The organism is Sphingomonas sp. RS2018, from assembly GCF_054489605.1.
On sequence record NZ_JBTMWL010000003.1, the window covers coordinates 500,177 to 555,191 of the forward strand.

The window sequence follows — 55,015 nt, forward strand, 5'->3', positions numbered from 1 at the left end:
GCGGCGTGGTGTTCGAGAATTCCAGCGTCACATGCCCCTCCCATTCGGGTTCGAGCGGGGTGACGTTCACGATGATGCCGCAGCGCGCATAGGTCGATTTGCCGAGGCAGATGACCAGCACGTCGCGCGGCACGCGGAAATATTCGACCGTCCGGGCGAGCGCGAAGCTGTTGGGCGGGATGACGCAGACGTCGGTCTTGCGATCGACGAAGCTGTTCGCATCGAAATTCTTCGGGTCGACCACCGCCGAGTCGACGTTGGTGAAGATCTTGAATTCGTCCGCCACGCGCGCGTCATAGCCGTAGGACGACAGGCCGTAGCTGATGCAATTCTCGCGCCGCTGACCCTCCACGAAAGGCTCGATCATGTTGCGGGTCGTCGCCTGCTCGCGAATCCAGTGGTCGGAAAGGATCATGACGCCGTCATCGCGGGAGCGGGCGCGACGCGCAAGGCTTTGCCGAAAACACTTGCAAGGGTTCGCAAATCGCGCAGCATTGTCCCTATTGAAGACTCGGGGGAGTGGATCATGCGATCGTCGATCTTTGCCATCATCGCCGTGCTGGCGGCGCCCGCCAGTGCGCAGACCGCGCCGCAACGACCGGCCGCGCCGCCGGCCAAGCCGGTCGTCGAAACCTATTTCGGCACCAACGTCACCGATCCCTATCGTTACATGGAGGCGAAGGACGATCCCGTCGCGGTGCCGTGGATGCGCGCGGAGGGGAAGTATACGCGCACGCTGTTCGATTCGGTGGCGAACCGCGCCGCGGTGGTCGACAAGATCAGGGCGACGACCGGCGCCTTCACCGCTGCGCGCGACTATCGCCAGATGGGCTCGCGCGAATTCTGGCTGCAGCGGGCCCCCGGATCGGACAATTTCGACCTGATGGTGCGCGAGGGAGGGGCGATCCGCAAGCTGATCGACGTCGCCGCGCTGCGTGCCGCGCGGGGCGGCGTGCCGATGGCGATCAATTATTTCATGCCGTCGCCGGACGGTACGCGGGTCGCGGTCGGCGTGTCCGAGGGCGGGTCGGAGAATGCTCTGCTGAGCATCTACGACGTTGCCGGTGGAGCGGTGATCGCCGGCCCGATCGAGCGGGTGCAGTTCGGTCCGCCGACCTGGGCGCCGGACGGGAGGGCGCTCTACATCAACCAGCTCGCCGCGCTGGCGCCGGGAGCCTCGCCGACGCAGCGCTATCTCAACAGCACCGCGCTGGTGTGGGATCTGAAGGCGGCGCCGGTGCCGGTCTTCGGCGGCGGCGTCTCGGACAGCGTCATCAAGCCGCGGCCGGAGCAGTTCAACGTCGTCAACGCGGTGCCGGGCGCGTCGCATGTCCAGGCGCTGGTCATCAACGGCGTGCAGAACGAGGCGGAGGTCTGGCTGGCGCCCGCTACCGCTGCGCTGAACGCGAAGACGCCGTGGACGAAGGCGTTCAGCTATGATGCGGAGATCACCGCGCTCGATCAGCGCGGACGCACGATCTACCTGCTGTCGCACAAGAATGCGCCGACGTTCCAGGTGCTGACGATGCAGGCGGGCCAGCCGCTGTCGTCCGCGCGCGTGCTGGTGCCGATGGACAAGGCGCGGCTGATCGAGGGCATTCGCGCGGCGTCGGACGGGCTGTACGTCATCGCGCGCGAGGGCCTGTTCTCGAAGCTGTTCCGCGTCGGCGACGATGGCAATATGGAGGCGATCCCGCTGCCGCAGAAGGGGTCGTTCGACGCGGTATCGGCCTTTGCCGATCCGACGAAGCCGGGCATCACCATCGGTTTCGACAACTGGACGACGCCACCGCAGTGGCTGCGCTACGATCCCGCGAAGCGGACGTTGGCCGACATCGGCGTCGGCGCGACCCCGCCGGGCTTCGATCGTAGTGCCTATGTTGCGACCGAGCTCACCGCGACCGCCAAGGACGGGACGCGCGTGCCGCTGAGCGTCGTTCGGGTGAAAGGCCATAATCGTCCGGGGCCGCTGCTCATCAATGCCTACGGCTCGTACGGCGTGTCGAACTTCCCCTATTTCACGCCGCGCACGGCAGCGCTGATCGATCAGGGCATCGACTTCGCGATGTGCCATGTCCGCGGCGGCGGCGAGTTCGGCGAGGCGTGGCGGCTGGGCGGCAAGGATGCGCAGAAGCCCAATACTTGGCGCGACCTGATCGCCTGCGCCGAGGCGGCGATCGCGGCGGGGGTGACGACGCCGCAGCAGTTGTTCATCACCGGCGGATCGGCGGGCGGCATCCCGATGGGGATGGCGCCGATGGAGCGGCCCGAGCTGTTCGCCGGCGTCATCGACCAGGTGCCGATGGCGAGCGCGCTGCGCGCCGAGTATCAGACCAACGGTCCGGCCAACATCGTCGAATTCGGGACGGTCAAGGATGCGCAGGGCTTCCGCAACCTGCTGGCCATGGACGGCTATCAGCATGTGAAGGACGGAGCCGCTTATCCGCCGTACCTTATCACCACCGGGCTGAACGATCCGCGTGTCGATAGCTGGCAGCCGGGCAAGCTGGCGGCGCGGATGCGGGCGGCGAACCCGAAGAACGTGGTGCTGCTGCGCGTCGATGAGGACGGCGGGCATGGCGTTGGATCGACCAAGGCGCAGGCGGATGCGATGTATGCCGACATGGTGACGTTCATGAACTGGCGGTTGGGCAAGCCGGGGTGGGCTTTGCCGTACTGAGGAAGCAGAAGACGCTAGTCGTTCAGCGAAGGCGCGAAGGCACGAAGGAGAGGGTTGAGCCGCGATCGGGGCACTGCTGCTTGCGGTACCGCTGATGCGGGCGTGGCCGGCCAGACCTTCTCTTCGGGCTTTCTAAGCAACCCTTCTTCTTTCCACTCTTAGACGGGTGCTTCGACGTCGCTCAACACGAACGGGCGCAGTGCTACGCCACAATCCCCAGATCCGCCGGCCCGAACGCGTCGGGCAGCAGATCCGACAGGCGGTAGCGTTTTACCGCGTCGCCGTCCGCCGCGCCGCACAGGACGGGGAGGTCGGTGCGGCTCATCTGGGCGGCTTCGTTGATGACCTGACGACAGCGGCCGCAGGGGCTTACCGGGCCGGTGCCGGTCGGGCGGCCGTCCGCGTCCATCGCGCCGCCGATGACGGCGAGTGCGGCGACGTCGCGCAAGCGGCCCGAGGCGCTGACGCTCGCCAGCGCGACCGTCTCCGCGCACAGCGACAGGCCGTAGCTGGCGTTCTCGAAATTGGCGCCGGTGACCACCGATCCGTCGGTCAGCAGCACCGCCGCGCCGACCGCGAAGCGCGAATAGGGGGCATGAGCGTTCAGCGCCGCCGTACGGGCGGCGGCGATCAGCGCGGTTTCGTCGAAGTGCATCGTTATCCCTTGATATGCAGCACGCAGATCAGCGTGAAGAGCCGGCGCGCAGTGTCGAAATCGATCGCGATCTTGCCGTCCAGCCGTTCGACGAGCAGCTCGGCCGCCTGGTTGTGGATGCCGCGCCGGGCCATGTCGACGGTTTCGATCTGTGCCGGGGTCGACTGGCGGACGGCCTGATAATAGCTGTCGCAGATCGCGAAATAGTCGCGGATCGGCCGGCGGAAGCGCCCGAGCGCCAGCACCAAAGTCTCCAGATGGCTGTCGTCGGCACGGTGGATGGCGAGTGCCAGCCGCCCTTCCTCGACCGACAGCTTGATGCGGTACGGCCCGGCATAGCCGTCGGCATGCTCGCGCTGCGGCGCAAAGCTGTTCTCCTCCAGCAGGTCGAAGATCGCGATGCGGCGTTCCTGCTCGACGTCGGCCGAGCGCCACAGGATGGTGCGCTCGTCCAGTTGCACGTCGATGATCCGCGGATCGGCCATCGCACAGCCTTGCGGCTTTTGCCGGGGCGAATCAACGGGCCGCGCTTGCCGTGGCGGCGGCGGGGGTGGAAAGGGGAGGGATGGCCACCATGATCCGTCCCGCCGATTCCCCCGAGCCGCAGCAGCTGCCGCAGAACGTCGAGGCGGAGGCCGCGCTGCTGGGCGCGATGATGATCGACAACCGGCTGGCCGACGACATCCTCGATAGGCTGGACGACGATCATTTCTTCGAGCCACTGCACGGCCGCATCTATGGCGCGATCCGCGCGCTCCGGCAGAACGACATGCTGGCGACGCCGGTCACGCTGCGGCCGATGTTCGACGGGGACGAGGGGATGCGCGCGCTGGGCGGTCCGGCGTATCTCGCGCAGCTGACCGGCAGCGGCGCCGGCCTGATCGGCGCCAAGCAGTTCGCGCAGCAGATCTACGACCTCGCCATGCTGCGCGCGCTGGTGACGGTGGGACGGACGCTCGTCGAGAAGGCGATGGACACGCGCGAGGAGGTCAACCCCCGCGCGCAGATCGAGGCAGCGGAAGAGCTGCTGTTCAACGTCGCGGCGGATGGCGGCAACGCCAACACCGTCAAGACCTTCGCGCAGGCGACGACGGAGGCCGTGCGGCTCGCCGAGAAGGCGCTGAACGCGGGCGGCGGGCTTTCGGGCGTCACGACCGGCCTCGATTCGATCAACGGCAAGGTCGGCGGTCTCCACCACAGCGATCTCATCATCCTCGCCGGGCGACCGGGCATGGGCAAGACCTCGCTCGCCACCAACATCGCCTTCAACGCCGCCAAGCGCTGGATGGACGACATGCGGCTGGGCATCGAGCCCAAGAAGTCGGTGGGCGCGAAGGTCGCGTTCTTCAGTCTCGAAATGTCGGCCGACCAGCTGGCGACGCGTATCCTGTCCGAACAGGCGCGGATCAGTTCCGAATCGCTGCGCATGGGCAAGATCAGCAAGGCCGAGTTCGCGCAGTTGGCGGCGGCGGCGGCGGACCTCGAAAATCTGCCGCTGTTCATCGACGATACCGCGGGCCTGAGCATCGGAGGCCTGCACACCCGCGTGCGACGCTTGCAGCGGCGGCAGCAGAACCAGATCGGGCTGGTGGTGGTCGATTACCTCCAGCTGCTGTCGGGATCGGCCAAGGCGTCGGGCGACGGGCGCGTGCAGGAAATCTCCGAGATCAGCCGCGGCCTCAAGACGCTGGCCAAGGACCTGAACGTTCCCGTCATCGCGCTGTCGCAGCTGAGCCGTGCGGTCGAGCAGCGCGAGGACAAACGGCCGATGCTGTCGGACCTGCGCGAATCGGGGTCGATCGAGCAGGACGCCGACATGGTGTGGTTCGTGTTCCGCGAGGACTATTACCTCGCCGCGCGCGAGCCGAAGATCCCGAAGGACGGCGACGATGCGCGGGTGTTCGACGACCATTCGGTCTGGGCGCAATCGATGGATCGGGTGCACGGCCTCGCCGAACTCATCATCGCCAAGCAGCGCCATGGTGCGACCGGCAAGGTGACGATGAAGTTCGAGCCGAACATCACCCGGTTCAGCGATTATGTCGGCGATCAGACGTTTGCGAGCAGCTACGAATAGGGCGTTGCGCGCTACGGCGAATGTTGAGACGAAAACGATGCTTTCGTCAGGCGCGAACGCGGGGCGGGCCGGGTCGTCAAGGTGTTGATACACCGCCCTTTTCGTCGATCGGCTATCGAGGTTTGGTTCGGTTTTGCGGCGGCGAGGGGTCGTGATGCTCAACCGATCGGTTGAGCTTCGCAGGTCGTCGAATGTTGAGAGAAAAACGTGTTTTTCGGCGCGGTCGTCGGCCGGTCGCGTTGGGTCGGCAACATACTGATAAATAGAGATATTGTCGCTGCGTCTGCCGGCGAATGCAGGCGATTTCGCCTTGCTGGGCGTCCGGACGCTTAACCGATCGGTTGAGCTTCGTTGGGCGGCGCGTCTGGCCGGACGATGAGCGGGGCGAAGCGTCGTCGTTCTGTCGAAGGTCACGTACCCGCAAGAGCATGATAGCGGCAGGTAGGACAGCGCACATTGCCGCCAAAGCGCTTGGTGCTCCGACGCAGGCGGGGCCTAGCATAGCAGGCGTTACGCTTCGTAACCCTGGGCTCCCGCCTGCGCGGGAGCACGGCGGTGGCGAAGAACTGGCGTGACCACTTCGCGGCGCCAAGTCCGATGCTTCGACAAGCTCAGCACGAACGGTGACGGTTGGTCGCGCTCAGCGCGATTGGTGCCCACATACGAAAAGGGCGCCTTCCTCGCGGAAAGCGCCCCTTCGTTAGACACCGCGGCCCGAAGGCCGGCGGACCGTCTGCCTTAGTTCGGCAGGTCGGTCTCGTTGTCGGCGTTCTCTTCGACGTTGTCTGCCTTGGCGTGCAGGTTGTCGGCAGCGTTCTCGAGAGCGGCTTCCGAAGTCTCGGTCGTGGCGTTGTCGGCCATCGCTTCGAGGTTGTCGGCCTGTGCCTCGATGTTGTCGGCCAGCGCTTCGGCGTTCGACTCGTTCTGCTCAGCCTGCGGCGAGTTGCACGCTGCGAGCGACATCAGGCCGGCGGCGGCAGCGACAATGAGAACCTTCTTCATTAATTGCTCCCAAGCAAATAACATCGCGAACCCGGCCCGATTGCCGACGCGAAGTTGCCGCAATAGCGCCATCGAACAGGCCGTCAACGTCATAAATGCCCAGCTCGTCGCATCCGCGGGCCTCGCTCAGCGCGCCGGCGTGGTGCGACCGATGGCTTCGGGCGCGTTGGCGACGACGGCCAGCATCGCCGTCCACGCCGCCACGTTCTGCCGCAATTTGGCCGGATCGACCTTGTCCAGCGTGTCGTCGGGCGTGTGGTGCAGGTTGAAATAGTCGAGGCCGGACTGGTTCAGATCGATCGCCGCCACGCCCTTCGCCATGATCGGGCCGACGTCGGCGCCATCGCCCGCCTTGCCGGGACCACGACCGATGCCGAGCGGGAAGAGCGCGGTGGCGAGGCGGTCGCCGACGGCCTTCGCGCCCTCCGGCAGGTTGGTCTCGAACCGCCAGATGCGGTCGGCGCCGAAGTCGCTCTCCGCCGCCGCGACATGATTGTCGTTGCCGTGCGCCTGCGCATAGGCGCGGCCGCCGAACACGCCAACTTCCTCCGCGCCGAACCAGACGACGCGGATCGTGCGGCGCGGCTGGCCGGCGTCCATGATCCGCTTGGCGGCGGCGGTGGTGATGGCGACGCCGGTCGCGTCGTCGATCGCGCCGGTGCCCAGATCCCAGCTGTCGAGGTGGCCGCCGATAAGGACGATGCCGGCGGCGGGATCGCTGCCCGGCACTTCGGCGATGACGTTGCCGGACTGCTTCATGCCGGTCTGACGCGGGGTCAGCACAAGCTTCAGCCGCACCGGTGCCCCACGCCTCAGGATGCGCTCCAGCTGTTCGGCGTCGGGCAGCGAGAGCGCGGCGGCGGGGATCGGCTTCACGCCGTCGGGGAAGTTGGTGCCGCCGGCGTGCGGATTACGGTGATAGTCGGTGCCGACCGAGCGGATGACGATCGCCGCCGCGCCCTTGCGCGATGCGACCGCGGGACCGCTGCGGCGGACGGCGCCGAAATAGCCGTAGCTCGACCCATCCATCGTCTTTTGCATCGCGTGGCTGACGAAGGCGATCTTGCCCTTCAGACTCCCGTCGGGTGCGGCCTGCAGGTCGGCGAGCGAGGGGAAGTAGACGATCTCCGCGGTCAGCCCGGCGGCGGGCGTGGCGCCCGAATTGCCGAGCGCGGTCAGGTGCAGCTTCTGCGGAAAGGGCGAGACGACTTCTCCCGTCTCGATCCCGCGCACCCACACCGGCATGGTGAAGGGCTCGACGCGGACGTTGCTGAAGCCCAGGCCTTTCAGCTTCTTGACCGCCCAGTCGCGGGCACGCGCTTCGTCATCGGTGCCGGCGAGGCGCGGGCCGATCTCGGTCGTCAGCCCCTCGGTGATGTTCCATGCCACGTCATCCTGCATCGCGGCGTCGCGGAGCGCCGCGACGTCCTGACCTTGCGCGGCTGCGGTGGCGGGGAGGGCGAGGGCGGCGGCGGCCGCGAGCAGGATGCGCTTCATGACGGGAGTGGTAGCCCCAGGCCGACGCGTTGCCAATCGTCCGCGCTGCGACTACATCGCCGGGCGACTTTCCCTGCCTCAGATCGATCGAACGGAGACCCCCGTGGCCGCCCAGTATGCCTATGTCATGAAGGACATGACCAAGACCTTCCCCGGCGCCCCCAAGCCGGTGCTGTCGAACATCAACCTGCAATTCTATCAGGGCGCCAAGATCGGCATCGTCGGCCCGAACGGCGCCGGCAAGTCGACGCTGATGAAGATCATGGCCGGCGTCGACAAGGACTTCACTGGCGAGGCGTGGCCGGGCGAGTATATCACCGTCGGCTATCTGGAGCAGGAACCCGAGCTCGACCCGACGAAGACGGTGCTGGAGAACGTCAAGCAGGGCGCGCGCGAGACGGCGGACCTGGTCGATCGCTTCAACGCGATCTCCGCCGAGATGGGCGATCCGAAGGACGACACCGACTTCGACGCGCTGATGGAGGAGATGGGGACGCTCCAGGAAAAGATCGACGCGGTCGACGGGTGGACGCTCGACAACCAGCTGGAGGTCGCGATGGAGGCGCTGCGCTGTCCGCCGTCGGACTGGCCGGTCGCGAACCTGTCGGGCGGCGAGAAGCGTCGCGTGGCGCTGACCCGGCTGCTGATCCAGAAGCCGTCGATCCTGCTGCTCGACGAGCCGACCAACCATCTGGATGCCGAGAGCGTCCGCTGGCTGGAGAATCATCTGAAGGAATATGCCGGCGCGGTCCTGATGATTACCCATGACCGCTATTTCCTCGACAACGTCGTCGGCTGGATCCTCGAAATCGATCGCGGCAAGTACTTCCCGTACGAAGGCAATTACTCGACGTACCTCGAGAAGAAGTCGAAGCGGCTGGAGCAGGAGGAGCGCGAGGAATCGGGCCGCCAGACCGCGATCCGCAACGAGCTGGAATGGATCCGGCAGGGTGCCAAGGCCCGCCAGACCAAGTCGAAAGCGCGTATCGCCAAGTTCGAGCAGCTGGTCGAGGCGCAGAAGAACCGCACCCCCGGCAAGGCGCAGATCGTCATCCAGGTGCCCGAGCGGCTGGGCGGCAAGGTGATCGAGGTCGAGAACGTCAGCAAGGCTTACGGCGACAAGCTGCTGTTCGAGAACCTGTCCTTCACGTTGCCGGCGGGCGGCATCGTCGGCGTCATCGGGCCGAACGGCGCGGGCAAGTCGACGCTGTTCAAGCTCATCACCGGCCAGGAACAGCCCGACGAGGGCAAGATCGACATGGGGTCGACCGTGCGGCTGGGTTACGTCGACCAGAGCCGCGATCACCTCGACCCGAAGAAGAACGTCTGGGAGGAAATCTCCGACGGGCTCGACTACATGAAGGTCAACGGCCACGACCAGTCGACGCGCGCTTACGTGGGCGCGTTCAACTTCAAGGGGCAAGACCAGCAGAAGAACGTCGGCAAGCTGTCGGGCGGTGAGCGCAACCGCGTCAACATCGCCAAGATGCTGAAGCGTGGTGGCAACGTGCTGCTGCTCGACGAGCCGACCAACGATCTCGACGTGGAAACGCTGGGTGCGCTGGAGGAGGCGATCGAGAATTTCGCCGGCTGCGCCGTGGTCATCAGCCATGACCGCTTCTTCCTCGATCGCCTCGCGACGCACATCCTCGCGTTCGAGGGCGACAGCCATGTCGAGTGGTTCGAGGGGAACTTCGACGCCTATGAGGAGGACAAGCGCCGTCGTCTGGGCGATGCGGCGGATCGGCCGACGGCGCTCGCTTACAAGAAGCTGACGCGGTAGTTTGGGGCGCCTTAAAAAAACTACCGTCACTCCCGCGGAGGCGGGAATTCATTGAGACTGTCGTTGCGGTTAAGCGGCGAGGGGAGCGTCAAGGAATTCCCGACTTCGCGGGGGTGACGCTGGGGCGGGGGTGCGACCGACCCCCTAAACCCCGATCGGCCTAAGGCCGTCGTGGTCCTCGCGCGTTTCCTCCAGCATCGCCACTGCGTCGCATAAACCCATGTAATGTTCCGCCAGCGCGATGTGCGCGGCGACCGCTTCCTGTGATCCGGCGCGGGTGGCGAGGTCCATCTGCACGGTGGCGCGGTGGTAGAAATAGGCCCGGTCTTCCTCCGGGTGACGACGATCGGCCCTGCGGCCGGCGGCTACGCTGATCACGGCTGCTCCATTGGCGATGGCCGGACAGGGATACTGGACCATCTGGAGAACAAACGCGCATCGCAGCAAGCGGATGCATCGCGTGCGACGAAATCCGGCCGTGATGCGTCAGGCGGTGAAGCGCTTCGTGAAACCCTTCACCGCGCGGTCGTCGGTCGGCACGGTGACGACATCGTCGACCCGCGCCATCGCCGGCCCCTCGCGCGTCGCGGCCAGGAATGCCTCGATCGCGGCGTCGTCGCCGTCGGCCAGCATCTCGACCCGCCCGTCGGTGAGGTTGCGGACCCAGCCGCGGACGCCCAAAGCCTGCGCCTTGCGAACCATATAGTCGCGGTAGCCGACCTGTTGCACGCGGCCGCTCACCAGGATGCGTTGCATCGCCCCCATCACCCAATTCCGTTTCGTCGAACATGTCGCCGACAGCCCCGCGCTGCCGGTCGCGTCTCCCTTGCACCCGACAAGCCCCGAGCGGCGAGCTAATAGCGACACAGCCTGCCGCAACCTCGCCGCCGCCGGCCGTGAAGCGTGCAATTACAGCGACATGCCGAACACGGTTCATGTGTAACATTTGGTTAAGAGGCGTAGCGCTATCCTTGCGGCAAGGGGAGGGCGACTCGCGTCTTATCCCCGCTCATCCGCCGCACGGGGTTGGATCATGACGGCACGGCCGACAAGCTGGATGGAACTGGGCGCGGATCTGGCGAAGGCGCGTGTCGCCGCCGGGCTGTCGGTCGGATCGGTCGCGGAGCGCACCAAGATCGGATGCCACCAGATCGAGGCGATCGAGCGCGGCGAGCTGGAGCGCATGGCGGCACCACTCTACGCGGTCAGCTTCGCGCGCGCGTTCGCCGCCGCGGTCGGCCACGCCGGGTTCGGTGTGCGCGACAGCGTGATGCGCGGATACAGCGACCTGCGCGCCTAACGCAGCCGCTTCACCCACAGCCGGCCGTCGTCGCGGCGCTCGGTCTGGAAATTCGGCACCGCCTCGATCAGGTCGGACAGCCGCTTGAACCCGTAATTGCGCGCGTCGAAGCTCGAGCGGTTCTCGGCCAGCTTGCCCATCGCGGACAGGCTGACGAAGCCACGCTCGTCACGACGCACGCTGTCGTAGCTGTCGATCAGCAGTTTCAGCAGTTCGGGATCGACTCCCTTGGCGGCGGTCGCCTGCGGCACGGCCGGCTTTGGGCGGCCGGAGGCGGGGGGCAGCGATTCCGCCAGAGGTACATCGACCGGGGCCGGCGTGGCCGCCACCTGCAACGCGCCGGTGTCGATGAAGCGGGTGCACGCCTGCTGGAACGGCGCAGGGGTCTTCGCCGTGCCGAAGCCGTAGACCGGAAGCCCCTCCTGCCGGATGCGGGTGGCGAGCGGCATGAAATCGCTGTCCGACGACATGATGCCGAAGCCCTGGACGTTGCCGCGATAGAGCAGGTCCATCGCGTCGATCGTCATCTTCATGTCGGTGGCGTTCTTGCCTTTCGTCAGGTCGAACTGCTGCTGCGGCTCGATGCCGTGCTTCAGCGACATCTCGACCCAGCCCTTCAGCGCGGTCTTCGACCAGTTGCCGTAGACGCGCCGCACGCTGACCGTGCCGAGCTCGGCAAGCACGGTGATGACGGGATCGAAGGTCGCCGCGGACGCATTGTCGGCGTCGATCAGCAGGGCGATGTTGCGGTTGGGAGTTTCGTCCATGTGGGCGTCGTACCGCCGATCCCGCCTCAGGGATAGCGTATCGCGATCAACTCATATTCGCGCTCGCCCGCCGGCAGGGTGACGCGTCGGACATCGCCGACCGCGGCACCGCGCAGCGCGCGCGCGAACGGGCTGTTCCAGCCGACGCGGCCGGCGCCGGCGTCCGCTTCGTCGTCGCCGACCAGGGTGAGCTCGCGTTCGTTGTCGTCCATGTCGGCGACGGTGACGCTGGCGCCGAACCAGACGCGGCTGCGATCCTCCTGCGCGGCGGGATCGACGACCTTCGCCGCCTTCATCCGCTTCGACAGCCAGCCCAGCCGCCGATCGATCTCGCGCAGCCGCTTGCGGCCATAGATATAGTCGCCGTTCTCCGACCGGTCGCCGTTGCCCGCCGCCCAGGCGATGGTTTCGACCAGCTTCGGGCGTTCGCCGGCGAACAGCGCTTCGTATTCGGCGCGGAGGGCGGCGTAGCCGGTAGGGGTGATGTAGTTGGGACGGTCCATGGGGTGGGTTTAGCGCGCTGGGGAGCAACCACCACCTCCGTTCGCCCGGAGCCTGTCGAAGGGCTGTCCCTCTTCGTGCCGAGAGCGCGTCTCGAAGAAGAAGGGCAGTGCTTCGACAAGCTCAGCACGAACGGGGAAGGGGAAGGTGCTTCGACTTCGCTCAGCACGAACGGTTTTGGCGGGGCGGGTTGACGTTAGCCCGGCGTGTTCTTCCCCAGATACCAGCTGATGTTCGCCGGCCCACGCGAGCGGGCCTTTTCGGGGTGCATCAGGTCGTAGACCACGGCGTTCTCCAGCACGCGCTGGACGTAGTTGCGCGTCTCGAAGATCGGGATCTTCTCGACCCACTGGATCATGTCGACGCCGGGCGTGCGCGGGTCGCCGTTGGCGCGCAGCCATTTGTTCACGTTGCCGGGACCGGCGTTGTAGGCGGCGACGGCGAGCGGATAGCTGCCGTAGAGCTTGTACATCTTCTCGAAGTAATGCGAGCCGAGCTGGATGTTGTAGCCGGTGTCGACCGTCAGGTTGGATGGATCATAGCCGAGGCCGAGCTTGCCCGCGACCTCGCGCGCAGTGCCGGGCATCAGCTGCATCAGCCCGCGCGCGCCGGCGTGGCTGACGGCGGCGCGGTCGAACTGGCTTTCCTGACGCGCTATGGCGTGGATAATCGTCCAGCTGTCGTTGGCGGACGCCGGCACGACGACGCTGGGATAGCCGGCGGCGGTATAGTCGCTGAGGCCGTTCTGCAGCGCGCTCTTGCCGACCAGCACGCCGAGATCGGGGCGGTTGATCGTGCGCGACAATTCGGTCGCCAGCGCGTGGTCGGTGTCAGTGGTGGCGTCCAATGCGATCTGGCGGACGAACAGCCCCTGTTCCTGCCGGCGGTCCATCTGCCCGAGCAGCCGCGCGGCGCGGACCACCTCGCGGTTGGCGAAGGCGGTGCGGGCGGCGGGATCGATCGACGCCATCGAAACGGGCGCGGGGCGCTTCAATGGCAGCCGCATGCGCTCGGCGGCGAGCTGTCCGTAATAGAGATCGCCGTAGCCGGCGGCGCGCAGATAGTAGCTTTGCGAGAGGTTCGCGTCGCCCGCGGCTTCGGCGGCGCGGCCCGCCCAGTACAGCCCCTTCGACTGGGTGGTCGGGGTGCGCGATCCGCGGGCATAGCGATCGAACATGCCCACCGCGTCGCGCGGGCGGCCGAGGTCGTTCATCGCGGTGGTGCCGGCCAGCCAGACGAGGCTGGTGTAGTCGTCGCGTTCGCCCAGAGGGCGCGTGGCGACGTCGGTGCCGGCGGGATAGGCGTCGTCCACCTGCCGGGCGATGTCGTAGGCGAGGGTGTACTGCCGGTCGGACGCCGCCGCGCGGGCGTTGGTCAGCAGCGCCTCGAACCACTTTTCCGCCGAGGCGGGCGGCACTGCGATCCGGTGGGGGCGGGCGAGCAGCGCGCGGGCGGAGCCGCTGTCGCCGCTGCCGCGCAGCCACATCGCACGGTCGGCGAGGAAGCCAGCGTCACCGGCAGCGAAAATCTCCGCCGCATATCCACGCGTCGCCGCGTCGGGCGCGTTGGTGCGATAGGCGAGCCGCGCGTCGAAGGCGGCACGGCGCGACGGGCTGGTATAGGCGAGCTGGCGCGCGGCGGCGGTGGTTGCGCCCTGCCAGAGCAGCATGTCCATCCGCGCGTCGTGATCGTCGACGCCGGCGGCGGTCGGGAAGGTGGCGAGCAGCCGCGCCTCGTCGGCGGGGCGCAGCACGCCCATCCGCCACGCGCGTCGCGCCTGGTCGTTGGCACGCGCCGGGTCGCCGGTCGCCAGCAGCGCCTCGGCATAGCGGATGCGGCCCGCCGCGGTGACGGGGGGGAAGCGCGCGAAGAAGCGGGTGGCGAGCGTGGGCGAGGCGCCGGCATCCGCCGCCGTCTCCGCCGCTGCGCGCCGGCTGGTCTCGCCCGGCCAGCCCGGATGCGCGAGCAGGAACGACGCGTAGGTCGAGAAGGAGAGATTGTCCGACTGCTGCAGGCGGCGCCATTCGTCGATGACGGTGACGAAGGGATCGCTCACCACTGCTGGCGTCGGCTGTACGGTCTGCGTGCTGTAGGGGGTCTGCGGCGTGTAGGGCGCGGGACGGGGCAGTTGCATGCCCGGCGGCAGGATCGACTGGCTGACCTGCGCGCCGATCGCAGTCACGCGCGCGGCGAGCGGCGGATGCGCCATCGCCGCGGCCATCGCCACCAGCGAGATGCCGGCGACGCCTGCGCCGCCCTCGATCAACCGTCGTACCGCCCGTCTTGCCACTGTCTGTCCTGCCATGCTGGACATGATACGCTCTCCCGACCTATCCGCCACTGCTCAAATCGCTCCTGCAAGGCCTTTCGTCGCATGTTCACCGGATCGATCCCGGCCCTCGTCACGCCGTTCGCCGACGGCGCCTTCGACGAGCCTTCCTATCGCGCGCTGGTTGAATGGCAGATTGCCGAAGGGTCGGCGGCGCTCGTGCCATGCGGGACGACGGGCGAAAGCGCGACGCTGACGTTCGAGGAGCATTTCCGCGTCGTGCGTACCTGCGTCGATCAGGCGCGGGGCCGTGTGCCGGTGATCGCTGGCGCGGGTTCGAACGATACGCGCGTGGCGATCGAGAACATCCGCGCCGCCAAGGACGCGGGCGCCGATGCCGCGCTGATGGTGCCGCCCTACTACAACCGGCCCAATCAGGACGGCATCTTCGCGCATTTCGCCGCGGTAGTCGCGGCGTGCGACCTGCCCGTGGTGCTTTACAACGTGCCGGGCCGCACCGTGACGGACATCAAGCCGGAGACGGTGGTGCGACTTGCGAACGCGTTCGAGAGCATCGTCGCGATCAAGGACGCGAGCGGCGACCTGCCGCGCGTGTCCGCGCACCGGGCGGGCGCGGGGGCGGGGTTCGTCCAGCTGTCGGGCAACGACGACATGGCGCTGGCGTTCAATGCGGCGGGCGGGACGGGCTGCATCTCGGTGACGGCCAACGTCGCACCGCGGCTGTGCGCGGAGTTCCAGGCGGCGACGGCGGCAGGCGACTATGCTGCGGCGCTGGCGATCAACGACCGACTGTATCCGCTGCACACCGCGATGTTCCTCGATGCCTCACCGGGGCCGGTGAAATATGCGCTGTCGCGGGTGCGAGAGGGCTTTCCGACCGAGCTGCGCCTGCCGATGACGCCGCCGTCCGATACGGCGAAGGCCGCGGTCGATGCGGCGCTGGCGCATGCGGGGTTGGTGTAGGGCCGGTTTGGGCTTTGCGCGGGTAGGCGCTTCCCAAGCCACGCATCGCTCCCTACATCCCGCCTCCCATGGCGCGCCCCAAACCCGTTCAGTTCGAGAAGACCAAGATCGTGGCGGAGAACCGTCGCGCAAGGTTCGAGTATTTCATCGAGACGGTGTTCGAGGCGGGAATCGCGCTGACGGGGACCGAAGTGAAGAGCCTGCGCGGCGGCGAGGGGTCGATCGCGGAGAGCTATGCCGAGGTGAAGGGGGAGCAGGTGTTCCTGGTCAACGCCAACATCCCCGAATTCAGCCACGGCAACCGGTTCAACCACGAACCCAAGCGGCCCCGTAAATTGCTGCTTCATGAGCGCGAGATACACAAGATGCACGGTGCGGTGGCGCGCGAGGGGATGACCCTCGTGCCGCTGAGCGTGTATTTCAACTCGAAGGGGCGGGCGAAGGTCGAACTCGCGCTCGCCAAGGGCAAGAAGGCGCATGACAAGCGCGACACCATCAAGGAACGCGACTGGAAGCGGGAGCAGGGCCGACTGCTGCGCGACCGCGGCTGAGCCGGTGAGGAGCGAGACGCCGACGGTGTGGAGCCGGCTGCGCGCGTGGGCGCATCGCAATTTCCCGACGCGCGAGAGCATGGAGCAGAGCCGCATCCTCCGGCCTGTCGCGCACCGCGTGCTGGCCCCGGCACTCTGGCGCTTTACCCGGCGCAGCGTGCCGCGCGGTGTGGCGCTGGGCATGGTCACCGGCATATTGATCCCGATGGGGCAGATCCCGGCGTCGGCCGTGCTGGCGCTTCCCCTGCGCGCCAACATCCCGGCGGCGGCGCTGACGACGTTCATCACCAACCCCTTCACCACGCCGTTCCTGTGGGCCGGCGCATATTGGGTCGGGCGCAAGATCCTGCGGTTCGACACGATCGTCGCCGGGTCGCCGATCCGCAACGCGGCCGAGAACATGGGCTGGATGCAGTGGCTATATGCCGAGGCCGGGCCAGCGCTGATCGTCGGCCTGCTGGTGCTGACCGCGATCGGCGCGGTGCTGGGCTATGCGCTGAGCGCGCTCGGCTGGCGGTTGTGGATCGCGCGCAAGTGGCGTTCGCGACACGTGAAGGGCAACTGATCGGCGGGCGATTGCCGCGCGGTTGCAGGCGTTTACCACAGATCCTTTCGAGCGCCGGGATTTCGCCCGCGCGGTCACCCCGTCGAAAGGATCATTCGCGCATGCGCGCTTCGCATCTCATCACGCTGCTCGCCGCCGGTACGGCCGGCATCGCGTTCGCCCAGAGCGCTCAGCCCGGCAAGCCAGAGCTCGGCACCTATGGCTTCGATACCAAGGGCATGGACACGTCGGCGACACCCGGCGACGATTTCTACGACTATGCCAACGGCGGCTGGGAAGCGGCGACGACGATTCCCGCCGATCGCGCCTCCTATGGCATGTTCCACGTCCTCCAGGATCGCTCGCAGGAGCAGACCCGCGCGATCCTGGACGCCGCGGCGAAGACGCCCGGCAGCAAGATCGGCGATTTCTATACGAGCTTCATGGATGAGGGCGCGGTGCAGGCGAAGGGCGTGACCCCGGTCAAGCCGATGCTGGCGGCGCTGGCGGGTGCCGCAGACAAGACCGCGCTGGCGCGCGAGGCGGGGCGGTTGCAGACGATGATGGTCGGCGGCGTGTTCGGCGCGGGCGTGACGCAGGACAGCAAGGCGCCCGACATCTACATCGTCTCAGTTGGTCAGTCCGGTCTGTCGCTGCCCGACCGCGACTATTATTTGAAGGACGATGCGAAGCTCGCCACCGTCCGCACCGCCTATATCGCGTATCTGACGCAGCTGATGACGCTGGCGGACGAGGCGAACCCGGGCGCGCGCGCGCAGGCGGTGTTCGAGTTCGAAAAGCAGCTCGCCACCGCGCACTGGACGCGGGTCGAAAGCCGCGATGCCGACAGGACCTACAATAAATGGACCTTCGCCGATTTCGAGGCGAAGGCGCCGGGTTATCCCTGGGCTGCCTGGTTCGAAGGGCAGGGGATGCCGCGCCGCGACGCCTATATCGTGCGCCAGCCGAGCGCGGTGACGGGCGAGGCGCAGGCGTTCGCCGCCGCGCCGATTGCGGTGCTGAAGGACTATTATGCGCTGCGCGTGCTGAAGGCCTATGCCCCCTATCTGTCGAAGCCGTTCGAACAGGCCGACTTCGCCTTCACCGGCACCGTGCTGTCGGGCACGCCGCAGCAGCAGCCGCGCTGGAAGCGCGGCGTCGCGCTGGTCGGCAGTGGCCTGGGCGACGATGTCGGGCGGCAGTATGTCGCGCGCTATTTCCCGCCGGCATCGAAGGCGGCGATCGACGCGCTGGTGACGAACGTCCGCGCGGCGATGGGTGAGCGGCTGAAGACGCTGGAGTGGATGGCGCCCGAAACCAAGCAGAAGGCGCTGGCGAAGCTCGCGGCCTTCACGCCCAAGATCGGCTATCCGACCAAGTGGAAGGATTATGGCACGCTGACGATCGCGCGCGGCGATCTGGTCGGCAACGTCGGGCGCGCAGCGCAGTATGAGTTCCGCCGCGGTGTCGCGAAGCTGGGCAAACCGATCGACCGGACCGAATGGTTCATGACGCCGATGACGATCAACGCCTATGCCAACCCGCCGATGAACGAGATCGTGTTCCCGGCCGCCATCCTGCAGGCACCGTTCTTCGATTCGAAGGCGGATGCTGCGATCAATTACGGCGGCATCGGCGCGGTGATCGGTCACGAGCTGAGCCATCACTTCGACGATCAGGGCCGCAAGTTCGATCCGAGCGGCAAGCTGGCCGAATGGTGGACGCCGCAGGACGTCGCGCGGTTCAAGGGCTTCACCGACCGACTGGTCGCGCAGTACAATGGTTACGAGCCGCTGCCCGGGCAGAAGGTGAACGGCGCGCTGACGCTGGGCGAGAACATCGCCGACCTGGCCGGGCTTACCGTGGCGTATGAGGCGTACAAGAAGTCGCTGAACGGCCGCCCCGCGCCGGTGATCGACGGGCTGACCGGCGACCAGCGCTTCTACCTCGGTTGGGCGCAGGTCTGGCGGACCAAGTATCGCGAGCCGGCGCTGCGCCAGCAGTTGCTGAGCGATCCGCATTCGCCGGGGCCGCAGCGCGTCGAGACGGTGCGCAACCTCGATCCGTTCTATTCCGCCTATAAGGTCGCACCGGGCGCGAAGATGTACCTCGCCCCCGCCGACCGCGTCCGTATCTGGTAAGGGAGACGTTTCATGCGCATCCGTAACATCACACTATTGTCCGCCGCCGCTATCGCCCTGACCGCGACCGGCATCGCCGCCCAGCAGGCCGGCCCGGCCGCCAAGCCCACCTATGGCGCCTTTGGTTTCGACGAGGCCGGGATGGACCGGACGGCGGCGCCGGGCGACGACTTCAACGAATTCGCCAATGGCACCTGGCTGGAGCGGACGCCGATTCCCGCCGACAAGGCGAGCTATGGCATGTTCAACGTGCTGTCGGACCAGTCCGACCTCCAGACCCGCGCCATCATCGAGGCGGAGCGGGCAAAGCCGGGGTCGAAGATCGGCAACGCCTATGCCGCATATCTCGACGCGGCGGCGATCGAGGCAAAGGGGCTGGCACCGGTCAAGCCGTGGCTCGACAAGATCAAGGCGGTGCGCGACCAGCCGTCCTATATCGCGCTGCTGGCGGAAGCCGATCGCAACGGCGTGTCGGTGCCGTTCGGATCGGGCGTCGGCCCGGATGCGAAGGACCCGAACAACTATACCGTCAGCATGAGCCAAGGCGGCCTGGGCATGCCCGACCGCGACTATTATTTGAGCGCCGACCCGAAGCTCGCAGCGGTGAAGGCGGCGTATCAGGCGCATATCGCGCGCGTGTTCGCACTGGCGGGCGAGCCGAACGGCGAGGCGCGGGCGAAGGCGCTGGTCGATTTCGAGACGCAGATCGCCAACGTTCACTGGACCCGCATCCAGAGCCGCGATGCCGACAAGGGCTATAACAAGATGGCGGTCGCCGATCTGGCGCGCGCCGCGCCCGGCTTCGACTTCGCGACCTATCTGCGCCTGTCGAAGCTGCCGACGCAGACCGTCATCGTGCGCCAGCCGAGCGCCATCACCGGCATGGCGCAACTGATCGGCGCGGCGCCCATCGGGGTGCTGAAGGATCAGCTGATGATCCGTTCGCTCGACGGCTATGCCGCGGTGCTGCCCAAGGCGTTCGACGACGAGCGTTTCGCCTTCTTCGGGACCACCATCTCGGGCACGCCGCAGCAGCAGGAGCGGTGGAAGCGCGCGGTCGGCTTCACGCAGGGTGCGCTGACCGACGATCTGTCGAAGCTGTACGTTGCGAGGCACTTCCCGCCCGCGACCAAGGCGGCGGCGGATGCGCTGGTGAAGAACGTCATCGTCGCGATGAAGGCGCGGGTCGCCAAGCTCGACTGGATGACGCCCGAAACGCGGACGAAGGCGGTGGCGAAGCTCGACGCCTTCACCCCGCGCATCGGCTATCCCGACCAGTGGCGCGACTATTCGTCGCTCGACATCCGCGCGGGCGACGCGTTCGGCAACGCGGTGCGCGCGGCGCAGTGGGCGAACGACTATAACCGGGCGAAGCTCGGCAAGCCGGTCTATCGCTGGGAATGGGGCATGACCCCGATGACGGTGAACGCGCAGGCCAACCCGACCCTGGTCGCGATCACCTTCCCCGCCGCGATCCTCCAGCCGCCGTTCTTCGATCCCAAGGCCGATCCAGCGGTCAACTATGGCGGCATCGGCGCGGTCATCGGGCATGAGATCAGCCATCACTTCGATGACCAGGGTTCGAAGTACGACATCACCGGCAAGCTGACCCAGTGGTGGACGCCCGCCGATGTCGCCGCGTTCAAGCAGCGCACCGATGCGCTGGTGGCGCAGTATGACGCGTACGAGCCGCTGCCCGGCTTCCATGTGAAGGGCGGGCTGACGCTGGGCGAGAATACCGCCGACCTTGCCGGGCTCGCCGCGGCATACGACGCCTATCGCCTGTCGCTGAACGGCCGACCGGCGCCGGTGATCGACGGCTTCACCGGCGACCAGCGCTTCTATCTCGGCTGGGCGCAGGTGTGGCGTCGCAACTACCGCGAGGCGGCGCTGCGCAACCAGCTGCTGACCGACCCGCACTCCCCGTCGCAGCAGCGCGTCTGGGTCGTCCGCAACATCGACGCCTGGTACGCGGCGTTCAAGCCGACGGCAGGGCAGAAGCTGTTCCTGACGCCGGCGGAGCGGGTGAAGATCTGGTGAGGTAGGTGCTCCGGTCGCGTTTAACACCCTCACCCTTCCGGCGCTTCGCGCCTCCCTCCCTCTCCCAATGGGAGAGGGAAGGGGCCCGCTCGGCGCAGCCGGGTGGGAAGGGTGAGGGTGCAATGGGCAAGGGGGCTGGCCCCGCGCCCGCATTCCGCTAGTCTCGCGCGTCTATCTGAAAAGCGGGACGGCGATGGCGATTTTGGCGGACGAGACGGGTGGCGGCTGGCTCGCGGGGGTGCGCCCCTATCTTGAGCGGGCACCGCTGACCGCGCTGTTCCTCGGCATATCGTCGGGCACGCCGTTCACGCTTCTGGCCGCGACGCTGACCAACCGGCTGGCCGAGGCGGGGATCGAGAAGAAGTCGGTGTCGGCCTTCGCGCTGGCGCTGCTCATCTACAGTTTCAAATGGCTGTGGGCGCCGCTGATCGACCGGCTGCGCATCCCGTTGCTGTCGAATGCCATCGGGCAGCGGCGGTCGTGGCTCTGGCTGGCGGCGACGCTGTCCGCCGCCGCGATCGTCGTGATGGGGGGTGCCGATCCGGCACGCAGCCTGCAATCGGTGGTGATCGGCGCGCTGCTGCTCGGCTTCGCGGGCGCGACGTTCGATATCGTCATCGACGCCTATCGCATCGAGACGCTGGAGCCCCGGCAGTTGGGCGTCGGCTCGGGTATGTCGCAATATGGCTGGCGACTGGGCGCCTTCTTCACCGCATCGACCGCGCTGGCTGTCGCCAATGTCTCGGGCTGGAGTTGGGGCTATTGGGCCTGCATCCCGTTCGCCTTCGCCGCGCCGATCGCGTCGATGTTCATGGGGGAGCCCGAGCGCCATCACGAGCCGGCGCCGATCCGCGGGCCGGCGGCGTTGCTCGACGCGTTCTGGCGGCCGCTCGCCGATTTCTTCCGTCGGGAAGGGGCGGCGATCGTCCTGCTGTTCGTGCTGGTGCACAAGATCGGCGATACGCTGGCCAACCTCATGATCCGGGACCTGCTCGTCGAACTCGGTTTCACGAAGCCCGAGATCCTGCAGGGCGACGTCTGGGTCGGTTTCCTCGCACTGATGGCGGGCATCTTCGTCGGCGGCGTCATCTATGCGCGCATGGGCCTGAAGCGGGCGGTGATGGTCGGGCTGGTGCTGATGGCGGTGTCGAACCTGAGCTTCGCCGGGCTCGCCGCGATCGGGCATTCGATGCCGATGCTGGCGTGGACGATCGGGTTCGAGAATTTCGCCAGCGGTGTCGGCGGCGTGTCGATCGTCGCCTATCTCTCCGCGCTGTGCAATCTGCGCTTCACCGCGACGCAGTTCGCCCTGCTGTCTGCCGCCGCGGCGATCGCCGGTCGCTTCCTGACCGGCACATCGGCCGGGACGATCATCGAAGCGGTCGGCTATGTCGACTTCTACCTTATCACCACCGCGCTCGCGCTGCCGGGGATCGCCATTTACTGGCTGATGCTGCGATCGGGGCTCGTCGATCGGACGATTGGTTCGGCCGGGATCGAGGGGGAGGGCGACGCACGGGCGGAGGCGACCGCGTGATTGTCCGTGCGCTACAAGCCTAGCTACCCCTCGATCGGCATGCCGAGGTCGGCGAAGGCGGCGGCGAGCGCGGTGGCGGTTGCCAGCGCGGGCGTGGCGTCGCGGACCGACAGCATGTCGGCGAGCAGCAGCCCGGCGGCGGGCGGGTTCGCTAGCGCGCGCGACAGCACGGCCACCATCGCGCCCTCCGACGCGGTCATGCGGCAGCAGCACCAGGGCGCGATCTGCATCGGCCGGCCCGCCGCACGCGACAGGTCGAGCATCAGCGTGCGCAGCAGGATCAGCGGGCGGCGGAAATTCTTGCCGAACGCGGTGACGAAGGCGTGCGCCACGGAGGCATCGTCGACGCCGTTCGCGCCCATCTGGCGAAAGCCGAACAGGAACAGCTGCACCGCCGCATCATCGGGCCGCGACAGGGGCAGGGTGTGGGTGAGGGATCGAGTATCGGTCATGCCAGCGGCCTCGTCGTCAAGTGTCGGGGCATCATGGCAGGACGCTATTGATAGTCAATCGCAATAATCATGGGTTTGGTCTTGGGTTGGAAACCGGTGGACGAGGGCTTGGAAGGTTCGCTCGGCATGTCGGCAAGATTCTCGGCGCGGTTGCCCCACCGCCATCGTTTCCGCGCAGGCGAGAAACGATCGACGCTACCCGTGCAGCTCTATTGCTGACGCTGCGTGTATCGCCCCCCGCCTTCGCGGGGTGACGGTAAGGAGGCGCTACTCTGGCAACTCGTCGTTCCGCGCGAGCACGTCGCCGGCGAGATACAGCGAGCCAATGATGGCGACCGCGCGTGTGTCTTCGGGCAGGACGGCGAGTGCGGTGGGTATATCCCCGGCGATGCGCGCGGGTATGCCGAGCGACTCGGCGATCGCAGCGAGAGCATCGGGCGCGTGGTGATCGTGGCCGGGGATCGGTACGGCGCTCAGGCCGTCCGCGAGTGCGGCGAAGGGGGCGAGGAAGCCGGCGGCGTCCTTGTTCGCGAGCATGCCGACGATCAGCTGCGCCCGGCCCGCGACCTGCGCCAGCGTGCCCGCGACGGCATCGGCGGCGGCGGGATTGTGGCCGCCGTCCAGCCATAGCGTGGCGCCGGGCGGGAGCTGTGCGGTGAGTGGGCCCGCGGACAGGCGCTGCATCCGCGCGGGCCAGCGTGTCGCGGTGGCGGCGGTCCGGATCGCGGCGTCGGTAACGGTCAGCCGGTCCTGATGCCGCAGCATCGCCGCTGCGAGCGCGAGGTTGCTGCCCTGATGTGCGCCGGCCAGTGCGGGCAGCGGCAGATCCAGTACGCCGCTCGCGTCTGCGTAGCGCACCGTCGCTGCGGTGGCGGCGGTCCAGTCGCGGCCCTCGATTGCCAGCACCGCGCCCGCCGCACGCGCGACATCCGCGACGGCTTCGGCAACCGGCGGGTCGTATGGGAGCGTGACGAGCGGGCGGCCCGGCTTGGCGATGCCGGCCTTTTCCCGCGCGATCGCGACGGCGGTGTCGCCCAGGAACCCCTGATGGTCGATTCCAAGCTGCGCGATGCCGCACACCGCCGGATCGACAATCACGTTGGTCGCGTCGAGCCGCCCGCCCAAGCCCACCTCGATCACGCAGGCGTCGGCCGGCGTCTCGGCGAAAGCGACGAATGCGGCGGCTGTGGTGATCTCGAAGAAGCTGGCGTCCAGTCCGTCCGCGACGTCGAGGACGCGCGACAGCAGCGTGGCAAGCGCGTCGTCGGCGATCAGCGTGCCGGCGACGCGGATGCGTTCGTTGAAGCGGACGAGGTGGGGGGAGGTGTAGGCGTGGACGCGGTACCCTTCCGCCTCCAGCGCCGTGCGGAGGAAGGCGCAGGTCGATCCCTTGCCGTTGGTGCCCGCGACATGGAACACCGGGGGGAGGCGCAGGTGGGGGTCGCCGAGCCGCCCGAGCAGCGCGGCGATCCGCGACAGGCCGAGGACGTCGGCGCCGGGCGACAGCAGGGTGAGGCGGTCGAGCTGGGCCTGGACGGCGGGGGAGGTGGAGGTGGCGAAATCTGGCATTTGATCTGGGCGCGCGGGACGAGGGGTTCTGTCTCGGTGAGACACTGCCCCTCTCCCAACCCTCTCCCCGAGGGGGAGAGGGCTTGTTATGCCGCCACCTTCTCCGGTGTCAGATACCCGACCAGCCGCCCCAGCGTCGCCTTCAGGTCGCGGCGGTGGGTGACCATGTCGATCAGGCCGTGGTCGCGGTAATATTCGCTCGTCTGGAAATCGTCCGGCAGCTTCTCGCGGATCGTGCTCTCGATCACGCGGCGGCCGGTGAAGGCGAGCGTCGCGTTGGGCTCGGCGATCTGCACGTCGCCCAGCATGGCGTAGGCGGCCATGACGCCGCCCGATGTCGGATCGGTCAGCACGACCAGATAGGGCAGGCCGGCGTCGTGCAGCATCTCGATCGCAACGGTGCTGCGCGGCATCTGCATCAGGCTCAATATGCCCTCCTGCATGCGCGCGCCGCCCGATGCGGTAAAGACGATATAGGGCGCGCGCTCGCGGATCGCGGCTTCGCAGCCGGCGACGAACGCTTCGCCCACCGCCTGCCCCATCGAGCCGCCCATGAAGGCGAAGTCCTGCACGCCGATGACCGCCCGGCGACCCTCGATCGTGCCGACCGCGTTCAGAAACGCATCCTGTTCGCCGGTGTCGGCGCGCGCGGTCTTAAGCCGATCGGCATAGCGCTTCGAATCGCGGAACTTGAGCGGGTCCTCGGCGACCCGCGGGCTGGGCAGCACGGTGTAGCTGCCCTCGTCGAAATGATAGTCGAAGCGCAGCCGTGCGCCGATGCGGTCGTGATGGTCGCACTTCGGGCAGACGTGCTGGTTGTCCTCCAGCTCCTTGACGAACACCATCTGCCCGCACCCCTTGCACTTGTGCCAGAGATTTTCGGACGTCTCGCGCTTGGCGACGAAGGGGATCGCGTTACGGACGCGGTCGAGCCAACTCATGCTGCCTGCTTCCTTGCGTGCCGGCATGCATCCGCCAGCGATTGGACATAGGCGCGCACCGGCTCCGCGGCGAGCGTGCCGTGCTGCGCCACGAGATCGACGATCGCCGAGCCGACGACGACGCCGTCGGCGACCTGCGCTACCGCCGCGGCCTGTTCGGGCGTGCGGATGCCGAAGCCGACCGCGACCGGAACGTCGGTCGCCGCCTTCAGCCGGGCGACCGCGTCGGCGATCGACGACTGCGCCGCCTGCTGCAAGCCGGTGATGCCGGCGACGGAGACGTAGTAGAGGAACCCGCTGGCGCCATCGATCACGGCGGGCAGGCGCGCCGTGTCGGTGGTGGGGGTGGCGAGCCGGATCGGTGCGATGCCCTTCGCCCGAAGCGCCGGGCCGAGCGCGTCGTCTTCCTCGGGCGGGATATCGACGCAGATCACGCCGTCGACGCCGGCATCGGCGCAGGCCTCAGCGAACCATTCCGGCCCGCGGCGGATCATCGGATTGGCATAGCCCATCAGCACCAGCGGCACGTGCGGATGCCGCGCGCGAAAGTCCTTGGCGATGGCGAGGATGTCGGCGGTGGTGGTGCCGATGCCGAGACTGCGCAGGTTGGCGGCCTGAATGGCGGGGCCGTCCGCCATCGGATCGGTGAACGGCATGCCCAGCTCGATCACGTCCGCCCCGCCAGCGACCAGCGCGTCGAGGATGGCTGGCGTGGCGGCGGGCGTCGGATCACCCGCGGTCACGAAGGTGACGAGTGCGGGGTAATCCTGGGCGAAGGCAGCGGCGAGGCGGGTCATCGCCGGCCTCCCGTGCCACCGACCAGTTGCGAGATCGCGCCGACGATCGCGCCGATGATGATGAGGCGGCCGATGGCGGCATCGCGCACAGACCAGCGCTGGATATCAAGGCCGTGTTCGAACAGCTGGTGGACCAGCAGCGCGACGACCACGCCGACGCCGATGCCGGTCAGTATCTGGCGCACCGCGTTCACATCGATACTCCCAGCGCCTCGGCCACCGTGAAGATGTCCTTGTCGCCGCGGCCGCACAGGTTCGCGAGGATCACGCTATCGCGCGGCATCTCGCGCGCGCGTTTGGCGACGGCGGCGATGGCGTGGGCGGGTTCGAGGGCGGGAATGATGCCTTCCGTCCGGCATAGCAGCTGGAAGGCGTCGAGCGCCTCGGTATCGGTCACCGACGTGTATTCGACGCGGCCGATGTCCTTCAGCCACGCATGTTCCGGACCGATGCCGGGATAGTCGAGGCCCGCCGAGATCGAATGCGCTTCTGCGATCTGGCCGTCGTCGTCCTGCAGCAGATAGGTCTTGTTGCCATGGAGAACGCCGGGGAAGCCGCCGGCGAGGCTCGCGGCATGGCGCGCCTCCAGCCCTTCGCCCGCCGCCTCGACGCCCAGCATCTTCACGTCGGCGTCGTCAAGGAACGGGTGGAACAGGCCGATCGCGTTGCTGCCCCCGCCGATCGCGGCGACGAGCAGGTCGGGCAGGCGGCCGGTGCGCGACAGCATCTGTTCGCGTGCCTCTCGCCCGATCACGCTCTGGAAGTCGCGGACGAGTTCAGGATAGGGGTGTGGCCCCGCTGCGGTGCCGATGATGTAGAAGGTGTCGTGAACGTTGGCGACCCAGTCGCGCAGCGCCTCGTTCATCGCATCCTTCAGCGTGCGCGCGCCCGACGTCACCGGACGGACCTCGGCACCGAGCAGCTTCATGCGGAAGACGTTGGGCGCCTGACGCTCGACGTCCTTTGCGCCCATGAAGATGGTGCAGGGCAGGCCGAAGCGCGCCGCGACGGTGGCGGTGGCGACGCCGTGCTGGCCGGCGCCCGTTTCCGCGATGATGCGCGTCTTGCCCATGCGAATGGCGAGCAGGATCTGGCCGACGCAATTGTTGATCTTGTGCGCGCCGGTGTGATTCAGCTCGTCGCGCTTGAACCAGACTTCGGCACCCTTGCCCTCGGGCGCGCTCTCGCGCAGCGCGTCGGTCAGGCGCTCGGCGTAATAGAGCGGGCTGGGGCGCCCGACATAATGTTCGAGCAGGTCGTCGAACTGGGCCTGGAACGCGGGATCGGCCTTCGCCGCGCGATATTCGCGGTCGAGATCGAGGATCAGCGGCATCAGCGTCTCGGCGACGTAGCGGCCGCCGTAGTCGCCGAAATGGCCCCGCTCGTCAGGCTGGGCGCGGAAGGAATTGGGTGCGTTCATGATCGAGCGACCGATTGGAGGAAGCGCGCGACCTTGTCCACATCCTTGAGGCCGGGCGCGCGCTCGACGCCGGAGGATACGTCGACCAATGTCGCGCGAGTGATGCGGATCGCCTCCGCGACATTATCGGCATTCAGCCCGCCCGACAGCGCCCAGGGTAGCGGGTGATCGAAGCCTGCGAGCAACGTCCAGTCGAAGCGCACGCCCATCCCGCCGGGCAGGGCCGACCCCTCCGGCGTCTTGGCGTCGTAGAGAATGCGGTCGGCCCCGCCGAGGAACCCGCGTGCCTCGGCCAGGTCGGCGCGGGCGCGGACGGCGACGGCGGCCCAGGTCTCGACGCCGGGGCGGCGCAGGCGCGCGGCCTTGGCAGGTGCGGTGCGGTGGAGCTGGATCGCGGTGAGGCCGGCGGCGGCGATCGCGCGGTCGATCAGTTCTTCATCGGGGTCGACGAACACGCCGACGCGGCCGACGTGTGGCGGGACGGCGGCGGCGAGCATCGCGGCGCGGTCCATCGATACGTCGCGTGGGCTGGCGGGGAAGAATACGAAGCCCACGTGGCTCGCGCCGCCCTTCAGCGCCGCGGCGAGGGTTTCGGGCGTGGACAGGCCGCAGATCTTGGCAGTGACGGGCATAGGGCGCGACATGGCGTGCGTGTCACTGCTCGGCAAGCGTCAGAGCGGCTTTTCGAGCACCGTCATGAAGAGTGGCGGATCGACCGCGATGGGGAAGTCGCGCCTTTCACCGGTCGTAAGGTAACCGCGGCGAATGTACCAGGCGATCAGTTCCGTGCGCTGCTCGATCACCGTCATCTCCATTCGCGTCGCGCCGAAGACGTCGCGCGCGGTCGCCTCAGCGGCGGCGATTAGCGTGCGGCCACGGCCACCGGCCTGCTGTGCGGGCTCGATGCAGAGCAGGCCGAGATAGGCGAGGGCGTTGCCCAGGTCGGCGACGACGACGGAGCCGATGACCACGCCCGCCTCCCGCGCAACCAGCAGGCGTTGCTTCGGGTCGGCGACGATCGCGGCCAGTGTAGCGGTGTCGGTGCGCTTTCCGCTCAGCAGGTCGGCTTCGTGCGACCAACCGAGCCGTGCTGCGTCGCCGCGATAGGCCCGCTCGATGACGGGGTGGAGCGCGGGCAGGTCGGTGGAGTCGGCGGGCCGGATGTCGATTGGGGGCACGTGGCTACAGCCCCTCGCCGCCGACCCAATAGGCGTTCGACAGGCGCCGGGCGAGCGTCCACGTCTGCACGCGGATATCGGGCACCGCGACAATTTCCCAGAACGCGCCGCGCGTCATCGGGCCGAGCGCGTAAAGCCAGTCGGAGGTGCGGCCTTCAGCGTCGATCGTTGCCGCGTCGGCATCGACGTCGATGCCGAGATGCGCGGCATCGGGGCGGATCGCGCCACGATCGTAGAGGGTGCGCAGCAAGGGTTCGCGCGTGCGGGTCAGGTCGCCCTGCGGTCCGATCGCGTTGACGATGCGGCTGCCCGTCATCGTTTCGACGCTGTCCTGCCCGCGCGGGCGCCAGCGCAGCGCGATGCCGCCTTCGGTCGGTTCGAAGCCGATCGACTTGCCCGCAACGACGCTCAGCCGGCCGTCGTCGAGCATCGCGGTCAGCCGTGCATGCACCTGTGGCGCGAGGCGGTGGCGATGCACGTCCCACCACGGGCGCAGGTGGCGCAGGAAGCGCGCGCGCTCTTCCTCGCCTGCGTTCGCCCACATGTCCTGCGTGAATGGTCGCAGTTCATCGACCGCGTTGCGCCAGCCGAGCGCGTCGCCGCGATCCCGCACCGCTCTCACCAATCCAGCGGGCGTCAGTTTCGGTCGCTCGTCGATCCGCTTCCACGGGTCGCCATGGCCGGCATGGGGGCGCGGCAGCAGACCGCGTCGCGACAGCGCGACAATGCGCCCGCGGAATCCGCGTGCGTCGAGCATCAGCGCGACATCGACCATCGTCAGCCCGGTGCCGATGATAAGCACGGTGTCGTCGTCGGACAGGCCATCGGCGACGCCGGGCATCCACGGGTCGCCGAAGTAGCGGTCGGCGGGCAGGCTGTCCGGCACTAACCCGGGCGGGGTGTGGGGGGGCAGGTTGCCGACCGCCAGCACCGCGGCGTCGGCAGCGATGGTGCGCCCGTCCGCCATGGTCGCGACCGCTCCCGGCCCGCCGGTCAGGTCGGTGACGTCGCCCGTCACGATCTCCAGCCGGTGCGGCGCGGCGGCGCGGGCCGCCTGTACCTGTTCGCGCAGATATTCGCCGTAGGTCAGGCGGGGGATGAAGGCACCGGCGGCGTCGCCATGCCCGCGCGACTTAAGCCAGCGGACGAAATGGCCGGGATCGTCGGGCAGCGCGCTCATGTTGGCGGCGCGGACGTTCAGCAGATGGTCGGGGTGGGCGGCGCCATAGGCCAGCCCCTTGCCGGCAACCGGCCCGCGCTCGATCAGGGTCGCCCGGGGGCCGTCGTGGCGCAACAGGTTGATGGCCTGGAGCGAGCCCGAAAAGCCCGCGCCGACGATGACGACATGTTCGATCACCTGGACGTAAGCCCGATCAGATCTCGTATTCCGGCCGCCACTGCGCGTCTTCATAGGCGGGGCGGGTGCCGCCGGGCTGGCGCGCGACCATTTCCGAATAGAGCTGCTTTACCGCGCGGCTGGCGGTGCGCGTGCACAGCGACGGGACGATACCGTGGACCAGTGCGGCAATGCCGCCGCCGATCATCGTCAGGCCGAACCGGCTCGCGACGCCGAAATGCTCGACATAGCTTTCGTTCACGCTGGCGGGGTGATCGAGGAACCAGCGGCGGAGGGGGCTTTTCGACATCGCCCGAGCATAGCGCGTGGGCGCCGAATCTCAACCGTACCGCCGTTCGCGCTCCAGCGAATCGAGGATGCGCGCACCTGCCATGAACACCGCGACGGTGCAGGCGGCGAACATCATCCAGCCGGCATAGCCCGGATATTGAACAAGATAATCCTGCCCACGCCCCACCGCGCCCACGCCCAAAGCGTAGATGATGAGGAAGGCCTCGAACTTCGTCTTGATGACGAACAGGTTCCTGATTTTACGCCACATGCCAAGATGTTAAGCAAGCAGCAGGCCAGTCGCGGAAATCCGCCATTCCCGACTTAACGAACATCCCTAACTGTCAATTAATTCGACGATTCCGAGGGTGTTGAGCAGGGCTTCGCGCGCTGTCTCGATCTGCGCGACCAGTGCGGGATCGGCGATGTCGTCGGGTGCGGTACTTTCCGGCCAATGGCGTTCGATGACCGCAGCGATGCGGTCGAGTGCATCCTCGTCGACCAGGAAACGTGGGTCGATCGTCGCAGGGTCGGCGACGACGCGCAGCCGAAGGCACGCCGGGCCGCCGCCATTCGCCATCGATTCGCGGACGTCCACCACCTCGACGCGGCGGATCGGGCCATTGCCGGCGACGTGTGCGTCGAGCCAGGCGGAAACGGCGGCGTTGGCGCGTGCCTCGCCCGGCACGATGAGCGTCATGCCCGCCGGGGCCGTCACCAGCTGCGCGTTGAAGAGGTAGGAGGCGATGGCGTCCTGCAGGCTGACGGCGGAGGCCGGCACCTCGACGATCTCGACCTCGGGCAGGCGGGCGCGCAGCGCGGCGTAGAAGCCATCGCGGTCCGCGAACGCCTGTTCGTGCGCGAACAGCACGGTTTCGTTGGCGACCGCGACGACATCGTTGTGGAAGGCGCCGGCGGCGATGGCGTCGGGCGATTGCTGGACGAACAGCGCATCGACGCCGTGCGCGCGGGCGATCGCTTCGCTCGCCTCGCGGTGCTGGCGGGCCGGGAAGGGAGCGCCGGCCTCGCCATAGACGAACACCTCGACGCCGCGCTCGCCATGCGCGGGGGTCAGGCGCATGTGGTTGGCCGCACCCTCGTCGCCGAACGGGGCGGGGACGGGGCTATGCACGACGAAGGCCGGGTCGGCGAAGGCGAGGCGCAACTGCGCCAGCGTCGCGGGCCATTCGTGGCTGCGATGCGGCATCGTCGTCAGGTTGGCGACCGTCAGGTGACAGCGCCCGTCGGCGGTGTCGGCGGCGGGCGACACGGTCGCGGCGTTCGCCGCCCACATCGCCGAGGCGGACAGCGCCTGCGCCTGAAGGTGGGGCGGGGCGTCGGCGTAGGTGGTGGCGAGCCGCGCCAGCCAGGCATGGTCGGGGCGGGGGTGGGGCAGCAGGATGCCCTGCGTCAGCCCAAGCGAGCGGTTGGCGCGCATCTTTGCGATACCCTGCAGCGCCGCCGCGCGCGGATGCGCGACCTTGCCGGCGTTGCGCGTGGCGGCGAGGTTACCGTGGCTGAGGCCGGCGTAATTGTGGCTTGGGCCGATGATGCCGTCGAAGTTGATCTCGCGCACGCTCATCGTGCGACATGGGTGACGGTGTCGCCCTCTCCGACCTGCAACGCGGCGGAGGTCGCGGCATCCACGCTGCCGTCGCCGACATCGCCGAGCGTCGCGCGGAAGCCCGAGAGGCGGCCGGTGGCGAGCAGCGACGGCTCGCCGCCAAGGGCGACGCGCGCGATGCTCATGTCGCGCGCCTCCATGATCGTACGCACCCGGTCGGTCCGCGCCGTCATCGTCGGCCCGCCGTCGAAGATGTCGACGTAGTTTTCGTAGGAGAAGCCCTCGTTCTCCAGCATCCGCATCGCCGCACGGCCGCTGGGGTGGGGCAGACCGATGACGGCGCGCGCGCTCTCGGTCAGCATCGCGGTGTAGATCGGGTGCTTGGGCATCAGATCGGCGATGAACTGGTTGCCGTGGATGCCGTTGAAGGCGTCGGCGTCCTGGAAATTCATCCCGAAGAAACGCCCGGCGACGCCGTCCCAGAACGGCGATCCGCCGGCTTCGTCGATGATGCCGCGCAACTCCGCCAGCACGCGATCGGCGAAGCGCGCGCGGTGGGCGCGGATGAAGAGGTAGCGGCTGCGCGCGAGCAGCAGGCCGAGGCCACCGGCGCGCTCGGCGGGATGCAGGAACAGTCCGCCGACCTCGCTCGAGCCTTCCAGATCGCTGACGAGGTTCAGCGTTTCGGCGCGGAAGGTGCGGGCGAGTTCGGTGCTGTGCTTGGTCAGCGTGCCGAGGCGGTAGCTGTAGAAGGGCCAGTGCTGCCCCACCTGGGTAAAGATCTGGCAGGTGCCGCGCACCTCTCCGGTCGCGACGTTCTCGAGCACCAGCACGAACAGCTCGTCGATCGGCGCGTCATCCTCGCGCGCGAAGGCGGCGGCGCTGCGTTCCAGCTTGGTGCGCAGCGCTCTGCGGTCGGGCGGGAGGTTGGTGAAGCCCCCGCCGGTCAGCTTCGCCATTTCGTACAGGGGTTGCAGATCGCGGTCGGTCGCCGCGCGGATGACGAAGCTCACAGGCCGCCTTTCTCGATGATGCGCAGGATGGTGATCGCCGACAGCGCGGCGCGTTCGTTGAGACTGTCGGGGATCAGGAATTCGTCCGCCGAATGGATCGCGCCGCCCCGCACCCCCATCGTATCGACGACGGGAACACCGGCCGCGGCGACGAGGTTGCCGTCACACACCCCGCCGGTCGGGTGCCAGTCGAGCCGCAAATCCATCGTCTCTCCGACTTCGCGAACGAGGTCGAACAGGCGGGCGGCGCCGGCGTCGATCGGCTTGGGCGGGCGGTTGAAGCTGCCGTGGGTCTCCATCTGCACACCGTGGTCTGCGGCGACCTGCGCGACCGTCGCATCGATCAGCGCGCGGGCGCGGTCGATGTCGGCGAGCGTGGCGGGGCGGAAGTTGACGCGCAACACCGCGAGATCGGGAACGACGTTGTTCGGCCCGCCGCCGTCGATCCGCGCCGGATTGACCGACAGGCCGGCGCCATGCGCCGCCTTCAATCGCACCGCGAGGTCGGCCGCCGCGACAATGGCGTTGCGGCCGTCGTCGGGGTTGCGCCCGGCATGGGCCGAGAGCCCGCGGACGAGAATGGAGAAATTGCCGGTGCCGCCACGCGCGCCCGCCAGACTGCCGTCGGGCAGCGCGGGTTCGTAGATCAGCGCCGCCGTCTTGCCGCGCGCCGCCCGGCCGATCAGCGCGGCGGAGGAGAAGGAGCCGGTTTCCTCGTCGGAATTGATGACGACTTCATAACCCAGGCGCGCCGCATCCGGCGACGCCTCGACCGCGGTCAGCGCGGCCAGCATCACCGATAGGCCGCCCTTCATGTCCGCGACACCCGGGCCGTTGATGCGCCCGTCCGCCAGCGTGGCGACGCTCTGGAAAGGATGGTCGGCGGGGTAGACGGTGTCCATGTGCCCGGCGAACAGCATCTGCACCGGCGCCTCCGGTCGGACGCGCAGATGGAGGTGCTGCCCGTTGGCGATTGCCTCCACCCGACCGTCGGCTGTGACCCGCTCGGCCGCATCGGGCGCCACCAGCGCGATCTCGCCCGGCAGCGTGGCGAACGCGTCGCCGAGCAGTGTCGCCATCGTCGCCAGCCCGGCAATATTCCCCGTTCCGCTGTTGACCGCCGCCCAGCGCAGCGTCCGCTCCAGCATCGGCTCTGCACGCACAGCCTCGACGGCGGCGGCTTCGGTCGCGGACAATCCTCTCATCCGCGATCTGGTAGCGCGCTCAGAAGGCGTAGACCAGCGACGCCCGGCTGGTGGTGTCGGTATTCACTCGCCGCGCGACCGGGCGGCTCTCATAATTCACGGCGTAGGAGATCTGCGCCGACAGCGGCCCGATCAGCTTCGCGGCGACCGCGGTCTTGCCCTGCACGGTCGAGTTCATGTTCTGGAGATACGCCGAGGCATCCTGCGAGAAGGTGATGCCGTTGCTCAGCCGCCAGTCGAAATCCAGCTTGCCGCGCGCGCCGAACTCGCGCGTGTCGGTCTGATTGACGAAGGCGGTACGGCGGTAGGACGGGCCGACCTCCAGATCGAGCTTCATCGCCGGGGTGCGCAGCGCGGTGTAGCCGGCGCCCGCCGATGCCGAATAGCGCTCGTCGTAGCCCAGGAACCGGTCCGCCTCGAACTGCGCGGCGCCATAGACGTACAGTCGATCGTCGACCTTGAAGTTGGGCTCATAGGCGGCGAGGTAATGCTCGCGGCTCGCGATGCCGTTGTTCTCCTGATACTCGGCGAGCAGCTTCAATTTGTGCCGCCACTGCACGCCCTCGCGCGTCAGGTCGGCGACGGCGGTGACGCCGGTGACGTTGGTGTTGCCGCTGCTGCTGAACCCGCCGAGTTCGAAACGCCCGCGCATCAGGTCGAAGAACCCCGCCTCCTTGATCGTGCGATCGGCGGCGGCGCGACGCGCTTCGCGCCATTCCTGTGCGAGTTGCTTGATCTCGGCGGCGGCATCGGGGGCGGCGCCCGCGGCGTATTTGGCGACCGTGGTCACCTCCGCCTCGCTGCCCGACGTCATGGCGGCATCCAGCATCGACTTCAACGTCGGCGGAATCGAGGAGGACTGCGGCACGCCATTGGCCAGGGCGGGCAGCGCGAGCAGGATAAGGGCGCGACGCATGGCCTTCCTATAGCCCAAAGTCGCTCGTTACGTCCGCGATTTGTCTTGCAAATGGAGCGGTTCGTCGAACGCCGCTAAGACTGCCTTATAGAGCGCGCGCTTGAACGGCACGATCATCGCCGGCAGGTCGGCCGGGTCCGCCCATTTCCATGCGCGGAATTCCGGGTGGGCGGTGGCGATGTCGACGTCGCTGTCCTCGCCGTCGAAGGCGAAGAGGAACCAGCGCTGGCGCTGGCCGCGCCATTTGCCCTTCCACAATTTGCCGACCAACTCGGCGGGCAGGTCGTAGCGCAACTCCTCGGGCGCTGCGGCGAGCAGCGTCAGCCGTTCGGGCGCGATCCCGGTTTCCTCGCCGACCTCGCGGATCGCCGCCGCCAGCGCATCCTCGCCATCGTCGATCCCGCCCTGCGGCATCTGCCAAGCCTCCAGCGTCGAATCGAGCCGCTGGCCGACGAAGACCTTGCCTTCGCGGTTGAGGATCATCGCGCCCGCGCAGGGGCGATAGGGCAGGTCGCTCATGCCGGGGTCTCCGTCGCCGGCGCGGCCTGCGCCATGACGCGGTTGGCCTCGGCCTCCTGAATCACGTCCTTCGCCGCGATCAGGAAGCCGGCGACGTCGCCGATGCTGGAGGGCAAAGCGCGACGCATCGTGACGAAGCCGTGGATGTTGCCAACCGCCTCACGGAAGACGACCGGCACGCCCGCCTCGATCAGCCGCGCGGCATAGGCGCGGCCCTGATCGCGGATCGGGTCGAGCCCGGCGGTCAGCACGACGGCCGGCGGCATGCCGGTGAGGTCGCCGGTCAGCGGCGAGCAGCGGACATGCTCGGCTTCGGGCGCATAGGCCTTGATGAACCACGCCATCAGCTCGCGGGTCAGCATGCGGCCGTCGCTGTGCTCGTCGTACGAGGGGTATTCGCGGGTATAGTCGGTGGCGGGATAGATCGGCAGTTGCGCGATCACCGGCACCGCGGCGGGCGCATCGCGGAGCGCGGCGGCGACGACGATCGCGAGATTGCCGCCGGCACTGTCGCCGCAGACGACGAGCCCGGTCACGGCGCGGTCCAGCTCGGCCGGCGCCCCCGCGAGCCAGCGCGCCGCCGCCTCCGCATCGTCGGTCGCGGCGGGGAAGGGGTGCTCGGGTGCCATGCGATAGTCGACGGACACCACCGGCAGGTCGAGCATACGCGCGATCTCGGCGCAGATGCCGGCATGCGTGTCGAGGTCACCGATTACGAAGCCGCCGCCGTGATAGAACACCAGCACCGGCCCGGGCTCGCGCCGCTCGCGCGCATCGAACAGGCGGGCGGGGATGGTGCCAGCCGGCCCCGGAATGGCGATGTCGCGCACGGTCGCCAGATCGCCCGGCGGCAGGTCGGTGAGCTGCCCCGCCTGCCGAAACAACGCCCGCGCCGCATCCGCCGACCCTTCATGCATCCGCGGCCCCGGCATGGCGTTGGCATAGGCCAGGAAGGCGGCGACGTCGGGACGGATATGGGGTTCGGTCATTGGGAGGGTTTAGCGGGGTTGGGCGGGGTGGGGATAGCGGGAATTTGTCGGGGTGTGATCGGCATACGCCGAACGTCATGTCCGCCGCAGTGTGCGGCCCGATGAGGTGCAGTGCCGCCCAACTTCGTCACCCCCCCCGAAGGCGGGGATCAATACGCACCGACCGGAGTAACATGCGGCATGGGTCAGCGAAAATATGTTCTCGCGTTGGCTGGAATGACCGGGGGGCTGGGCAATGTGAAATAGCACGCTGATCGGTCGAGCGATGCCGATGCGAAGGCTTCGACGTGCGCCAACATCTGCTTCTGATGGCAACCTGTCGGCGGGCGTGCGACGTATGCGGGCACAATCCCGCGCCGTTGCGACGCCATCTCGACCCCCGAGCAATTTGGGTTGCCTCAGATGGCCAAGTTCGATCCGGGGCGCAGCTGATCGATTTGGTTTCGCGGGATGCGCGGCGTGCCACCGCACGACTCGAATATGCCAGGGTTCGCTTCTTCAGCAACGTAGCGATCGTGACTTGGCGCGAAACCTGGACCGCACCCGACGCGACGGTGAAAGCGGGCGAACTCACTGGTGTAGACGCCTGGGTCAAAACGGATCAGCGCTGGCGCCTTGTCTCCACGGCGGAGGTACGTCCGCCACACTGATACCCTCGAACGTCCGCACCTGAGCGTTGCTCGCCGTCCAGATTTCGGGTGCCTCCGAAATCCATCCCCTTGTCCCGATTGGAAATTCCACCACCCACGCTCTACATCGCGAGCGTGATCCACATCGTCCACCACCCCGATTACGTCGCACCGGCACCCCCGCGCAGCAGTTATCAGTGGAACAAGAACGGTCTCGTCCGCGACCTCCTCATTGCCGAGGGCGACGCGGTGACGTGGCATGTGCCAGACGCCATGCCGCGCACGTGGATCGAGGCGGTGCATGACCCCGATTATGTCGCCGAAGTCGCCGAAGCCCGTGTTCCGGCGGTGAAGGAACGTCGTATCGGCTTCCAGATCACCGCGCCGATCGCGCAGCGGGCGTTCGTCGTGCCGGGTGGCACCTACATGGCAGCGCTGCTGGCGGTCGAGCATGGTTTTGCCGCCAACACCGCCGGGGGCAGCCACCATGCGCTCGCCGACACCGGTGCGGGGTTCTGCATCTTCAACGACCTCGCCATTGCCGCCGTCCGGCTGGCGGCGGAGGGGCGGCGGGTGCTGATCGTCGATTGCGACGTGCATCAGGGCGACGGCACCGCCGCGCTGACGGCGGGGCGCACCGATATCGCCACCTACTCCATCCATGCGGACAAGAATTTCCCCGTCCGCAAGGCGCGCTCTACGCTGGACGTGGCGCTGCCCGACGGCGTGGACGACGACGGCTATATGGCGGCGCTTATCGGATCGCTGCCGGGGCTGGTCGACGATTTCGCGCCGGATCTGATGCTCTATCAGGCGGGCGTCGATCCGTGGGAGGGCGATCGGCTGGGGCGGCTGGCGCTCAGCCGCGACGGACTGGTGACGCGCGACCGCTGGATCGGTCAGATGGCGAAGGCGCGTGGCCTGCCGATCGCCAGCGCGCTGGGCGGTGGCTATGGCACCGACGGACTGGAAGTCGCTCAGCGCCACGTCGCCGCGATCATGGCGCTGGGCGGTGTGTTCGCGCCGGAACCGCGCAAGGCCTGACGAGTAGAGCGCGGATGACCGAACCCGTCATCCTCTGGCTGCGCCAGGATCTCCGCCTCCACGATCAGCCCGCCCTCGCCGCCGCCGCGCACGACGGGCCGGTGATCCCGGTCTACATTCTCGACGACGATGCGCCCGGCAAATGGGCGATGGGCGGGGCGCAACGCTGGTGGCTGCATCATGCGCTGGAGGCGTATGGCGCGGCGTTGCAGGACAAGGGGTCGCGGCTGATTTTGCGGCGTGGGGACGCGGTATCCGAACTTCGCAAATTGTGCGAGGAAACCGGCGCAAGTCGTATCCATGCCATCCGACATTACGAACCCTGGTGGCGCAAAGCCGAGGACCAGCTCGGCGACCGCCTGTGCCTGCATGACGGCAACCACCTCGCGCTGATCGAGGAGGTGACGACCGTGTCCGGCGGACGGTTCAAGGTCTATTCCGCCTTTTGGAAAGCGCTGTCGCAGCGGATGCCGCCCGACGAGCCGCTGGCCGCGCCGCGCTTGATTCCCGCGCCATCGACGTGGCCGGCGTCTGAGACGCTGACCGCTTGGGATCTTCTGCCAACGAAGCCCGACTGGTCGAAGGGCTTCGACGTCTGGACACCGGGCGAGGACGCCGCGCGCAAGCAGGCGGAGCATTTCGCCGAGCAGGTCGTCGCCTACGACGCCGATCGCAACCTGCCGTCGATCGACGGCAGCTCGCGCCTGTCGCCGCACCTGCACATGGGGGAGATTTCGCCGCGCTCAGTCTGGCATATCGTCGGCGGCGGCGCGGCGGCGACGACGTTCCGCAAGGAACTGGCGTGGCGCGATTTCACCAGCGGCGTGATCCTCGACCGGCCCGACTATGGCGACACCAACGGTCGCGATGCCTTCGATCAAATGGACTGGCGTACGTCGCGAGCGGACCTGACGGCATGGCAGCAGGGGCGCACCGGCTATCCGATCGTCGATGCCGGGATGCGGCAGCTCTGGGCGACCGGGTGGATGCACAATCGCGTGCGGATGATTACCGCCTCGTTCCTAATCAAGCATCTGCTGATCGACTGGCGAGCGGGTGAGCGCTGGTTCTGGGATACGTTGGTCGATGCCGATTTCGGGAACAACGCCGTGAATTGGCAGTGGGTGGCCGGGACCGGCATCGATTCGAACATGTGGGGGCGGATCATGGCGCCGCTCGGCCAGTCGGAGAAGTTCGATGCGGCGGGCTATATCCGCGAATGGGTGCCGGAACTGGCGAAGCTGGGCGATGCTGTGATCCACGATCCCGACGAGCATGGCTGTCGCCCTCGCGACTATCCGCCCAAGCGGATCGGTCACCGCGAGGCGCGCGAGCGGGCGCTGGCGGCGGGGCGGGCGCTGCGCTGATCGCGGCTTGCCAGCCGCTCCCCGTGGTGCTTTTGGGCGACGATGGACGTGCAGGTGCGGAACACGGGGCGGATGCGGAACACGGGGCGGATGCGGAACAGGGGGCGGCGGCCCGGCAGCTTCGCGCGCGCCGAGCAGCGCGGCGGGTGGCTCGATCTGGTCGCGCCGCTGTTCCACCGCATGCTCGACCGCATCGACCGGGGGCTGAGCGTCGGGGCGATCGAGGCGACGCTGCCCGATGGCACGCAGCGGCTGATCGGCGGGCACGCGGACGGGCCGGTCGCCATCGTCGACCTGCGCCGCTGGCGTGCGCTGGTGAAGCTGGCGACGGGCGGCTCGGCCGGCTGGTACGAGGCCTGGGCGGCGGGCGACTGGTCCAGCCCCGATCCGGTGCCGCTGTTCGATCTGTTCATGCGCAATCGCCACACACTGGGTGACGCAGCCCGGTCGTCGCCGATGTCCGCCTTGACGGTCAAGCTGCGACACTGGATGCGGCGAAATACGCCGAGCCGCGCTGCCAAGAACATCGCCTACCACTATGATCTGGGCAATGATTTCTACCGGTTGTGGCTGGATGAAAGCATGACCTATTCCAGTGGCTTGTTCGCCGATGTTGGCGTGAGCTTGGAGGAAGCTCAGACCGCCAAGCTCGATGCTATCCTCGCCCGCACCGCCACCACGCCGGGCGATAGTATCCTCGAAATCGGTTGCGGCTGGGGTTCGTTCGCCAAGACCGCCCACGCCGCCGGTCGTCAGGTCCACGGCATCACTTTGTCGACCGAGCAGCGCGATTTCGCGGCGGCCCGGCTGCCGGATGCGCGGTTCACGATCACCGATTATCGTGCGGTTACCGATACCTACGACGCTGTCGTGAGTATCGAAATGGCAGAGGCGGTCGGGCGGGACTATTGGCCCGACTATGCTCGCACCATTGCGCGCGCGCTGAAGCCCGGCGGGCGGGCGGCGTTGCAGATCATCACGATCGACGATGCGATCTTCGACTCCTACGCGGCCGGCGTCGATTTCATTCAGGCCTATGTGTTTCCGGGCGGCATGCTGCTGTCGGAGCGCGAGTTTCGCCGGATCGCGGCGGCGGAGGGACTGTCTTGGCAGGACGAGCATCGCTTCGGCCTCGACTATGCCGAGACGCTGCGGCTGTGGCGTGAGCGGTTCGACGCGGCGGTGGCGGCGGGGCAGCTGCCAGCGGATTTCGGTCGCGATTTCATCGATTTATGGCGCTATTATCTGATGTATTGCGAAGGTGGGTTCCGCGGCGGCGGGATCGACGTGTTGCAGGTGACGCTGGTGAAGGACGGAGCATGAGATACTGGTTGGCGGCGGCGTTGCTGCTTACGGGGTGTTCGACGCAGGGGCCGCGTACCGGGCCGGTGACGCTGGGCGACGGCAATGTCACGAAGCTGCGCCAGATCGGGTCGGAAGTGCTGTTCTGGTCGCAGGCGCAGCGCGATGCCAACTTCCCCCATATGGAGGCGCTGTTTCCGGGCCATGTCGTGAAGGCGGGGCGGCGGGCGAGTGCTTTGCCGGTCGGCGCGCCGCTGGCGCTGCCGGCGGCGGACATCGATGCCTTCATGGCGGCGCAGAATGTGGCGGGGCTGATCGTGCTGAAGGACGGCAAGGTGCGGCTGGAGCGATATGCGCGTGGGCTGACGCGCGAGGGGCGGTGGACCAGCTTCTCGGTCGCCAAGTCGTTTACCTCCACGTTGGTCGGAGCGGCGATCCGCGACGGGCATATCAAATCGGTCGACGATCCCGTCACCCGCTACATCCCCGAGCTTGTCGGGAGCGCCTATGACGGCGTCAGCGTGGCGCAGTTGCTGACGATGACATCGGGCGTGAAGTGGAACGAGGACTATACCGATCCCGCTTCCGACGTCGCCCGCATGTATTCCGCCGCGGTGCCGGCGGGGATGGACCCGACCGTCGCCTATATGCGCACCCTGCCGCGCGAGAGCGCAAAGGGCGCGAAGTGGGTGTATAAGACCGGCGAGACGAACCTGATCGGCGTACTGGTGTCTAAGGCGGTAGGACAGCCGCTGGCGACCTATCTCGGCGAGAAATTGTGGCGGCCGGTTGGGATGGAGCGCGATGCGTTCTGGATGATCGATCCGTCGGGGCAGGAGGTCGGCGGGTGCTGCCTGTCGATCTCGCTGCGGGACTATGCCCGGATGGGGCAGCTGGCGCTCGACGGCGGGCGGGGCGTGGTGCCGGCGGGGTGGTTCAAGGAGGCCACGTCGGCGAAGGCTGCGATCGGTCGGCCGGGCTATGGCTATGGCTATCAGTGGTGGACGTATCCGGAGGAGCGGTTCGGGGCGCAGGGCATCTTCGGGCAGAGCATCCTCGTCGATCCGACACGCAAGATCGTCATCGTGATGGTCAGCGCCTGGCCCAAGGCGACCGACGCGCAGTTCTCGCGGGACCGGGCGGCGTTTCAGGCGAAGCTGGTGGCAGCGGCGGAGTGATGCTCAGTCGACGCGCACTTTCATTCCCGTGTCGAAGTCGTCGGCTAACAGCTTGAGAATGCGGGCGGCGACCTGCTCGGGCGGCTTGACGCTGGCGGGATCTTCGCCGGGGTAGGCGCGGGCGCGCATCTTCGTGCGGGTGGCGCCGGGGTCGAGAACCGCGACGCGGACCTTGCTGAGTGTCTGGACCTCGGCGGCGTAGCTGAGCAGCAGGTTTTCGAACGCCGACTTCGACGCGCCGTACATGCCCCAATAGGCGCGCGGAGTCGCGGCGACGCTGGAGGTGAGGCCGATCACGCGCGCGCCGGTCGATGCGCGCAGCATCGCGTCGAACGAGCCGATCAGCGCCGCCTGCGCGCTGACGTTGAGGGTCATCACCTTCGACAGTTCCTTCGGGTCGAAGGCGCCGACCGGGCTGAGCGAGCCGAGCATCGCGGCGTTGAGGACGAGGATGTCGAGCGCCTTCCACCGTTCGGCGATCGCGGCGGAGAGGCGCGGAATGCCGTCGCCGTCGGTCAGGTCGAGCGGAGCGATCGTCGCCGAGCCGCCGGCGGCGTGGATCGCCTCCTCCACCTCCTCGAGACCGCCGGGGGTGCGGGCGGTGATGACGACGTGGGCTCCGGCAGCGCCGAGCGCGATGGCGGTCGCGGCGCCGATGCCGCGGCTAGCGCCGGTGACGAGCGCGGTGCGGCCGGCGAGGGGAGTGTCGGTCATGTGTTTTCCGTGGGTTATGTTATTTTGTTGAGATGAGTGGAGAGATTGTCACCCTCACCCTTCCGGCGCTTCGCGCCTCCCTCCCTCTCCCACAGGGAGAGGGGAAGGTCAGCCCACCCGCTCTTCGAGTAGCGCGAACTGATCGATGACGGTTTCATCCTGGTCGGTCAGCGTCGTCGGATAGTCGCCGGTGAAGCAGGCGTCGCAGAAACCGGGCTTCACGCGCGGGCGATTGTCTTGGCCCAGCGCCTTGTACAGTCCGTCGATCGAGATGAAGGCGAGGCTGTCGGCCTGGATGTAGGTCCGCATCTCTTCCATGTCATGGGTCGCTGCGAGCAGCTTCGACCGCTCGGGCGTGTCGACGCCGTAGAAGCAGCTGTGGCGCGTCGGCGGCGACGCGATGCGCATATGGACTTCGGTCGCGCCGGCCTCGCGCATCATCTGCACGATCTTCAGGCTGGTGGTGCCGCGGACGATCGAATCGTCGACCAGGATGACGCGCTTGCCCTTGATGAGCGCGCGGTTGGCGTTGTGCTTCAGCTTGACGCCGAGATGCCGGACCTTGTCGCCCGGCTGGATGAAAGTGCGGCCGACATAGTGCGAACGGATGATGCCGAGTTCGAACGGCTGGCCGGAAGCTTGCGAAAAGCCGATCGCGGCGGGGACGCCTGAATCGGGGACGGGAATGACGAGATCGGCATCGACCCCGGCCTCCAGCGCCAGCTGCGCGCCGATAGCCTTGCGCACCGAATAGACCGATTGCTCGCCCGAGATGGAATCCGGGCGCGAGAAATAGACATATTCGAAGATGCACGGCCGCGCCGCGATCGGGGCAAAGGGGCGGTGCGAGGTGATCTCGCTGCCCTTCACGATCACCAGTTCGCCGGGCGCGACATCGCGGACGTATTCCGCCCCGACGACGTCGAGTGCGACGGTTTCGGAGGCGAAGATGATGCTGTCGCCGAGCTTGCCCATGACCAGCGGGCGAATGCCGAGCGGATCGCGGCAGGCGATCATCCCCTCCGGCGTCATGCAGATCAGCGAATAGGCGCCCTCCAGCTGCTTCAGCGCATCGATGAACTTGTCGATGAGGGTGCGATAGCTGCTGGTGGCGACCAGGTGGATGATCGTCTCGGTGTCGCTGGTCGACTGGAAGATCGAACCCGAGCGGACGAGATCGCGCCGGATGCGCATCGCGTTCGAGATGTTGCCGTTGTGTGCGACCGCGAACCCGCCCGACGCCAGCTCGGCATAGAGCGGCTGGACGTTGCGGAGCGACGTTTCGCCGGTCGTCGAGTAGCGGACGTGGCCGCAGGCGACGGTGCCGGTCAGAGCGCGGATGATCTCGTCACGGTCGAAGTTGCCCGCGACATGACCCATTGCGCGGTGGGTGTGGAAGTCGCGGCCGTCGAAGCTGGTGATCCCCGCCGCTTCCTGCCCGCGGTGCTGCAAGGCGTGGAGGCCCAGCGCGACGAGCGCGGCGGCGCCCTCCGCCCCGGATACGCCGAAGATGCCGCACTCTTCGCGCAGCTTGTCGTCATCATATGGATTGGTCGTCAGCATAGGGCCTTCGCAAGCGGCTTCGCGTCCGGTCGGGCATATAGGCATGGGCGGCGGCTTTGTCGCCTGTTTGTCATGCATCCCGCGGCGCCATGCCAACGTTGACGGTTTTCACGAGTGGAGACGAACGATGGCGAAGGATCATGGACCGTCGGTGAAGGACGACAAGCTGTACGAGGACCTGCGCCGCGACGGCGCGTCGAAGGAAAAGGCGGCCCGGATCGCCAATGCGAAGGCGGCGGGGACGCTGGACCATGAGAGCACGCGACTGGAGGATCGGACCAAGGCCGATCTGTACGAGGAGGCCAAAAAGATCGGCGTCGAGGGTCGGTCGTCGATGAGCAAGGCGCAGCTGGCGAAGGCGATCCGCAAGGGGTGACATCGGCTCTTTGGACGGCGAAGGTTCCGGGAAACGTGCCCATCCCGGAACCTTCGCGTCATCTCAGGTAGCGTGACATGGGTTCGCCGTAGCAGGCCGCGAACAGCAGGCGGTTGTCGATGCGCAGGCGATAGCCCTTCAAGCGCCCGGCGTAGGTGACGGGCACGCGCTGGCCCTCCCGGGCGGCGCGCAGGGCTTCGTCGAACGCTTTCAGGCGGCCGTTTTCTCGGGCTGCGTCCCATGCTTTTCCGAAGTCGGTCGCATCGGGACGGCGGCGGAGGCGGTTGGCGGACTGCGGCGTCATCCCCACCGATCGCGCCGCATCGGCGACTCCGCCATGTTCCGACAGCGCGGCGATGAAGGCGCGCTGGCGATCGGACGTCCAGCCGTCGTGGCGGGTGCTGGCCGTGGCGACGGGGGCGAAGGCGATCGGGTCGGGCGAATCAGTCATCGGGCAGTCTGTGACGGTTTGCAGTGATGTAGGACAGGGGGCGGTGAAGAAGGGAAGGGGTTCGCTCGGAGGCGCAGAGGCGCGGAGGTGTTGCGGGCTGGGCGGGCGTGGTGTGTAGCCGCGATGGTGTGGAGATGTGAGCCGCTGCGCGGCGGGATTGCTCGGCCGGTGAATGCAATGCCCTTCGACTTCGCTCAGGGCGAACGGGTTGGGGTGGGAGGCGCCTACCCAAGCGATGCTCCCGCGCAGGCGGGAGCCCAGGGTTACGGGGGCGACGCTTTTGGCTCCGGGCTCCCGCCTGCGCGGGAGCACGGTGCGTACAGGCCACCTGTCGCGGTCCGGAAAACGCCGCTATCCCTTTTGCCATGATCGACCCGCGCGAAACCGGCACCGTCCTGTCCCCGAAATTCGATGCCGCGGGCCTCGTCACCGCGGTCGTCACCGACGTCGCGAGCGGCGAAGTGTTGATGGTCGCGCACATGAATGCCGAGGCGCTGGCGGCGACGCTGGCGAGCGGGGAGGCGACCTTCTGGTCGCGCAGTCGCGGACGGTTGTGGAAGAAGGGCGAGACGTCGGGCAACGTGCTGCGCGTCGTCGAGGCGCGGGTGGATTGCGACCAGGATGCGGTGTGGCTGCGCGTCGCCGCGGCCGGCCCCGCCTGTCACACCGGCGCACGTAGCTGTTTCTACCGGCGGATCGAGGACGGCGCGCTGGTGCGCGACGCATGATCGGGCGGATCGCGGCGCTGGCGGTGCTGCTGTCGCTGGCGAGTTGTCCGCGTGTCGCGGAACGCAGCGCCAGTCTGGCGGCGCCCGACCTGGAGACGGCGGCGATTGCGCGCGGTCTGGTGCGCGACCCGGGCGATCGCGACATTGCGGGTCTGTATGCGCGCGATACCGACCGTATCTGTATCGTGCGCGCCGGACAGGGACACCGCATCGGCGCGTTCGTCGATTACGGCGACGGCATCGCGTGCAGCGGGGCTGGGCGGGTAACGCGGACTGGCGAGACGCTGGCGATCTCGCTCGGCAAGGGGTGCGAGCTCACCGCGCGGTTCGACGGGGATCGCATCGTCTTTCCAGCGCTCGCGCCCGACGCGTGCCGCGCGCTGTGCAGCGGGCGTGCGCGCTTCGATGCGGTCGAGGTCGAGCGGCTGAGCGACAGCGAGGCGGAGGCGCGGACGATGCGCGCCGCGCGTAACCGTTTGCCGTGCGCGACCGACGCGGGGAGTTGACGTTCACGTAAAGGGAATGTAATTTCGCGGTCGATGCCAGCAACCGCTTCCGCCGCCGCCATCCCGTCCGCGCACGCCTCGGTCGCGCAGCGTGACGATCGCGAGAGCTTCACCATCTCCGACCTGTCGAGCGAGTTCGGCGTGACCGCGCGTGCGCTGCGCTTCTACGAGGACGAAGGGCTGATCGCGCCCGAGCGGCGGGGGATGCAGCGCATCTATTCGCATCGCGACCGGGCGCGGCTGGCGTGGATCCTGCGCGGCAAGCGCGTCGGATTTTCGCTGGGCGACATCCGCGAGATGATCGACCTCTATGATATCGGCGACGGTCGCCGCGCGCAGCGGCAGGTGACGCTGGAGCGGTGCCGCGAGCGCATCGCGCTGCTGGAGCGGCAGAAGACCGATATCGACGCCGCCATCGCCGAACTCCGCGACTTCGTGACGCTGGTCGACAGCGCCGCCCATAATAAAATGTGAGGATGCCATGCCGAATTACACGCCCCCCGTTCGCGACACGCGCTTCATCCTTAACTCGGTGCTGGGACTGGAGCGCTATGCGAACCTGCCCGGCTTCGCGAACGCCACCCCCGATACGGTCGATGCCGTGCTGGAAGAGGGTGGTCGCTTCGTCGCGGAGGTGCTGTTCCCGCTGAACCAGAGCGGCGACCAGCAGGGTTGCACCCGCCACGACGACGGGTCGGTGACGACGCCCGAAGGCTTCAAGGATGCCTATAAGCAGTTCGTCGAGAGCGGCTGGGGCACGCTGAGCGCGCCCGAGGCGTTCGGCGGGCAGGGGATGCCGCACGTCGTGTCGACGGCGTTCCAGGAATATATGATCTCGGCCAACATGGCGTTCGCGATGTATCCGGGCCTCGCCCACGGCGCGGTCGCCGCGCTGCTGGTCAAGGGCTCGCCCGAGCAGCAGCAGAAATATCTGCCCAAGATGATCTCGGGCGAATGGGGCGGCACGATGAACCTGACGGAGCCGCAGTGCGGCACCGACCTGGGCCTGATCCGCACTCGCGCGGAGCCGAACGGCGACGGCAGCTACAGCATCACCGGCACGAAGATCTTCATCTCGGCGGGCGAGCACGACCTGACCGACAATATCATCCACCTTGTGCTCGCGAAGACGCCGGGCGCGCCGGAGAGCAGCAAGGGCATCAGCCTGTTCGTGGTGCCGAAATTCAAGGTCGAGGACGACGGGTCCATCGGCGCGCGTAACGGCGTGTCGTGCGGATCGATCGAGCACAAGATGGGCATCCACGGCAACTCGACCTGCGTCATGAACTATGACGGGGCGACCGGCTGGCTGGTCGGTGAGGAGATGAAGGGGCTGGCCGCGATGTTCATCATGATGAACGCGGCGCGGCTGGGTGTCGGCCTGCAGGGGCTGGGCGTCGCCGAGACGGCGTACCAGAATGCGGTGATCTATGCCGGAGACCGGCGTCAGGGCCGCGCGCTGACCGGGGCGGCGGAGCCGGGCGAGAAGGCCGACACGCTGTTCGTCCATCCCGACGTGCGACGTATGCTGATGGAGGGCAAGGCGTGGACCGAAGGGCTGCGCGCGCTGTGCCTGTGGGGGGCGTTGCAGGTCGATCTGGAACATGGCGCGGCGACCGAGGAAGAGCGGCAGTTCGCCGGCGACCTCGTCGGGCTGCTGACCCCGGTTATCAAGGGCGTGGGCACCGATCAGGGCTATGCCGTCGCGACCAACGCGCAGCAGGTCTATGGCGGGCACGGCTACATCGCCGAATGGGGCATGGAGCAGTACGTCCGCGATGCCCGGATCGCGATGATCTATGAGGGCACCAACGGCGTGCAGGCGATGGATCTGGTCGGCCGCAAGCTGGCGCAGAACGGTGGCCGTGCGGTGCAGACCTTCTTCCGCGCGGTGACCGAGGAATGCGCGGCGGCGGAAAGCAACGAGAAGATCGCCGATCTCGCCAAGGCGCTGAAGAAGGCGCTGGGCGAGATGCAGGCCGCGACGATGTGGTTCATGGCGAACGGGATGCAGAACCCGAACGCGGTGGGCGCGGGCGCGTACAGCTACATGAACCTGACCGGGCTGGTCGCGACGGGGCTGATGTGGGTGCGCATGGCCGAGGCGGCGGTGCGCGATCTGGCTTCGGGTACAGGTGATGCCAAGTATCTGGAGGCCAAGCTGGTGACGGCGCGCTTCTTCGCCGAGCGTATCCTGCCGGATGCCGGCGCGCTGCGTCGCAAGATCGAGGGCGGGGCGGATACGATCATGGCGCTGGACCCGGAGATGTTCCGGGCGGCTTGATGCGCCTACCCGTCACCCCGGAACAGGTCCGGGGTGACGGGTTATCTTGCAGCGGGCGTTGCGGTCGCCGCCGGCTTCGGGAGGGTCGGTACGACGGGCGGTGCGGCGGCATCGCTCTTGCGCCGCACGCCGGCCAGCGGCTCGGGCGTGGCGACCGGCGTCGGCACCGCGGCCGGAGCGGCGATGGAGAGCGACATCTGCGCCTTCATGCACTGGCCCGGCTGGGCGCGCTTGTGCTCGGCGCAGTTCCATAGCGACTTCTCGAACGCGGCGGTGCGGTCGCGCAGGTAGCTGTAGGTCATCGCCGCCTGCTGCACGGGCGTGATCGGCAGCGCGGCGGGGGTGGCGGCGCGGTTGGTCCACCCCATGAACTTGCAATAGGGCCGGTCGCCGCAGGCTCTGAGCGCCAGCGCCGGGTAGAGTTCGGGCGCGAGCTTCGGGTCGAGCGTCGCGAGGAAGGTGTTGGTGTCCTGCGGCGCTGTCGGGTCGGTCGCGGTCTCCCCGCCAAGCATCGCCGGGTCCAGCATCGCGGTCGGGAGGCCAGCCGCGGCGGGATCGCGGTGAGCGGGCGACAGCAGCGCGAGTTGCGGAATGACCGGCTCAGCGCCGGCATAGCCGTTCGCAAACGCGCGCGGCGTGCCCCACCAGCCGGACCAGCGGAAGAACAGATGCGTGTGAATCTCGACGATCTTGTCGAGGCTGCTGCTCCAGTAGGGCACCACCCAGTTGGTGTGGTAATGGGTGGCGTGGCCGACGCGGGCATCGACGCTGCCGCCCAGTGCTGCGGTCGCCATCGCGCGCGCGCGCTCCCACGCCGGCGGCAGCACCGCGCGCATCATCGCGCCGTCGCAGGTGAAGGTGAACTGGCACCCGGTGCGCCGCTCCGATCCCTGGAACACGACGCCGCAGACGCTATGCGGAAAGGCCGGGTGGCGGACGCGGTTCAGCACGACCTGCGCGACCGCGCGCTGTCCGACGGGATCGTCGCCCGCTTCGTACAGCACCGCCGCCGCAAGACAGTCGACGGCGCGGGCGCGGCTTTCCGGCGTGCCGCTCAGGCGGAACGGACGCGCGGCGGGGTTCGGATCGGTCGAGAAGGGGATGGAGGCATTGTAGGCCACCGCGTCCTCGGGCGAGATCGCCTGGAACGCGGTTGGATCGACCGCGGGCAGCTCCGCCTTCGGCACGACCCGGGCCGGACGGGCGAGGCGGCGGGCGGCGGGCGGCACGTCGTCAGCCGTGCGCACGATCGCCAGCGGCGCGGCGATGGCGGCGATGGCGAGCAGCGCGAGGACGACGACGATCCAGCGGGGGAGGGGTGGCTGAGACATGCGCGGCGGGTTTAGGCGAGGTCGCGGGGAAAACGAAATGCGTATGGCACCGCAGCGCCGTCTCGGGGTGTCGGCATCGCGAAGACGCCGAGAGTGTCCTGTCTCAACCCCCGACCTGCTCTCCCGATTTGCCGTCTCGATCAGGCGTTTCGAGAAAAGGCGATCGGGACAGGTTTTGGGAATGCGGAGCTCGCAAGCGACCGTCAACCTGACCCAGCGTGGCTGGCGTCTCGTCACCAGTTTCCAATCGGGAAAGGCGTTTCAGACGCTGATTTGACCTTGCATGACCGATACGCACGAGCCGCGCAGCGTGGCGACAATTCCTTCACGGGTACGAGCTGCATTGACGTGCAGCAGGCTGGGACGGCCCATCTCCACGCCTTGATGGATCGGAAAGCTGGCCCGCTCCGCGTTTGGGTCTAGCGACAACAGGAAGCACGCGAGAGGGGCATTGGCGCTGCCCGTGGCGGGGTCCTCCCATGTTCCGGAGAGAGGCGCGAACATGCGCGCGCATATGGACCCACCGTCCTTGGAATAGACGTGAACCGGGAAGCGTGTTCCGAATTGAGGATGGCTCCCAAGGGCGTCTTTGAAAGCGGGCAGCGAGGGCGCGCATCGCGACAGCCCTTCGGGGGTCAGTTCGGCGATGATGTAGAACGTGCCGTTCGAGGCGACGGTCGGAGGGTGGTTGGCCGTGATTACATCTGCCGGGTCTAGCTGGAGCGTTCTGGCGATCACCTCCGGCGCGACGGTTTCCCCAATACTTAAGGGTTGAGGTGCCGCGATGCTGGCCGCGACCGGGCTGCCAGCCGCGTCGCGATGAATCTCTATTGCCACGATGCCTGCCGGAATCTCGAACGTTGCAGCGTTCAGATCGGGCCGTTGACCCGCCAGGACATATGCGGTGCCGACCATCGGATGACCGGCAAAGGCCATTTCCGCCGTCCTGTTGAATATGCGGACACGGGCCGTGTTGCTGGCGTCCGTTGGAGGAAGGAGAAAGGTCGTCTCGCTCAAATTGAACTCGGCAGCGATTGCCTGCATCGTCTCACTCGCGAGCGTCTCACCCCCGGTGACGACGGCGAGCGGATTTCCGCCAAAGCGCACGTCAGTGAACACATCAACGGTCGAGAACGGTAGTACGGACACGATGTAGCCCCGGTTCTTTTACAACAGCGACGCGGTTATGGGCGAAGATCGTTCGCCTGTCTCCCGCCAGCGCCAGTCGTCACTTTCCCGAAACTCGATCTATATCGAGATAGGGCCAGCTCTATCTAAAGAAACCGAGCCGGCCCAAGCGTGCGAACCTCAGCTCTCTGGCAGGAAGTCCGGCACCGACAGATAGCGCTCGCCGGTGTCGTAGTTAAAGCCGAGCACGCGGACGCCCTCCGACAGGTCGGCGAGCTTCTGCCTGATCGCGGCGAGGGTCGCGCCGGACGAGATACCGACCAGCATGCCCTCTTCGCTCGCCGAGCGGCGGGCCATGTCCTTGGCGTCGTTCGCATCGACCTGGATCGCGCCGTCGATCGCCTGGGTGTGGAGGTTCTTCGGCACGAAGCCGGCGCCGATGCCCTGGATCGGGTGCGGACCCGGCTGGCCGCCGGAGATCACGGGGGAGAGGGTGGGCTCGACCGCGAAGACCTTGAGCGCAGGCCATTCCTTCTTCAGCGTCTCGGCGACGCCGGTGATGTGGCCGCCGGTGCCGACGCCGGTGATAAGCACGTCGATCGGTGCGTCGCGGAAGTCCTCGAGGATCTCCTGCGAGGTGGTGCGGACATGGATGTCGATATTGGCGGGGTTTTCGAACTGCTGCGGCATCCATGCGCCCGGCGTCTGCTCGACGATCTCGAGTGCACGCTCAATCGCACCCTTCATGCCCTTTTCGCGCGGGGTGAGGTCGAAGGTCGCGCCGTAGGCGAGCATCAGCCGGCGGCGCTCGATCGACATGCTCTCGGGCATGACTAGGATCAGCTTGTAGCCCTTTACCGCGGCGACCATCGCAAGGCCAACGCCGGTGTTGCCGCTGGTCGGCTCGACGATCGTGCCGCCGGGCTGCAGGTCGCCGGACGCTTCCGCCGCCTCGATCATGGCGAGGGCGATACGGTCCTTGATCGAGCCGCCGGGATTGGAGCGCTCGGACTTGATCCAGACTTCGGCATCCGGGAACAGCCGGGCGACGCGGACGTGCGGGGTGCGGCCGATCGTCTCGAGGATCGAGGTGGCTTTCATGGCGTGGCTACTCCGTGCTGTTGCTCGACAGGGGGGATTTCGGGCGGGTCGAAGGTCTTTGCAAGCCTGAGCTCGGGGAACAGCCGCGACCAGAGCAGGGTGATGACGATCGCGCCGACCCCGCCGAAGACGACCGCGCCGACCGGCCCGAGCAGCGAGGCGAGGAAGCCGCTCTCCGCCTCGCCCAGCTCGTTCGAGGCGCTGATCGTCAGCTGCGACACCGCGCTGACCCGGCCGCGCATGTGATCGGGCGTGTGCAGCTGGATCAGCGAGGAGCGGACGTAGACCGACACCATGTCGGCCGCGCCCGCGACGACGAGCGCGGCGAGGCTGAGCAGGAAGTTGGTCGACAGGCCGAAGGTGAGGATGGCCGCGGCGAAGACGATGACGGCGGCGAGCATCTTCACACCGACGTTGTCGCGCATCGGCCGGAACGAATACCAGATCGCGGTGGTCGCGGCACCGACGCCCATGCCGGCGGCGAGGAAGCCCAAGCCGGTCGCGCCGACGTGCAAGATGTCGCGCGCATAGATGGGGAGCAGCGCTGTCGCGCCGGCCAGCAGGACGACGAACAGGTCGAGCGTGATCGCCGCCAGCACCAGCCGGTTCTGGCGGACATAGGCAAACCCCTCGACGATGCGGACGAGGGGGCGGCGGTCCTTCTGCACCTGCGGCTGCGGCACGGGGCCGATCATGAAGATGGCGATGAGCGCGACCGAGAGCAGCGCGACGACGCTGGCGTAGGCGACGTCGGGGTGGATCGCGAACAAAAGCCCGCCGAGGCTCGGGCCGGCGATCGCGCCGACCTGCCATGCGATCGAGCTGACCGCGATGGCGGTGGGCAGGCTTTCACGCGGCACGAGATTGGGGGCGAGCGCCGAATAGGCCGGGCCGGAGAAAGCGCGCGCGATACCGATGCAGATCGCGGCGGCGAACAGCACGGGCAGGCTGAGGTCGTTGGCCCAGGTCAACACGCCCAGCGTCCCGACGACGACGATCAGGAGTGCGGTGGTCGCGCGGACGATCCAGCGGCGATCGACGCTGTCGGCGACCAGGCCGACCACCGGGGTCAGCAGGAACAGCGGCACGAACTGCGCAGCTCCGATCATGCCGAGCAGGAACGCCGCCTCGCGGATGTCCATGGTCTGGCGGGCGATGCCATAGACCTGCCATCCCAGCACGATCGCCATCGCGGTCATCGCGATCGTGCCCGACAGGCGCGATAGCCAATAGGCGCGGAAATTGGGGATCGTGAAAGGATGGGGCGTCGCAACCATGTGCGACGCCCCTAGAGTATCGTTGCGGACACGCGCAACGGCAGGCTTTCTATCGACCGAGGAAGGTCAGCAGATCCTGCGTCAGGCGGTCGCCATGGGTGACGTTCAGGCCGTGCGGCGCGCCGTCATATTCGACCAGTTGAGCACCCGCGATCCCCTTCGCCGCGGCGCGGGCGGTGGGATCGATCGGCACGGTCTTGTCCGCGGTGCCATGGACGATCAGCGTGGGTACGTTGAAGTGCGCAAGGTCGCCTCGGAAGTCAGTATGGCCGAACGCCTCGGCCGCCGCCAGCGTCGGCTTCAGACCGGCGGTGAGCGCGGTGGCGGTGGTCATGTCGAGCACTTCGTTGCTGACGGGGCTCGAAATCCAGCCCTCGCCGAAGAATTGCGGGAAGAAGGTCTGGCGGAAGAAGTGTGCGCGGTCTTTCTTGATGCCGTCGCCGATGCCGTGGAGTGTGTCCTGCGGCACGCCGTCGGGATTGTCGTCGGTCTTGAGCAGATAGGGGACGACCGACGAGATCAGCGCCGCCGCCGCGACGCCCTTGCCGCCATGGCGCGACATATAGCGCGCGACCTCGCCGCCGCCCATCGAGAAGCCGACCAGCGTGACATCCTGCGTAGCGCCGGTCGCTTCCATGACGTCAGCCAGATCGTCGGCGAAGGTATCGTAGTCGTAGCCGTTCCACGGCTGACCCGACCGACCGAAGCCGCGGCGGTCGTAGGCAATAGCGCGCAGGCCTGCATCGGCGATCGCCATCGCCTGCGCATCCCACATGTCGGCATTCAGCGGCCAGCCGTGCAGCAGGATCACCGGGCGGCCGCTGCCCCAGTCCTTTACGTACAGGTCGGTGCCGTCGCGCGTCTTGATATAGGGCATTAGTTGTCTCCGGTTTGCGGCCGAATAACGGCCCGTCCATTTCGGCGTTCCCTGCGTTACCGTACACTGGCAGAGAGGCCGTCATGACGACTCGATCGGGGGGCAGGATGCGCCGGATAGTGATGATGGCCGCGGGCGTAGCGGCATTGGCGCTGGGCTCCTGTTCGGGGGCGACCGGGGGCGGGTCGCCCGCGACTGTGAACGGGCAGGACTGGACGAGCTTCGTCAAGGCGAGCGTCGAGCGCAATTTCCAGATCGACCCAAGCTTCGCGGTCTATCAGGGCCGGCACGATTTCGACGGCAAGCTGCCCGACTGGAGCGCGGCCGGCCTGAAGGTGCAGGAGGCGTTCTACCGCGGGGTCATCGCCGATGCCGCGAAGTTCGAGCGGCTGACGCCCGAGCAGATGTTTGAGCGCGATTACCTGGTGCAGGTGATGCGCGGCAAGCTCTTCTGGCTGGTGACGGCGGACCAGCCGCACACCAACCCCGCCTTCTATGTGGGCGGCGGGCTGGACCCCAATGTCTACATCAGCCGCGAATATGCCGATGCGCCGACGCGGATGCGCGCGATGATCGCGTTCCTGAAGAACGTGCCACAGGCCGCGGCGAACATTCGCGCGAACCTGAAGATGCCGATGCCG

The 55,015-nt window shown here is 67.7% G+C and carries 56 protein-coding genes (2 of these 56 cut by a window edge); 21 read left to right on the plus strand and 35 right to left on the minus strand.

Features of this window, described 5'->3' with window-relative positions; genetic code table 11:
* Positions 1-415, minus strand: the 5' portion of a protein-coding gene (gene dcd / locus ACX40P_RS11870) for a dCTP deaminase (RefSeq protein ID WP_459126540.1). The gene continues 137 nt to the left of window position 1, outside the view; the window shows 415 of its 552 coding nt (coding positions 1-415); the start codon lies at positions 413-415; the stop codon falls past the left edge of the window.
* Between the two features lie 111 nt (positions 416-526).
* Here dcd and ACX40P_RS11875 point away from each other — a divergent pair, with 111 nt between their 5' ends.
* The gene (locus ACX40P_RS11875; protein WP_459126541.1) at positions 527-2,680 is read left to right on the plus strand and encodes a prolyl oligopeptidase family serine peptidase; all 2,154 of its coding nucleotides are present in this window, start codon (positions 527-529) and stop codon (positions 2,678-2,680) included.
* Between the two features lie 202 nt (positions 2,681-2,882).
* Here the strand turns inward: ACX40P_RS11875 and ACX40P_RS11880 are convergent, their stop codons facing one another.
* On the minus strand, positions 2,883-3,335 hold the full coding sequence (locus ACX40P_RS11880) for a cytidine deaminase (RefSeq protein ID WP_459126542.1): 453 nt from the start codon (positions 3,333-3,335) through the stop codon (positions 2,883-2,885).
* 2 nt (positions 3,336-3,337) lie between these two features.
* On the minus strand, positions 3,338-3,820 hold the full coding sequence (locus tag ACX40P_RS11885; protein WP_459126543.1) for a UPF0262 family protein: 483 nt from the start codon (positions 3,818-3,820) through the stop codon (positions 3,338-3,340).
* An 80-nt stretch (positions 3,821-3,900) separates the two neighbouring features.
* Here ACX40P_RS11885 and ACX40P_RS11890 point away from each other — a divergent pair, with 80 nt between their 5' ends.
* Positions 3,901-5,412: a replicative DNA helicase gene (locus tag ACX40P_RS11890; protein ID WP_459126544.1), complete on the plus strand. Its 1,512-nt coding sequence runs from the start codon at positions 3,901-3,903 to the stop codon at positions 5,410-5,412.
* 738 nt (positions 5,413-6,150) lie between these two features.
* Here ACX40P_RS11890 and ACX40P_RS11895 read toward each other — a convergent pair.
* Together ACX40P_RS11895 and ACX40P_RS11900 are read right to left on the minus strand one after the other, a co-directional pair.
* The gene (locus ACX40P_RS11895; RefSeq protein ID WP_459126545.1) at positions 6,151-6,507 is read right to left on the minus strand and encodes a hypothetical protein; all 357 of its coding nucleotides are present in this window, start codon (positions 6,505-6,507) and stop codon (positions 6,151-6,153) included.
* 33 nt (positions 6,508-6,540) lie between these two features.
* Complete coding sequence (locus ACX40P_RS11900; RefSeq protein ID WP_459126546.1) at positions 6,541-7,911, minus strand: M20/M25/M40 family metallo-hydrolase; 1,371 nt, start codon at positions 7,909-7,911, stop codon at positions 6,541-6,543.
* 103 nt (positions 7,912-8,014) lie between these two features.
* Between ACX40P_RS11900 and ettA the strand changes: the two genes are divergently transcribed.
* Positions 8,015-9,694 carry an energy-dependent translational throttle protein EttA gene (gene ettA, locus ACX40P_RS11905; RefSeq protein WP_459126547.1) on the plus strand — a complete coding sequence of 560 codons (1,680 nt, stop codon included), beginning with the start codon at positions 8,015-8,017 and terminating at the stop codon, positions 9,692-9,694.
* A 144-nt stretch (positions 9,695-9,838) separates the two neighbouring features.
* Here ettA and ACX40P_RS11910 read toward each other — a convergent pair whose 3' ends face one another.
* Positions 9,839-10,072 carry a hypothetical protein gene (locus ACX40P_RS11910; RefSeq protein ID WP_459126548.1) on the minus strand — a complete coding sequence of 78 codons (234 nt, stop codon included), beginning with the start codon at positions 10,070-10,072 and terminating at the stop codon, positions 9,839-9,841.
* Positions 10,073-10,180: 108 nt separating this feature from the next.
* On the minus strand, positions 10,181-10,450 hold the full coding sequence (locus tag ACX40P_RS11915) for an acylphosphatase (protein ID WP_459126549.1): 270 nt from the start codon (positions 10,448-10,450) through the stop codon (positions 10,181-10,183).
* 277 nt (positions 10,451-10,727) lie between these two features.
* Here ACX40P_RS11915 and ACX40P_RS11920 point away from each other — a divergent pair, with 277 nt between their 5' ends.
* Complete coding sequence (locus ACX40P_RS11920) at positions 10,728-10,994, plus strand: helix-turn-helix domain-containing protein (protein WP_459126550.1); 267 nt, start codon at positions 10,728-10,730, stop codon at positions 10,992-10,994.
* Here the strand turns inward: ACX40P_RS11920 and ACX40P_RS11925 are convergent.
* From ACX40P_RS11925 to ACX40P_RS11935, 3 genes are all read right to left on the minus strand, one after another.
* Positions 10,991-11,761: an NYN domain-containing protein gene (locus tag ACX40P_RS11925; RefSeq protein WP_459126551.1), complete on the minus strand. Its 771-nt coding sequence runs from the start codon at positions 11,759-11,761 to the stop codon at positions 10,991-10,993. The two genes, ACX40P_RS11920 and ACX40P_RS11925, sit on opposite strands and share 4 nt — an antisense overlap.
* Before the next feature lie 26 nt (positions 11,762-11,787).
* Entirely contained in the window at positions 11,788-12,264 is a 477-nt protein-coding gene (gene greB / locus ACX40P_RS11930; RefSeq protein ID WP_459126552.1) for a transcription elongation factor GreB, read from the minus strand.
* A 194-nt stretch (positions 12,265-12,458) separates the two neighbouring features.
* Positions 12,459-14,576 carry a lytic transglycosylase domain-containing protein gene (locus ACX40P_RS11935; protein ID WP_459126553.1) on the minus strand — a complete coding sequence of 706 codons (2,118 nt, stop codon included), beginning with the start codon at positions 14,574-14,576 and terminating at the stop codon, positions 12,459-12,461.
* Positions 14,577-14,636: 60 nt separating this feature from the next.
* Between ACX40P_RS11935 and dapA the strand changes: the two genes are divergently transcribed.
* The 6 genes from dapA to ACX40P_RS11965 all read left to right on the plus strand — a co-directional run bounded on the left by dapA (position 14,637) and on the right by ACX40P_RS11965 (position 22,328).
* Positions 14,637-15,515 (plus strand): 4-hydroxy-tetrahydrodipicolinate synthase, encoded by an 879-nt coding sequence (gene dapA, locus ACX40P_RS11940; protein WP_459126554.1) that lies wholly within the window; start codon positions 14,637-14,639, stop codon positions 15,513-15,515.
* Positions 15,516-15,583: 68 nt separating this feature from the next.
* Positions 15,584-16,066, plus strand: a complete 483-nt coding sequence (gene smpB, locus ACX40P_RS11945; protein WP_459126555.1) for an SsrA-binding protein SmpB — start codon at positions 15,584-15,586, stop codon at positions 16,064-16,066.
* Positions 16,067-16,070: 4 nt separating this feature from the next.
* Positions 16,071-16,631: a DUF2062 domain-containing protein gene (locus ACX40P_RS11950; protein ID WP_459126556.1), complete on the plus strand. Its 561-nt coding sequence runs from the start codon at positions 16,071-16,073 to the stop codon at positions 16,629-16,631.
* Positions 16,632-16,732: 101 nt separating this feature from the next.
* Positions 16,733-18,751: a M13 family metallopeptidase gene (locus tag ACX40P_RS11955; RefSeq protein WP_459126557.1), complete on the plus strand. Its 2,019-nt coding sequence runs from the start codon at positions 16,733-16,735 to the stop codon at positions 18,749-18,751.
* Positions 18,752-18,763: 12 nt separating this feature from the next.
* Complete coding sequence (locus ACX40P_RS11960) at positions 18,764-20,791, plus strand: M13 family metallopeptidase (protein ID WP_459126558.1); 2,028 nt, start codon at positions 18,764-18,766, stop codon at positions 20,789-20,791.
* A gap of 193 nt (positions 20,792-20,984) precedes the next feature.
* Positions 20,985-22,328 carry an AmpG family muropeptide MFS transporter gene (locus ACX40P_RS11965; RefSeq protein ID WP_459126559.1) on the plus strand — a complete coding sequence of 448 codons (1,344 nt, stop codon included), beginning with the start codon at positions 20,985-20,987 and terminating at the stop codon, positions 22,326-22,328.
* A gap of 23 nt (positions 22,329-22,351) precedes the next feature.
* Here the strand turns inward: ACX40P_RS11965 and ACX40P_RS11970 are convergent, their stop codons facing one another.
* The 17 genes from ACX40P_RS11970 to ACX40P_RS12050 form a co-directional block, all read right to left on the minus strand.
* A complete protein-coding gene (locus ACX40P_RS11970; RefSeq protein WP_459126560.1) occupies positions 22,352-22,780 on the minus strand; it encodes a DUF6628 family protein in 429 nt (142 codons plus the stop codon).
* Between the two features lie 267 nt (positions 22,781-23,047).
* Entirely contained in the window at positions 23,048-24,349 is a 1,302-nt protein-coding gene (locus tag ACX40P_RS11975) for a bifunctional folylpolyglutamate synthase/dihydrofolate synthase (RefSeq protein WP_459126561.1), read from the minus strand.
* 86 nt (positions 24,350-24,435) lie between these two features.
* Entirely contained in the window at positions 24,436-25,290 is an 855-nt protein-coding gene (gene accD / locus ACX40P_RS11980) for an acetyl-CoA carboxylase, carboxyltransferase subunit beta (protein ID WP_459126562.1), read from the minus strand.
* Positions 25,287-26,087 (minus strand): tryptophan synthase subunit alpha, encoded by an 801-nt coding sequence (gene trpA / locus ACX40P_RS11985; RefSeq protein WP_459126563.1) that lies wholly within the window; start codon positions 26,085-26,087, stop codon positions 25,287-25,289. The genes accD and trpA overlap by 4 nt, the downstream gene beginning before the upstream one ends.
* Positions 26,084-26,281 carry a hypothetical protein gene (locus ACX40P_RS11990; protein WP_459126564.1) on the minus strand — a complete coding sequence of 66 codons (198 nt, stop codon included), beginning with the start codon at positions 26,279-26,281 and terminating at the stop codon, positions 26,084-26,086. Before ACX40P_RS11990 ends, trpA begins: the two co-directional genes overlap by 4 nt.
* Positions 26,278-27,507: a tryptophan synthase subunit beta gene (gene trpB, locus ACX40P_RS11995; protein WP_459126565.1), complete on the minus strand. Its 1,230-nt coding sequence runs from the start codon at positions 27,505-27,507 to the stop codon at positions 26,278-26,280. Before trpB ends, ACX40P_RS11990 begins: the two co-directional genes overlap by 4 nt.
* Positions 27,504-28,139, minus strand: coding sequence for a phosphoribosylanthranilate isomerase (locus tag ACX40P_RS12000; RefSeq protein WP_459126663.1), 636 nt, complete (start codon positions 28,137-28,139; stop codon positions 27,504-27,506). Before ACX40P_RS12000 ends, trpB begins: the two co-directional genes overlap by 4 nt.
* 39 nt (positions 28,140-28,178) lie before the next feature.
* On the minus strand, positions 28,179-28,676 hold the full coding sequence (locus ACX40P_RS12005) for a GNAT family N-acetyltransferase (protein ID WP_459126664.1): 498 nt from the start codon (positions 28,674-28,676) through the stop codon (positions 28,179-28,181).
* A 13-nt stretch (positions 28,677-28,689) separates the two neighbouring features.
* Positions 28,690-30,042, minus strand: a complete 1,353-nt coding sequence (locus tag ACX40P_RS12010; RefSeq protein ID WP_459126566.1) for an FAD/NAD(P)-binding protein — start codon at positions 30,040-30,042, stop codon at positions 28,690-28,692.
* A 16-nt stretch (positions 30,043-30,058) separates the two neighbouring features.
* Positions 30,059-30,331 carry a DUF6356 family protein gene (locus tag ACX40P_RS12015; RefSeq protein WP_459126567.1) on the minus strand — a complete coding sequence of 91 codons (273 nt, stop codon included), beginning with the start codon at positions 30,329-30,331 and terminating at the stop codon, positions 30,059-30,061.
* Between the two features lie 30 nt (positions 30,332-30,361).
* Entirely contained in the window at positions 30,362-30,583 is a 222-nt protein-coding gene (locus tag ACX40P_RS12020) for a hypothetical protein (protein WP_459126568.1), read from the minus strand.
* A gap of 66 nt (positions 30,584-30,649) precedes the next feature.
* Positions 30,650-31,894, minus strand: coding sequence for an N-succinylarginine dihydrolase (locus ACX40P_RS12025; RefSeq protein WP_459126569.1), 1,245 nt, complete (start codon positions 31,892-31,894; stop codon positions 30,650-30,652).
* Positions 31,891-32,889, minus strand: coding sequence for an arginine N-succinyltransferase (locus ACX40P_RS12030; RefSeq protein WP_459126570.1), 999 nt, complete (start codon positions 32,887-32,889; stop codon positions 31,891-31,893). The genes ACX40P_RS12025 and ACX40P_RS12030 overlap by 4 nt, the downstream gene beginning before the upstream one ends.
* Positions 32,886-34,094: a hydrolase gene (locus ACX40P_RS12035; protein ID WP_459126571.1), complete on the minus strand. Its 1,209-nt coding sequence runs from the start codon at positions 34,092-34,094 to the stop codon at positions 32,886-32,888. The genes ACX40P_RS12030 and ACX40P_RS12035 overlap by 4 nt, the downstream gene beginning before the upstream one ends.
* Before the next feature lie 19 nt (positions 34,095-34,113).
* On the minus strand, positions 34,114-35,010 hold the full coding sequence (locus ACX40P_RS12040) for a DUF481 domain-containing protein (RefSeq protein ID WP_459126572.1): 897 nt from the start codon (positions 35,008-35,010) through the stop codon (positions 34,114-34,116).
* Between the two features lie 27 nt (positions 35,011-35,037).
* Positions 35,038-35,529 carry an RNA pyrophosphohydrolase gene (locus tag ACX40P_RS12045; RefSeq protein WP_459126573.1) on the minus strand — a complete coding sequence of 164 codons (492 nt, stop codon included), beginning with the start codon at positions 35,527-35,529 and terminating at the stop codon, positions 35,038-35,040.
* Positions 35,526-36,518 carry an alpha/beta hydrolase gene (locus tag ACX40P_RS12050; RefSeq protein ID WP_459126574.1) on the minus strand — a complete coding sequence of 331 codons (993 nt, stop codon included), beginning with the start codon at positions 36,516-36,518 and terminating at the stop codon, positions 35,526-35,528. The genes ACX40P_RS12045 and ACX40P_RS12050 overlap by 4 nt, the downstream gene beginning before the upstream one ends.
* Positions 36,519-36,826: 308 nt before the next feature.
* Here ACX40P_RS12050 and ACX40P_RS12055 point away from each other — a divergent pair, with 308 nt between their 5' ends.
* The 5 genes from ACX40P_RS12055 (at position 36,827) to ACX40P_RS12075 (ending at position 42,038) form a co-directional block, all read left to right on the plus strand.
* On the plus strand, positions 36,827-37,168 hold the full coding sequence (locus tag ACX40P_RS12055) for a nuclear transport factor 2 family protein (RefSeq protein WP_459126665.1): 342 nt from the start codon (positions 36,827-36,829) through the stop codon (positions 37,166-37,168).
* Between the two features lie 114 nt (positions 37,169-37,282).
* Complete coding sequence (locus tag ACX40P_RS12060) at positions 37,283-38,191, plus strand: histone deacetylase family protein (protein ID WP_459126575.1); 909 nt, start codon at positions 37,283-37,285, stop codon at positions 38,189-38,191.
* Positions 38,192-38,205: 14 nt separating this feature from the next.
* Complete coding sequence (locus ACX40P_RS12065) at positions 38,206-39,558, plus strand: cryptochrome/photolyase family protein (RefSeq protein ID WP_459126576.1); 1,353 nt, start codon at positions 38,206-38,208, stop codon at positions 39,556-39,558.
* Positions 39,559-39,648: 90 nt separating this feature from the next.
* Positions 39,649-40,881 carry a class I SAM-dependent methyltransferase gene (locus ACX40P_RS12070; RefSeq protein ID WP_459126577.1) on the plus strand — a complete coding sequence of 411 codons (1,233 nt, stop codon included), beginning with the start codon at positions 39,649-39,651 and terminating at the stop codon, positions 40,879-40,881.
* Positions 40,878-42,038: a serine hydrolase domain-containing protein gene (locus ACX40P_RS12075; protein WP_459126578.1), complete on the plus strand. Its 1,161-nt coding sequence runs from the start codon at positions 40,878-40,880 to the stop codon at positions 42,036-42,038. The genes ACX40P_RS12070 and ACX40P_RS12075 overlap by 4 nt, the downstream gene beginning before the upstream one ends.
* 3 nt (positions 42,039-42,041) lie before the next feature.
* Here the strand turns inward: ACX40P_RS12075 and ACX40P_RS12080 are convergent, their stop codons facing one another.
* Positions 42,042-42,752, minus strand: a complete 711-nt coding sequence (locus tag ACX40P_RS12080; protein ID WP_459126579.1) for an SDR family NAD(P)-dependent oxidoreductase — start codon at positions 42,750-42,752, stop codon at positions 42,042-42,044.
* A 108-nt stretch (positions 42,753-42,860) separates the two neighbouring features.
* On the minus strand, positions 42,861-44,315 hold the full coding sequence (gene purF / locus ACX40P_RS12085) for an amidophosphoribosyltransferase (protein ID WP_459126580.1): 1,455 nt from the start codon (positions 44,313-44,315) through the stop codon (positions 42,861-42,863).
* Positions 44,316-44,442: 127 nt separating this feature from the next.
* Here purF and ACX40P_RS12090 point away from each other — a divergent pair, with 127 nt between their 5' ends.
* Positions 44,443-44,691 carry a DUF7218 family protein gene (locus tag ACX40P_RS12090; protein ID WP_459126581.1) on the plus strand — a complete coding sequence of 83 codons (249 nt, stop codon included), beginning with the start codon at positions 44,443-44,445 and terminating at the stop codon, positions 44,689-44,691.
* A gap of 58 nt (positions 44,692-44,749) precedes the next feature.
* Here the strand turns inward: ACX40P_RS12090 and ACX40P_RS12095 are convergent, their stop codons facing one another.
* Positions 44,750-45,142: a hypothetical protein gene (locus ACX40P_RS12095; RefSeq protein ID WP_459126582.1), complete on the minus strand. Its 393-nt coding sequence runs from the start codon at positions 45,140-45,142 to the stop codon at positions 44,750-44,752.
* Between the two features lie 365 nt (positions 45,143-45,507).
* Between ACX40P_RS12095 and hisI the strand changes: the two genes are divergently transcribed.
* Genes hisI through ACX40P_RS12115 form a run of 4 tightly spaced genes read left to right on the plus strand, consistent with a single transcriptional unit; the run spans position 45,508 to position 48,660 of the window.
* Complete coding sequence (gene hisI, locus ACX40P_RS12100; protein ID WP_459126583.1) at positions 45,508-45,870, plus strand: phosphoribosyl-AMP cyclohydrolase; 363 nt, start codon at positions 45,508-45,510, stop codon at positions 45,868-45,870.
* Positions 45,867-46,376, plus strand: a complete 510-nt coding sequence (locus ACX40P_RS12105) for a hypothetical protein (RefSeq protein ID WP_459126584.1) — start codon at positions 45,867-45,869, stop codon at positions 46,374-46,376. Before hisI ends, ACX40P_RS12105 begins: the two co-directional genes overlap by 4 nt.
* 33 nt (positions 46,377-46,409) lie before the next feature.
* Positions 46,410-46,850: a MerR family transcriptional regulator gene (locus tag ACX40P_RS12110; protein WP_459126585.1), complete on the plus strand. Its 441-nt coding sequence runs from the start codon at positions 46,410-46,412 to the stop codon at positions 46,848-46,850.
* A gap of 7 nt (positions 46,851-46,857) precedes the next feature.
* Complete coding sequence (locus tag ACX40P_RS12115; protein ID WP_459126586.1) at positions 46,858-48,660, plus strand: acyl-CoA dehydrogenase C-terminal domain-containing protein; 1,803 nt, start codon at positions 46,858-46,860, stop codon at positions 48,658-48,660.
* 41 nt (positions 48,661-48,701) lie between these two features.
* Here ACX40P_RS12115 and ACX40P_RS12120 read toward each other — a convergent pair whose 3' ends face one another.
* From ACX40P_RS12120 to ACX40P_RS12140, 5 genes are all read right to left on the minus strand, one after another.
* The gene (locus tag ACX40P_RS12120; RefSeq protein WP_459126587.1) at positions 48,702-49,991 is read right to left on the minus strand and encodes a cell wall hydrolase; all 1,290 of its coding nucleotides are present in this window, start codon (positions 49,989-49,991) and stop codon (positions 48,702-48,704) included.
* A 261-nt stretch (positions 49,992-50,252) separates the two neighbouring features.
* Positions 50,253-51,140, minus strand: a complete 888-nt coding sequence (locus ACX40P_RS12125) for a PhzF family phenazine biosynthesis protein (RefSeq protein WP_459126588.1) — start codon at positions 51,138-51,140, stop codon at positions 50,253-50,255.
* Positions 51,141-51,299: 159 nt separating this feature from the next.
* Positions 51,300-52,220, minus strand: coding sequence for a cysteine synthase A (gene cysK, locus ACX40P_RS12130; RefSeq protein WP_459126589.1), 921 nt, complete (start codon positions 52,218-52,220; stop codon positions 51,300-51,302).
* Complete coding sequence (locus ACX40P_RS12135) at positions 52,217-53,497, minus strand: MFS transporter (RefSeq protein ID WP_459126590.1); 1,281 nt, start codon at positions 53,495-53,497, stop codon at positions 52,217-52,219. Before ACX40P_RS12135 ends, cysK begins: the two co-directional genes overlap by 4 nt.
* Positions 53,498-53,546: 49 nt before the next feature.
* Positions 53,547-54,374, minus strand: a complete 828-nt coding sequence (locus ACX40P_RS12140; RefSeq protein WP_459126591.1) for an alpha/beta fold hydrolase — start codon at positions 54,372-54,374, stop codon at positions 53,547-53,549.
* A 107-nt stretch (positions 54,375-54,481) separates the two neighbouring features.
* Between ACX40P_RS12140 and ACX40P_RS12145 the strand changes: the two genes are divergently transcribed.
* Positions 54,482-55,015, plus strand: partial view of a DUF885 domain-containing protein gene (locus ACX40P_RS12145; protein ID WP_459126666.1) — the 5' portion only. 1,182 nt of this gene lie beyond the right edge of the window; only the first 534 of its 1,716 coding nucleotides appear in the window; its start codon is at positions 54,482-54,484; the stop codon falls past the right edge of the window.

What these genes read in the sequence shown, in the direction of transcription:
- ACX40P_RS11875 (WP_459126541.1), top strand. Translation starts at nt 527, where the DNA reads ATGCGATCGTCGATCTTTGCCATCATCGCCGTGCTGGCGGCGCCCGCC.
- ACX40P_RS11880 (WP_459126542.1), bottom strand. Translation starts at nt 3,335, where the DNA reads ATGCACTTCGACGAAACCGCGCTGATCGCCGCCGCCCGTACGGCGGCG.
- ACX40P_RS11885 (WP_459126543.1), bottom strand. Translation starts at nt 3,820, where the DNA reads ATGGCCGATCCGCGGATCATCGACGTGCAACTGGACGAGCGCACCATC.
- ACX40P_RS11890 (WP_459126544.1), top strand. Translation starts at nt 3,901, where the DNA reads ATGGCCACCATGATCCGTCCCGCCGATTCCCCCGAGCCGCAGCAGCTG.
- ACX40P_RS11895 (WP_459126545.1), bottom strand. Translation starts at nt 6,507, where the DNA reads ATGACGTTGACGGCCTGTTCGATGGCGCTATTGCGGCAACTTCGCGTC.
- ACX40P_RS11900 (WP_459126546.1), bottom strand. Translation starts at nt 7,911, where the DNA reads ATGAAGCGCATCCTGCTCGCGGCCGCCGCCGCCCTCGCCCTCCCCGCC.
- ACX40P_RS11915 (WP_459126549.1), bottom strand. Translation starts at nt 10,450, where the DNA reads ATGCAACGCATCCTGGTGAGCGGCCGCGTGCAACAGGTCGGCTACCGC.
- ACX40P_RS11920 (WP_459126550.1), top strand. Translation starts at nt 10,728, where the DNA reads ATGACGGCACGGCCGACAAGCTGGATGGAACTGGGCGCGGATCTGGCG.
- ACX40P_RS11925 (WP_459126551.1), bottom strand. Translation starts at nt 11,761, where the DNA reads ATGGACGAAACTCCCAACCGCAACATCGCCCTGCTGATCGACGCCGAC.
- greB (WP_459126552.1), bottom strand. Translation starts at nt 12,264, where the DNA reads ATGGACCGTCCCAACTACATCACCCCTACCGGCTACGCCGCCCTCCGC.
- ACX40P_RS11935 (WP_459126553.1), bottom strand. Translation starts at nt 14,576, where the DNA reads ATGTCCAGCATGGCAGGACAGACAGTGGCAAGACGGGCGGTACGACGG.
- dapA (WP_459126554.1), top strand. Translation starts at nt 14,637, where the DNA reads ATGTTCACCGGATCGATCCCGGCCCTCGTCACGCCGTTCGCCGACGGC.
- smpB (WP_459126555.1), top strand. Translation starts at nt 15,584, where the DNA reads ATGGCGCGCCCCAAACCCGTTCAGTTCGAGAAGACCAAGATCGTGGCG.
- ACX40P_RS11955 (WP_459126557.1), top strand. Translation starts at nt 16,733, where the DNA reads ATGCGCGCTTCGCATCTCATCACGCTGCTCGCCGCCGGTACGGCCGGC.
- ACX40P_RS11960 (WP_459126558.1), top strand. Translation starts at nt 18,764, where the DNA reads ATGCGCATCCGTAACATCACACTATTGTCCGCCGCCGCTATCGCCCTG.
- ACX40P_RS11965 (WP_459126559.1), top strand. Translation starts at nt 20,985, where the DNA reads ATGGCGATTTTGGCGGACGAGACGGGTGGCGGCTGGCTCGCGGGGGTG.
- ACX40P_RS11970 (WP_459126560.1), bottom strand. Translation starts at nt 22,780, where the DNA reads ATGACCGATACTCGATCCCTCACCCACACCCTGCCCCTGTCGCGGCCC.
- ACX40P_RS11975 (WP_459126561.1), bottom strand. Translation starts at nt 24,349, where the DNA reads ATGCCAGATTTCGCCACCTCCACCTCCCCCGCCGTCCAGGCCCAGCTC.
- accD (WP_459126562.1), bottom strand. Translation starts at nt 25,290, where the DNA reads ATGAGTTGGCTCGACCGCGTCCGTAACGCGATCCCCTTCGTCGCCAAG.
- trpA (WP_459126563.1), bottom strand. Translation starts at nt 26,087, where the DNA reads ATGACCCGCCTCGCCGCTGCCTTCGCCCAGGATTACCCCGCACTCGTC.
- trpB (WP_459126565.1), bottom strand. Translation starts at nt 27,507, where the DNA reads ATGAACGCACCCAATTCCTTCCGCGCCCAGCCTGACGAGCGGGGCCAT.
- ACX40P_RS12000 (WP_459126663.1), bottom strand. Translation starts at nt 28,139, where the DNA reads ATGCCCGTCACTGCCAAGATCTGCGGCCTGTCCACGCCCGAAACCCTC.
- ACX40P_RS12015 (WP_459126567.1), bottom strand. Translation starts at nt 30,331, where the DNA reads ATGTCGAAAAGCCCCCTCCGCCGCTGGTTCCTCGATCACCCCGCCAGC.
- ACX40P_RS12020 (WP_459126568.1), bottom strand. Translation starts at nt 30,583, where the DNA reads ATGTGGCGTAAAATCAGGAACCTGTTCGTCATCAAGACGAAGTTCGAG.
- ACX40P_RS12025 (WP_459126569.1), bottom strand. Translation starts at nt 31,894, where the DNA reads ATGAGCGTGCGCGAGATCAACTTCGACGGCATCATCGGCCCAAGCCAC.
- ACX40P_RS12035 (WP_459126571.1), bottom strand. Translation starts at nt 34,094, where the DNA reads ATGAGAGGATTGTCCGCGACCGAAGCCGCCGCCGTCGAGGCTGTGCGT.
- ACX40P_RS12040 (WP_459126572.1), bottom strand. Translation starts at nt 35,010, where the DNA reads ATGCGTCGCGCCCTTATCCTGCTCGCGCTGCCCGCCCTGGCCAATGGC.
- ACX40P_RS12045 (WP_459126573.1), bottom strand. Translation starts at nt 35,529, where the DNA reads ATGAGCGACCTGCCCTATCGCCCCTGCGCGGGCGCGATGATCCTCAAC.
- ACX40P_RS12050 (WP_459126574.1), bottom strand. Translation starts at nt 36,518, where the DNA reads ATGACCGAACCCCATATCCGTCCCGACGTCGCCGCCTTCCTGGCCTAT.
- ACX40P_RS12055 (WP_459126665.1), top strand. Translation starts at nt 36,827, where the DNA reads ATGGCAACCTGTCGGCGGGCGTGCGACGTATGCGGGCACAATCCCGCG.
- ACX40P_RS12065 (WP_459126576.1), top strand. Translation starts at nt 38,206, where the DNA reads ATGACCGAACCCGTCATCCTCTGGCTGCGCCAGGATCTCCGCCTCCAC.
- ACX40P_RS12070 (WP_459126577.1), top strand. Translation starts at nt 39,649, where the DNA reads ATGCGGAACAGGGGGCGGCGGCCCGGCAGCTTCGCGCGCGCCGAGCAG.
- ACX40P_RS12075 (WP_459126578.1), top strand. Translation starts at nt 40,878, where the DNA reads ATGAGATACTGGTTGGCGGCGGCGTTGCTGCTTACGGGGTGTTCGACG.
- ACX40P_RS12080 (WP_459126579.1), bottom strand. Translation starts at nt 42,752, where the DNA reads ATGACCGACACTCCCCTCGCCGGCCGCACCGCGCTCGTCACCGGCGCT.
- purF (WP_459126580.1), bottom strand. Translation starts at nt 44,315, where the DNA reads ATGCTGACGACCAATCCATATGATGACGACAAGCTGCGCGAAGAGTGC.
- ACX40P_RS12090 (WP_459126581.1), top strand. Translation starts at nt 44,443, where the DNA reads ATGGCGAAGGATCATGGACCGTCGGTGAAGGACGACAAGCTGTACGAG.
- ACX40P_RS12095 (WP_459126582.1), bottom strand. Translation starts at nt 45,142, where the DNA reads ATGACTGATTCGCCCGACCCGATCGCCTTCGCCCCCGTCGCCACGGCC.
- hisI (WP_459126583.1), top strand. Translation starts at nt 45,508, where the DNA reads ATGATCGACCCGCGCGAAACCGGCACCGTCCTGTCCCCGAAATTCGAT.
- ACX40P_RS12105 (WP_459126584.1), top strand. Translation starts at nt 45,867, where the DNA reads ATGATCGGGCGGATCGCGGCGCTGGCGGTGCTGCTGTCGCTGGCGAGT.
- ACX40P_RS12110 (WP_459126585.1), top strand. Translation starts at nt 46,410, where the DNA reads ATGCCAGCAACCGCTTCCGCCGCCGCCATCCCGTCCGCGCACGCCTCG.
- ACX40P_RS12115 (WP_459126586.1), top strand. Translation starts at nt 46,858, where the DNA reads ATGCCGAATTACACGCCCCCCGTTCGCGACACGCGCTTCATCCTTAAC.
- ACX40P_RS12120 (WP_459126587.1), bottom strand. Translation starts at nt 49,991, where the DNA reads ATGTCTCAGCCACCCCTCCCCCGCTGGATCGTCGTCGTCCTCGCGCTG.
- cysK (WP_459126589.1), bottom strand. Translation starts at nt 52,220, where the DNA reads ATGAAAGCCACCTCGATCCTCGAGACGATCGGCCGCACCCCGCACGTC.
- ACX40P_RS12135 (WP_459126590.1), bottom strand. Translation starts at nt 53,497, where the DNA reads ATGGTTGCGACGCCCCATCCTTTCACGATCCCCAATTTCCGCGCCTAT.
- ACX40P_RS12140 (WP_459126591.1), bottom strand. Translation starts at nt 54,374, where the DNA reads ATGCCCTATATCAAGACGCGCGACGGCACCGACCTGTACGTAAAGGAC.